This window comes from Frigoribacterium sp. Leaf44 (genome assembly GCF_001421865.1).
Classification (GTDB): Bacteria; Actinomycetota; Actinomycetes; order Actinomycetales; family Microbacteriaceae; genus Frigoribacterium.
On record NZ_LMLG01000001.1, the window covers coordinates 1,294,768 to 1,341,194 of the forward strand.

Below are 46,427 nucleotides of genomic sequence, written 5' to 3' on the forward strand. Positions count from 1 at the left end.
CGCCGCCGCCCACCGCGCCGGCATCGTGCACCGCGACCTCAAGCCCGAGAACGTCCTCCTCGCCGACGACGGACGCATCAAGATCGGCGACTTCGGCCTGGCGCGGGCCGCGACGGCCAACACGGCCACGGGCGCCGCGCTGTTGGGGACGATCGCCTACCTCTCCCCCGAACTCGTGACCCGGGGCATCGCCGACACCCGCAGCGACATCTACGCGCTGGGCATCATGATGTACGAGATGCTCACGGGCGAACAGCCCTACAAGGGCGACCAGCCCATGCAGATCGCTTACCAGCACGCGAACGACACGGTCCCCACCCCCAGCTCGGCGAACCCCCGCGTCCCGGTCGAGCTGGACGAGCTCGTCCTCTGGGCCACCGCACGCGACCCCGAGCAGCGACCGCGCGACGCCCGGGCGCTGCTCGACCAGCTGCTCGACGTGCAGCGGGTGCTCGCCGATCCGTCGGGACCGCCCGCCAACAGGACGATGGTGCTCCCGGCCGCCGGCGCGACCTCCGTGCTGCCGGCCGGTGGCACGGGTGAGACGCAGGTCCTACCCAAGGCACGACACCGGACCGGACCGGTCCAGGCCGAACCCGACGACGCCGCCACGACGCTCGCCGCCGTCGCCGACCGACGTCGGCGACGGGGTCGGGTGCTCATGGCCCTGGTCGTCGTGGTGGCCCTGCTCGCAGGAGGGGCGGGCTGGTGGTTCGGTTCGGGGCCCGGTGCGCAGACGTCCGTCCCCGACGTGTCGGGACAGGACCCCGCCGCGGCATCGGCCGCACTCACGTCGGCCGGGTTCGTGGTCGCACCCGACACCCAGTCGGACTTCTCCCCGGTGGTACCCACGGGCCAGGTCACACGCACGGATCCCGACGCCACGACCCGGGTGCAGAAGGGTTCCACGATCACCCTCGTGGTCTCCCAAGGACCCCGGCAGCTGCCGGTGCCCACGGTCGTCGGCGAGACCGAGGACGCTGCCACGGACGCACTCTCGGACTTCACCCTGCAGCCGACGGCGAGCCAGTTCGACGCGTCGGCCGCGGGTACCGTCCTCGCGATCAGCGGCGTGGACGAGGCCGGCACCCCGGTCGATCTCGCCGGGGCCGCCCAGTACGGCGAACAGCAGCCGGTGACGCTCACCGTCTCGCTCGGACCCGTTCCGGACGTGGCCGGCCTCTCCGTGGCGGATGCCCAGAATGCCCTGACCGGGGTCCAGTTGACGGGCGTCGAGAGCGGAACGGAGTTCAGCGACTCGGTCGCCTCCGGCGAGGTCATCCGCTACGAGCAGCAGGCCGAGGGGGCGCTCCACCAGGGCGACACGGTAGACCTCGTCGTGTCGAAGGGCCCGCCGCCCATCACCATCCCCGACGTCCGGGGCAAGACCATCGACGCGGCCACGTCGCAGTTGCAGGGTCTCGGCTTCCGGGTGAGCTACCCGAACTGCACGGCTTTCACGTGTGCGTTCTACGACTGGGAGGCCCGTCTGCCGGTCACCGCGACCGATCCCGAGGCCGGCCTGACCGCGACCAAGGGTGCGACGATCACCCTCACGTACCGGGTGGAGTGAGTCCCGGCCACCTCGGAGGCCGATGGCACCGACAGTGCGACGGCCCCGGGACCGAAGGTCCCGGGGCCGTCGCCGTCACGGTGGGACTCAGTCGGCCGCGAGCTCCTCGGACACCAGGAAGGCCAGTTCGAGCGACTGCATGTGGTTGAGTCGCGGGTCGCAGAGGGACTCGTAGCGGGTGGCGAGCGTCGCCTCGTCGATGTGCTCGGAACCACCCAAGCACTCGGTGACGTCGTCGCCGGTCAGCTCGATGTGGATTCCGCCCGGGTGGGTGCCTGCGGCACGGTGTGCCTCGAAGAACCCCTTGACCTCGTCCATGATCTCTTCGAAGCGCCGGGTCTTGTAGCCCGTGGGCGTCGTGAGACCGTTGCCGTGCATCGGGTCGCTCACCCACAGGGGCGTCGCATCGGCCTTCTTGATGGCCTCGAGGAGGGGAGGCAGGGCATCCCGGATCGTACCGGCGCCCATGCGGGTGATGAAGGTGAGACGCCCGGGTTCACGCTCGGGGTCGAGCTTGTCGATGAGACGCAGCATGTCGTCGGCCGTCGTCGTCGGGCCGAGCTTCACTCCGATGGGGTTGCGCACCCGAGAGAGGAAGTCGACGTGGGCGCCGTCGAGGTCGCGGGTCCGCTCGCCGATCCACACGAAGTGGGACGAGAGAACGTACGGAGTGCCCGTGCGCGAGTCGATGCGGGTCAGGGGGCGCTCGTAGTCCATGAGCAGGCCTTCGTGGCTGGTGTAGAACTCGACGCGCTTGAGCTCGTCGAAGTCCGCGCCGGCCGCCTCCATGAAACGGATCGCCTTGTCGATCTCTCGGGCGAGGTGTTCGTACTGGGCGTTGGCCGGGTTGGTGGCGAAGCCCTTGTTCCAGCTGTGCACCTGACGGAGGTCGGCGAACCCGCCTTGGGTGAACGCCCGGATCAGGTTGATCGTCGAGGCCGAGGTGTGGTACCCCTTCACCAGACGAGCCGCATCCGCGCGTCGGGATTCCGGGGTGAAGTCGTAGCCGTTCACGATGTCACCGCGGTAGGCCGGCAGCGTGACGCCGTCACGGGTTTCGGTGTCACTGGAGCGCGGCTTGGCGAACTGGCCGGCCATGCGGCCCATCTTGATGACGGGGACGGACGCGCCGTAGGTGAGGACGACCGCCATCTGCAGGATGGTCTTGACCCGGTCACGGATCTGGTCGGCGGTCGCACCCGCGAAGGTCTCGGCGCAGTCGCCGCCCTGGAGCAGGAACGCCTCACCCCGGGCCGCCGACGCCAGCCGCGTGCGGAGGGTGTCGACCTCGCCGGCGAAGACGAGCGGAGGAAGGGTGGACAACTCGGCCGAGGCGGCCTCGACGGCCGCGCCGTCGTGCCAGGTGGGCTGCTGCTTGATGGGGAGCGTGCGCCAATGGTCGAGACCGTCGATCACGTCGGGATCGGTGACGACGAACGGTTCGGTGAGCTGGGCCACGGTCTTCCTTGCCACTTGACGGTCTCGAGGCCGAACGACCTCGACAGGCGAGCCTACCGTGAAAGGGTCGAGCGCTTCTCCTTGACGCTGGTCGCGTAGACGTCGCTGTACTGCTGGCCACTGAGGGCGTTGAGCTCGTACATGATCTCGTCCGTGATGGACCGCAGGATGAATCGGTCGCCCTCCATGCCCTCGAAGCGGCTGAAGTCGAGCGGCTCGCCGAAGACGATGCCGACACGGTGCAGGCGCGGGATCTTCGTCCCGGTCTTCATGACCTTCTCGGTTCCGATCATGGCGACGGGGATCACGGGCACGTGACCCTCGAGGATCATCCGCGCCACCCCTGTCCGGCCGCGGTAGAGCTTGCCGTCGGGGCTCCGGGTGCCCTCGGGGTAGATGCCGAGTTGCTCACCGCGGCCCAGGACGGACAGGCCCGTCGCCAACGATGCCTCGGACGCCTTGCCCCCGGACCGGTCGATGGACAGCTGCCCCGTGGCCGTGAAGAACAGCCGGCTGGCCCAGCCCTTGATGCCCTTGCCGGTGAAGTAGTCGCTCTTGGCGAGGAAGGAGATGCGCCGGTCGAGGACGAGTGGCAGGAAGATCGAGTCGACGAACGAGAGGTGGTTGCTCGCGAAGATGACGGCACCCGACGCGGGGACGTGCTCGCGACCACTGACCCACGGTCGGAAGATCGACAGGACGAGCGGACTCGCGACCATCGTCTTCAGGAACCAGTAGAGCATCGGTGCTCCTCTCGTCGGGGCGTCGGGAGTCTAGCGGTCGCCGGCGTGGAGGCGTGCGAGGTCGGCGGCGCCCACGACCCCCGCGTCGTTCACCAGCTCGGCGATCACGAACTCGGGCTCGGGGTGGTAGCCGCGAGCCGGCAGGTGCTCGAGGTACGCCGCCCGGACAGGTGCGAGCAGCAGCTCGCCGGACTGCGCCACGCCGCCGCCGAAGACGAAGACCTGCGGGTCGAGGATCGCGCTCAGCGACGCGGCCGCCTGACCGAGCCAGGTGCCGAGGCGACGCAGGGCCTCGACGGCGCCCGCGTCGCCGGACTGGAGCAACAGGCTGACGTCGTGGCCCGAGAGCTCGCCGCTCTCGGCGCGCAGATCGGCGAGGACGCGGCCGGCGCCACCCTCGTCGGCGACCTCACCCGCGATCCGCAGCAGGGCGCGACCCGAGCCGTACTGTTCGATGCACCCACGGGCCCCGCAGCCGCACGGAAGACCGTCGGGCACGATGCGCATGTGGCCGAGCTCGCCACCCGTGCCGAAGCCCCCGCGCAGGAGGCGGTCCTGCGCCACGATGGCACCGCCCACCCCCGTGCCGATGGTGAGCATCGTCATGTCGCTGGCGAGACGGCCCGCCCCGAACCGGAACTCGGCCCAGCCGGCGGCGTTCGCGTCGTTGTCGATCGTGATGTGCAGGTCGAGTCGCTCGGACAGCCGCGCCCGGAGGGGTTCGTTCCGCCACGCGATGTTGGGCGTGTAGTAGACGGTCGACTGCGCGGCGTCGATGAAGCCGGGGGCGGCCACTCCTGCGGCGGTGACGTCGGGGTGACGTGCCTGCAGCGACGTGACCATGTCGACGACCGCCTCGACTATCGCCCCCGCGTCGCCCGCGGGCGTCGCGACGCGCTCTTCGTCGACGATCTCGCCGAATTCGGTGACCACGCCGCCCGCGATCTTCGTCCCACCGATGTCGATTCCGATTGCCTGCACGAGGATCGAGTCTATCCTCGACGCCCGTTCACCTTCAGCACCGTCCCCCGGCGAGGTCGCGTTAGGGTTGTGGAACCATCGTTCGGTACCGAAGGAGCTGCCGTGAACGAACACATCGTCCCATCCGCCGTACCCGCCGACCCGTCCGCCAACGCGACCGACCTGTTGCTCGCCCGGGTCGCCGCCACGCCCGACGAGCCCCTCTTCTCCGTGCCGGACGGAACGGGCGGGTGGCGCGACGTCACGGCCGCCCGGTTCCTCGAGCAGGTGCGAGCGCTCGCGAAGGGACTCATCGCAGCAGGCGTCGGACCAGGCGACAAGATCGGCCTCATGTGCCGCACGCGCTACGAGTGGACCCTCATCGATTTCGCGACCTGGTTCGCGGGTGCCCTGCTCGTCCCCGTCTACGAGACGTCGTCACCCGCACAGGTCCACTGGAACCTCAGCGACTCGGAGGCCGTGGCCGTCATCGTCGAGACCGCGGACCACTTCTCGCGGTTCGACGAGGTGCACCCCGAGTTGCCGTCCGTGACGCGCGTCTGGCAGGTCGACCTGGGCGATCTCGACAAGCTCGCCGCATCGGGTGTCGACGTGTCCGACGACGAACTCGAGGCCCGTCGCAGCGCCGCCGTCGCCGACGACGTCGCCACCATCATCTACACCTCGGGCACCACCGGCCGCCCCAAGGGATGCGTGCTGACCCACGCCAACTTCGTCGAGACGAGCCGCAACGCCGCCGTCGCCATGAGCGACGTCGTGGCGCCCGGCTCGTCCACCCTCTTGTTCGTGACGACCGCGCACGTCTTCGCGCGCTTCATCGCGGTGATGTCGGTCCACGCCGGGGTCAAGGTCGGCCACCAGGCCGACACGAAGCAGTTGCTGCCGTCGCTGGCCTCGTTCAAGCCGAGCTTCCTGCTCGCGGTCCCCCGCGTCTTCGAGAAGGTCTACAACTCGGCCGAGCAGAAAGCCGAGGCCGGGGGCAGAGGCGGCATCTTCCGGCAGGCCGTCGCCGTCGCCATCGCCCACAGCAAGGCACTCGACGAGGGCACCGTGCCCCTGGGCCTTAAGCTCCGCTTCGCACTGTTCGACCGGCTCGTGTACGGCAAGCTCAAGAAGGCCATGGGCGGCAACATCCGCTACGCGGTCTCGGGCTCGGCCCCACTCGGCACGCGGCTCGGCCACTTCTTCCGCAGTCTCGACATCCGCATCCTCGAGGGCTACGGGTTGACCGAGACGACGGCTCCCGCAGCCGTCAACCTCGTCTCGAAGTTCAAGATCGGCACGGTCGGGCCGGCGTTGCCCGGGGTCGGCATCAGGATCGCGGACGACGGAGAAGTTCTCGTCAAGGGCGTCAACGTCTTCGCGGGGTACTGGAAGGACGACGAGGCCACGGCCGACGTCCTGGAGGACGGGTGGTTCCGCACCGGCGACCTCGGCACGCTCGACGCCGACGGCTATCTCACCATCACCGGCCGGAAGAAAGAGATCATCGTGACCGCCGGAGGCAAGAACGTCTCCCCCGCGGCTCTCGAGGACCCGATCAGGGCGAACCCCCTGGTCGGGCAGGTCGTCGTCGTGGGCGACCAGCGCCCGTTCGTCGCGGCCCTGATCACCCTCGACACGGAGATGCTGCCCGTGTGGTTGAACAACGCCGGCGAGGCGGCCGACATGCCCCTCGCCGAGGCCGCCCGGCACCCGAAGGTCCGCGCCGAGGTCCAACGGGCCGTCGACGACGCGAACGCCGCGGTCTCGAGGGCCGAGTCGATCCGCAAGTTCGAGATCCTGCCGGTCGAGTTCACCGAGGCCGGAGGTCACCTCACCCCGAAGATGAGCGTCAAGCGTGCCGTCGTGGTGGACGACTTCGCCCAGCACATCGCCGACATCTACACGGCCCACCCCGACACCGAGTCGGTGCGGACCATCACCTCACGAGGACGGTGATCAGACCCGCCACCAGTCGGCGGAACGGATCTCGCGCATGGCCTCGCGCTTCGTCTCGGGCTCGAGGGTGAGCACGTAGAGCGTGCCGTCGAGATGGTCCGTCTCGTGTTGAAGGGCCTGGGCCATGAGCCCGGTGCCCTCGAGCACGACTTTGCGGCCCTCGAGGTCGACCCCCTCAACCCGGGCGTACTCGTGGCGCGGGGTCGGGAACCAGAACCCGGGCACCGAGAGACAGCCTTCGTCGACCAGGGTCTTCTCGCCCGAGACCTCGACGACGACGGGGTTCAGGACGTAACCGACCTGCCCGTCGACGTTGTAGCTGAAGGCCCGGAGCGACACCCCGATCTGGGCGGCCGCGACCCCGGCCCGCCCCGGCTCGCGAACGGTGTCGAGGAGATCTTCGACCAGGGACGCGAGGCGCGGGTCACCGATGGTCACGGGGTCGGACGTCGATCGAAGGACGGGATCGCCGAACAGGCGGATGGGTCTCACGCTCACGGCGCGCCTCCTGGGGTGGGTCTGGATGTGGTGCGGACGACGCGTCGCGACACCACGACGTCGACGGCCGGGCTGGCGCGGACGTTTCGCGGAAGCGGACGCACACCGCATCGACGTGGCTGTTGGGTGATTCAACAGTAGTGAAGGTATCGTCTGTGTCGTGCATGTACTCAGCGTCAGCTCTCTCAAAGGGGGCGTCGGCAAGACGACGGTGACGCTCGGACTCACGTCGGCCGCCTTCGCCAAGGGTCTCAGGACCCTCGTCGTCGACCTCGATCCCCAGTCCGACGTCTCGACCGGCCTCGACATCACCGTCTCGGGTCACCTCAACGTCGCGGACGTCCTCGCGTCGCCGAAAGAGAAGACGGTCCGTGCGGCGATCGCTCCCAGCGGCTGGACGAAGGGCCGTCAGGGCAAGGTCGACGTCATGATCGGCAGCCCCTCGGCCATCAACTTCGACGGTCCGCACCCGTCGATCCGTGACATCTGGAAGCTCGAAGAGGCCCTGGCCAACGTCGAGGCCGACTACGACCTCGTCCTGATCGACTGCGCCCCGTCCCTCAACGCCCTCACCCGTACCGCCTGGGCGGCCTCCGATCGCGTGACGGTCGTCACCGAACCGGGTCTGTTCAGCGTGGCCGCCGCGGACCGGGCCCTCCGCGCCATCGAGGAGATCCGACGGGGCCTCTCACCGCGCCTCCAGCCCCTCGGCATCATCGTCAACCGCGCCCGCGTGCAGTCCCTGGAGCACCAGTTCCGCATCAAGGAGCTGCGCGACATGTTCGGCCCCCTGGTCCTGTCGCCCCAGCTGCCCGAGCGCACGTCGCTGCAGCAGGCCCAGGGTGCGGCCAAGCCTCTCCACGCCTGGCCCGGCGAGAGCGCACAAGAGATGGCCCGCAACTTCGACCAGCTGCTCGAGCGCATCATGCGGACGGCCAAGATCGGCGACTACGCCGAGCCTGCTGCCCACTGAACCGGCACCCGTCCCTGACGCGACGACGAAGGCCCCGCACGACATCGTGCGGGGCCTTCGTCGTCCACGACCGCGTCTCGCGGTCGGGGGCTGATCAGCTGGCGCGGGTGCCACGTCGCGCGGCGAGCTCGTCGGAGGGATCGGCGGCGGGCGTGCTGTCGATCTCGACGAGACTCGACTCCACCTCGCGGAGGACCTTGCCGACGGCGATGCCGAACACACCCTGACCGCGGCTGACGAGGTCGATGACCTCGTCGTCCGACGTGCACAGATACACACTGGCTCCGTCGCTCATCAGGGTCGTCTGGGCGAGGTCGTTCACCCCGGCCTCGCGGAGTTGGTTGACGGCCGTCCGGATCTGCTGGAGCGAGATGCCCGTGTCGAGGAGGCGCTTGACGAGCTTGAGGACGAGGATGTCGCGGAAACCGTAGAGGCGTTGCGAGCCGGAGCCCGCGGCGCCGCGGATGGTCGGCTCGACCAGCTCGGTGCGCGCCCAGTAGTCGAGCTGGCGGTAGCTGATGCCGGCCGCCTTGGCTGCGACGGTGCCGCGGTAGCCACTGTCGGCGTCGTGTTCGGGCAGGCCGTCGGTGAAGAGCAGACCCAGCTCGTAGCGGGATTCCTCGGGGGAACCTGACTCACTCATGCTGTTGCCTTCCACGTTCTTCTTCCGGAGCTCAACGTTCAACATCGGGTTGATGGTTGTACAGGACTCACGGTACCCACAACGGGGAGCTGCCTGGGCGACATTCGCTCCGACGGGTCGGCGTGTCGAGGATATTCGCCCGGAGCGAGGACGTCTAGGCGTCGAGACGCCCCAGAGCCGATCGGACGAGCCCCGACCGGACGACGTCGACCTGCGCCGCGAGCTCGCGGGAGAGCTCGGCGACCCGGGCCCGGGACGCCGCGTCGTGCTTGCGCGCCAACGGCGCGAGTGCCGTCTCGATGAGGCCGAGTTCGCGGTCGACCGACGCACGGACCGTCCGCAGGTGTCGAGGTTCGATGCCCGACCTGCCCAGTTCGACCAGGGCCGACAGCACCGAGACCGATTCGTCACCGTATCGACCCGCAGGCGGCAGGAGCGACGCCGAGACGGCCTCGTCGAGCAGGGCGGGCGACGCCCCGGTCTCGCGGAGCAACTCGTCGCGACCGAGCCGACGACCGTGCGTCAGGATCGAGACGGGCGCCGCCCCGGACGGGAGCGCTGCCGGGCGACCGGCGTCGAGGTCGGCGAGATGCTGACGGATGACCTTGAGCGGCAGGTAGTGGTCGCGCTGGAGCCCGAGGATGAAACGGAGCCGCTCGACGTCTGCCGGCGAGAACTTGCGGTAGCCGGACGGGGTGCGCACCGGGGTGACCAACTCGCGCTCTTCGAGGAAGCGCAGCTTGCTGTTCGACAGGTCGGGGAACTCGGGCTTGAGCCGTGAGAGGACCTGCCCGATCGTCAACAGGTCGGACGGCCCGGTCTGCGACGACCGGGCGACGGCGGTGCGGGGCACGACTACTTGATCGCCAGGTTCGCGAGATCGACCCGCGATGCGTAGAACGTGAGGCGGAACTTGCCGACCTGGACCTCGGCACCGTCGGAGAGCCGGGCCTCGTCGATGCGGACACCGTCGAAGTAGGTGCCGTTCAGCGACCCGAGATCGCGCACGCTGAAGCTGATGCCCTCGCGGCGGAACTCGGCGTGCTTGCGGCTGACCGTCACGTCGTCGAGGAAGATGCCGGCCTCGGGGTGACGCCCGGCGATGGTGACGTCGGAGTCGAGGAGGAATCGTGCGCCGATGTTGGGGCCGCGGCGGACCACGAGCAGCGCAGAACCCGAAGGCAGGGCGGCGACGGCGTCACGCTCGTCGGTGGACACGCCTCCCTCGAGGGCGGCCAGTTGCGCCTGGAACTCTTCGTTGAAGCTGAGGGTCGTGTCGACCTCGCGAGGGGCGCCGGGAGCGCGGTCCTGCTCGCCGGGTGCCGGGTTGGCGGGCTCTGCCATCGTGGACCTCCTTTGGCGTCCCAGCGTATCGGAACTCCGACCCTCGTCGGGAACCGATTTCGGCGACCGCCCGCGCGGATGGCGGTGCCGATGGTGGTGAGACGATCTCGACATCGTTCACCGCGCCTCCTCATGGGACTCCCCACCGCCTCAGGGTCTGGTCATAGGCATCTCTTGGGGTCGCACCGTTCCATGGACCCATCGTCACCACCACCGCCACAGGAGGCACACCATGAACGACCGAGACGGCGACACCACGACCGGCACCCCGAACGACGCCACGCCCGTGACGCCCTCCGCGTCGACCGAGCAGCAGGCCGGGGAGAACGCCGAGAAGGCCACCGCGCAGCCCGCCGAGGCGCGCACCCTCCCCCACGTCACCGGCGCGTCCGACGCGCGCTACGTGTCGGCGGCACCGACCTGGATGGCCCAGGACGAATCGCACCAGTCGTACGACGCCACGTCGGGCTCCTCGACGGCGGCCGGTGGCGACGGCGCGCGGGGCACGGTGCCCCCGGCCTTCGGTGGCGCCCCCAAGCCTCGTCGCTCGAAGAAGTGGCTCGCCCTCACCGGTGCGGCGGCGGCCGTCGTCATCGTCGCGGGTGCAGCGGGTGGCGGCGCCTACGCCGCCGGTCGCTCGGCCGGAACCGCGGCGGCACAGGCCGCGAGCGAGCGCCAGGCCCTCGAGCTGCTGCCCCAGCTGACGCAGCCGGGCAGCGGGTCGAACGGCTCGACGTCCCCGTTCGGCGGCTCGACCCCGCAGGACGGATCGTCACAGCAGGGCACCTCGACCCAGACCAGCGCGACGGCGGCGACCGACGAGGAGAAGGCCGGCGTCGTCACCATCGTCTCGACCCTGAACTACGACGCCTCGTACAAGTCCGCGGGCACGGGCATGATCCTGACCTCGGGCGGACTCATCCTGACGAACAACCACGTCGTCCAGGGCGCCACCAGCATCCAGGTCACCGTCGAGTCGACGGGCGAGACGTACACGGCCGACGTCGTGGGGACGGACGCCACGAACGACGTGGCGGTGCTGAAGCTGCAGGACGCGACCGGCCTCACCCCGGTGAGCTTCGACGCGTCCGGCGACGTCGCCACGGGGGACGTCGTCCACTCGACGGGCAACGCCGAGGGCACGGGCGACCTGGTCACCGCCCAGGGCACGGTCCTCGGCACGGACCAGTCGATCACGGTCCAGAGCGAGTCCGGCTCGGGCACCGAGTCGCTTTCGGGCCTCATCGAGGTCGACGCCGACGTGGTCTCGGGTGACTCCGGCGGCCCGCTCCGCGACGGCGACGGCGACGTCGTCGGCATCGTGACGGCGGCCTCACAGGGCTCGTCGACCATCACCGGGTACGCCATCCCGATCGACCACGCTCTGTCGATCGCCAAGCAGATCCAGTCGGGAACGGGCAGCTCCACCGTGCAGATCGGCCTGCCCGCCTTCCTCGGCGCCCAGATCTCGAGCACGGCGACCGGCACCGCGGGCGGGGTCACGATCGCCGGCACCGTCCAGGGCAGCGCGGCAGCCTCGGCTGGCCTCGTCGCCGGCGACGTGATCACCGCGATCGACGGGACGGCCGTGGCGGACTCGTCCGCACTCACGGCCGCGATCCAGGCGCACGACTCGGGTGACCAGGTCTCGGTCACCTGGACCGACACGGCTAGCACGTCCCACACCGCGACCGTCACGCTGGGCGACGGCCCCGCCGCCTGAACCGAGAGCCAGGACGGACGGGCCCGTTCCACCGGTCGGTGGGGCGGACCCGTCCGTCGGTGTCAGTCGAGGCCGACGGCCCGGCGGAGGACGCCCGGACGCACGACGGTCGCCCCGACGGCGGCGACCCGGTCGGTGAGGCCTCGGTCGGCGGTGACGACGACGATGCGGGGCGCCGGGCCGGACACGTCGCGCAGGGAGCGCACCCGGGCCACGATCGCCGAATCACCGTCGGCCTCGGCACGGACGACGGTCAGGCCGGGGAACGTGTCGCCGACGGCCCGAGCATCGCCCTCGACGACGGCGGTCGTCTCCGGCCATCGCCAGGTGGGCGCCCCGGGAGGCTCGGCGGCGGACTCGCTCGCGAACGCCGCGACGTCCGTCGGGGAGGCGCTCCGGTCCGGCCCGCTCGCGACGACCGGCGGGTCGTCCCCTCTGCCGTCAGGCGAGACGAGCGACTCGGCCACGCCGTCACGGGTGCCCCGCGAGAGGGCGTCGAGTAACCGGTTCGTGGCACCGACGCGGTCGCGCCACCAGCCGTCGGGTCGGGAGCCGAGGACGTTCGCGACGTCCACGACGACGTGCACCTCGCTCTCGAGCTCGGCTCGGAGCCTCGGCCACGAGGCGGCGAACCCTGGGTGAAGCGGGAGACCGGCCACCTCGTCGGCCGGCACCCAACCCAGGGCGATGCTCTCGGCGTCCGAGACCACGGGTTCGAACGGACGCACGGCGCGGGCGACGACGGTCGTGTACGACCAGAAGCCGAGGTCGAGCTCGGCGGCGAACAGCAACCGCAACGCGTCGCGCGGCACGGCGGCCTCTTCACCGCTCTCGCGCAGGGCGCCGTCGACCGCGCTCTCGCCGTGATGGCGGGCTCCGCCGGGAAGCCCCCAGGTGCCGCCGAAGTGGCTCCAGTCGGCCCGGTGCTGCAGCAGCACCCGGTCGTCGGGGTCGACGACGAGCAGACCCGCGGCCCCGGCGCGGCCCCAGAACCGACGTCCGTCGGGGGCCTCGACCCAGCCGTCCGCGGGCTCCTGCGTGTTCACACGGTCGAGCTTGCCACAGGGACGAGGAGGCGGTGCCCGCGTCGAGCACAGGACGTCACGTCGACCGGTCGGCCCGGTGGCGGGCGACCAAACCGACGAGGCGGGAGCTCCGAAGGCATGCATGGGGCTGGCCCGCGACCCGATGTCGGGCCAGCCCTCCCCCGGTTCCGGCACCGCGCCTCCTCGGGTCCCGTGTCGGGTCGAGCGGGTCAGGGCTGCTGCACGGAGAAGACGTTGCCGGCCGGGTCCGTGAACCAGGCGATGTCCGGGCCCCGCCCCACGCTGCGCCCGCGCATCACACCACGCTCGTCGGAGTGGCCGCCGAGGTGCTGCGGTTCGAGGCCGAGCTCGGCCAGTTCGTCGAGGGCGGCGTCGACGTCGTCGACGACGAGGTTGAGGACGGTGTACGACGCGGGGACGTGGTCGGGCTTGCCGTAGACGAAGACCCACGCCGCGCCTCCCGGCAGACGCAGGCGGAACATCTGACCCTCGACGAGGACCTCGGTCTCGAGGCCGAGGACGTCGCGGTAGAAGGACTCGGCGGCCGGGACGTCGTCGACGCTGAACCCCGAGTAGCCGGACTGCGGACGGAACACGGGTGGCCCCTCTCTGGCACGGGACGGCCGACGGACGCCGACGTCCTGCCCAGCGTGGACCCTGACGGCCACGGGCACCAGCCCCCGTCAGACGAACCGGATGGCCTGCTGCAGCCGCGCCCGCACCTCGAAGACGTCCGAGATGCTCGTGCGGTCGCCGAGTTCGGGCCCGTGCCGCAGGACCTGCGGCAGCAGGGACCGGCGCACGACCCAGGTGCCCCCGGCACGTCGGCCCACCTTCTCGAGGGCCGGGGCGAAGTCGTCGTCGGGCACCACGATCAGCTGGGCCGTGAACGACACGCGGGTCTCGCGCCGGACGGCCCGGGCCTGACGGGTGAGGTCGCGGACGGGCTCTTCGTCGGCGGGGACGCCCCGACCGACGAGCTCGCCACGGGACACCTGCACCTCGCTGCCCCAGTCGGAGGACTGGACGGCGAACAGGCCCGACGGTCCGAGCACGACGTGATCGAGCTTGCCCTCGGCACCCGCGTCGACGTCGCTCCAGATGGTGAAGCCGATGCCGAGTTCGGTCACGGCGGCGACGGTGGCTTCTTCGGCCATGGCGTCGGCCAGCACGTGACGGATCTCGGGGGGCGCGCTCCGGACGAGGCGCTCGTCGTACGGATCGTCGAGCGGCACGCCCCGACCGACCCACTCACGCATCAGGCCGAGGTACCGCTCGCGGTTCGCGCCGCCGGGGTGACCGTGGACCCGGGCCTTGGGCTTGGAATCGGTCCGAGCCGGCTCACGGGGCGGCGGTGACCAGCCGGGGGAACTCGACCCCGCGGACCGCGCGCTGCCCGAGGGAGAGGTGCTCGGTGAGCCCGACCCGCGGTCGTAGGCGGAGCGGGCCTCGGGCGTGCCCACCTGTTGCCAGGCGTGCTGCAGGTCGCGGAAGGCCTGCGCGGTGCCCCCGAGATCGGGGTGGGTCTGGCGAGCCAAGCGTCGGTAGGCGCGGCGCAGGTCGTCGGTCGACGCCGTCGACGGCACGCCGAGCACCTCGTAGGGCGTGGCGGAGGCGGGACTGGGCGTCACGACGGCGACTTTACCGAACGTCCGCTGGACGTCCGATGACGGCCGTCGGGGACGCGGCCGACCCCGTGGCTCACCGCGACGGGGCGGCCGAGGGGTCCACGGACGACGATCGGCGCACCGACCGGGCGACCCGCCACGCGCGCCACCGGAGACGAGCACGCCGCGCGAGGCGACGCACCCACTGGGTGATGCGATGAGCGGCCGGGAACTCGGTGCCGAGCACGGCGACGCCGACGAAGACGATGAGCCAACCGGGCCCGGGCAGCGGGACGAGGATGAGGCCCACGACGACGATCAGGGCCCCGAGCACCCCGACGCCGATCTTGTAGAGCAACCGGAGGCGCGGATGCGCGTCGAGCCGGAGTCGCATCTTCGCGTGACCGTCGCGCAGGGCACGGCGACGCCGGCCGCGGTGCGGGCCGGCCCCGCGGTGCTCGACCGGGAGCTCGCCGTGCGGGGTCTCGGGCTGCTCGTCCATGACGGTGACGTTAGGGGGCGTTCCTGTGAGCACCACGCCCCACGAGGGGGTAGCCAGGGAACATGGATTACACACACCTCGGACGCACAGGGTTGTCCGTCTCCCGGGCCGTGCTCGGCACGATGAACTTCGGGCCGCAGACCACGGAGGACGACTCCCACGCGATCATGGACCGGGCGCACGAACTCGGCGTCAACTTCTTCGACACGGCGAACGTGTACGGCTGGGAGAAGGGCGAAGGCATCACCGAACAGATCATCGGTCGGTGGTTCGCCCGCGGGGGTGGGCGACGGGAGAAGACCGTCCTCGCCACCAAGCTCTACGGCGACATGGGCGACTGGCCCAACGACGGCAAGCTCAGTGCGCTGAACATCCGACGTGCACTCGACGCGAGCCTGACGCGACTCCAGACGGATCACATCGACCTGTACCAGTTCCACCACGTGGACCGTGAGACCCCGTGGGACGAGATCTGGCAGGCGATGGAGGTCGCCGTCCAACAGGGCAAGGTGCTCTACGTCGGGAGCAGCAACTTCGCGGGCTGGCACATCGCACAGGCCCAGGAGGCCGCGAAGACCCGGCACTTCACCGGTCTCGTGAGCGAGCAGTCGATCTACAACCTCATCGTCCGCGACGTCGAGCGCGAGACCCTGCCGGCCGCCCGGCACTACGGTCTCGGAATGATCCCGTGGTCGCCGCTCAACGGTGGCCTGCTCGGCGGCGTGATCGAGAAGACCGAGGAAGGTTCGCGACGCCTCGAGGGGCGAAGCGCCGAGTACGTCGCAGAACACCGCGACCAGCTCGAAGCCTACGAGTCGTTCGCCCGGGAGTTGGGCCACGCCCCGGGCGAGGTCGCCCTCGCATGGCTGCTGCACCAGCCGGGCGTCACGGGACCCATCACGGGGCCGCGGACCATGGCACAACTGGAGTCGGCGGTCGCCGCCGTCGACGTGACGCTGGACGAGGCCGCGCTGGCGCGGCTGGACGAGATCTTCCCCGGGCACAAGACGTCGCCCGAGGACTACGCGTGGTGAACCGGAGGACGACATGAAGACCAGGACCATCGGAGACGTGACGGTCAGCGCGATCGGCCTGGGCGGCATGCCCTTGTCGATCGAGGGCCGTCCCGACGAGAAGCAGGGCATCGCCACCATCCACGCCGCGCTCGAGCAGGGCATCACCCTGATCGACACGGCCGACGCCTACCACCAGGCCGGCAAGGACGAGGTCGGGCACAACGAGCTGCTCATCGCCAAGGCGCTCAAGAGCTACCACGCCGACACCGACCAGGTGCTCGTCGCGACGAAGGGCGGGCACCTTCGTCCCGAGGCGGGCTCCTGGGCGCAGAACGGCGACCCGGCCTACCTCAAGGAGGCGGCCAAGGCCTCCGCGAAGCGGCTCGGTGTCGAGACCATCGGGCTGTACCAGTTCCACCGCCCGGACCCGGCGGTGCCCTACGCCGACTCGATCGGCGCCCTGGCGGAGCTGCTCGACGAGGGCGTCATCCGCATGGCGGGCATCTCGAACGCCACCCCGGACCAGATCCGCGAAGCCAACGCGGTCCTCGACGAACGCCTGGTCTCCGTCCAGAACCAGTACTCGCCCGCGTTCCGATCGAGCGAGGCCGAGCTCGTGCTGTGCGACGAGATGGGCATCGCGTTCCTGCCGTGGAGCCCCCTCGGCGGGATCACGAACGCGGGTGAGCTCGGGGCGAAGCACGCCGTGTTCGCCGAGATCGCCAACGCCCGACGGGTCACCCCCCAGGTCTTGACGCTCGCCTGGGAGCTCGCCAAGTCAGAGCTCGTCATCCCGATCCCGGGATCGACCCGACCGCAGACGATCATGAACTCGGCGACGGCGACGTCGATCAAGCTCTCGGCCGACGAGATCCAGCGACTCGACGCGGCCTGACCACACTCCGGTGCGCCCGCCCACTCGGGGCGGGCGCACCGTCACGACCACCCCGAACGAACAGGAGACCCCATGGCCGACGCCAACCTGACCCGCCCCTACGACATCATCGGCATCGTGCCCGAGTTCGAGCTCTCGAGCACGGACCTCACCGACGGGGGCGAGCTGCAGCGAGCCCAGGTGAGCGGCATCATGGGCCCCGGCGGCGACGACGCCAGCCCCCAGCTGAGCTGGTCCGGCGCCCCCGAGGGCACCAAGAGCTACGCCGTCACCATCTACGACCCCTACGCCCCCACGGGCTCGGGTTTCTGGCACTGGGCCGTGGCCGACCTTCCCGCCGACACGACGTCGCTGCCCTCCGGTGCAGGTGACGACCAGAGCTCGGGTCTGCCCGAGGGTGCGATCCAGCTGCAGAACGACGGCGGGCTCGCCCGCTACGTCGGCGCCGCTCCGCCCGAGGGTCACGGACCGCACACCTACTTCGTCGCGGTGCACGCCCTCGACGTCGAGAAGATCGGGGTCGACGAGACCGCCAGCCCGGCGTACCTCGGCTTCAACCTGCACTTCCACACGCTGGCCCGCGCCGTGATCTCGGCGACCTTCGAGGTCCCGGCGGCCTGATCCGTCACGCTCGACGTCGACACGACGACGCCCCGCCACGATCTCGTGGCGGGGCGTCGTCGTGTCGTGTCGACCGCGCGATCAGGCTTCGCGGCCGCTCGGCATCTGCGTCTTGCGCGGGTCCGTCTCGGCGAGGCCGTCGAAGATCGACTCGATGCGCGACAGGACGTCGGCCTCGAGGGTCACTCCCGAGGCCTTGGCGTTCGACTCGACCTGCTCGGGACGCGAGGCCCCGATGATCGCCGAGGCGACGTTCTCGTTCGAGAGCACCCACGCCAGCGACAGCTGGGCCTGTGTCAGACCGAGGTCGGCCGCGATCGGCTCGAGCTGCGCCACGGCGTCGAGGACGTCGTCACGCAGCCAGCGCTCGATCATGCCCGCGCCGCCCTTCTGGTCGGTCGCCCGGCTACCTGCCGGCAATTCGGCGCCCACCTTGTACTTCCCGGTGAGAACTCCTTGCGCGACGGGTGACCAGACGATCTGCGAGATGCCGAGCTCGGCCGACGCCGGGACGACCTCGTCCTCGATGACCCGCCAGAGCAGCGAGTACTCGGGCTGGTTCGAGACCAGTTGGATCTTCAGCTCGCGAGCCAGGGCGTGCGCCTCGCGGAGCTGCTCGGCGTTCCACTCCGAGACGCCGATGTAGAGCACCTTGCCCTGGCGGACGAGGTCGGCGAAGGTCTCCATCGTCTCGTCGAGGGGCGTCTCGACGTCGTACCGATGTGCCTGGTAGAGGTCGACGTAGTCGGTCTGCAGGCGCGTGAGCGACCCGTTGATCGACTCGGTGATGTGCTTCCGGCTGAGCCCGGTGTCGTTGTGGCCCTTGGGCCCGGTGGGACCGTAGACCTTGGTGAAGATCTCGAGCGACTCGCGACGCTCACCTTTCAGCGCCTCGCCGAGGACCGTCTCGGCCTTCGTGTTGGCGTAGACGTCGGCCGTGTCGAACGAACTGATGCCGACGTCGAGGGCCGCGCGGACGCAGCGCGTCGCCGTGTCGTTCTCGACCTGGGACCCGTGGGTGAGCCAGTTGCCGTAGGTGAGCTCGCTGACCTTGAGCCCGCTGTTGCCGAGGTACCTGAACTTCATGGACGACCCTTCTCGGTGGTGCCGCGTCGATGCGGCACCCCGTCGACGCTAGTCACCGGCTGCCCCGCCCGCCCGGTCGCCGAACCGTCCGGGCACGGTGAACCCCGACGGCGTGCGATGCCAGAACGCCCGCAACCGGAGGGGGCCGGCTCCGAGCGACCGGGCGAGGCCGGAGGCCCAGGCGTCGACCGCGACCCGATCGAGCTCGTCGTCGTCCACCGTCTGCCAGACGCACACCACCTGGCGCGCTCTCGCCCGGAGTCCTTGATGCCGGAACAGGTCGACCAGATCGTCGACGTCAGGTCGCCGCGGCAGTCGCGGCACGTCGTGCAGACGACCGGCGGGGGCCACCTGCCGACCGTCGGCGTCGAGGAAGGCGAAGTGGACGACCTCGCGATCGCAGCCCTCGGCGCACAGCTCGATCGCGTGGTCGAGCAACGCCCGATCATCGGCGTCGGGCCCGAGGACGGGAAGCCGGAGGAGGTCGGGATCGGGGTCGAAGGGCAGGGAACCTCCGCGGACGCGCACGCGTCAACCCACCGGGAGGAGGGGACGGACGTCGGACGGGGTGCGACGCATCGGCGGATGGACCGTGAGGTCGCCGGGTTCGATCACCGCCAGGATCGCCGCGGCCCACCGCTGGTCGTCACACGCCGCCGAGAGCGACTCGTCGGTGCTCTGCCACACGAGCAGGACGGATGTGGCATCGACCCAGCCGGCCACCTCGACGATGCGCAGGGCCAGGATCTCGACCCCGTCGCGGGTGGGCTCGACCGGCGAGCCGGCGAGGGCGACGGGTGGCGCGACGGGCAGGCCGTCGTCCCCCAGGTAGATCCAGAGCAGGGCGCGTTCGTCGCACGGCTCGAGGCAGAACTCGTCGACGAAGTCCTCGAGCTGCTCGTCGGTGGGGTCGGGGGCGAGTACGGGTGGGTACGTGTCGATCGTCGTCATGGTCCGAGGCTGGCGGGCCGAGCCGCGGTGAGGACCTGCGAACGCCCGGCCTGTGGAGGAAGCCGTTTCTCGTCGAACTGGGGAGGAGGCGACCAGACGGGGACCGACGGACGCGACGTCGCGCGCGACCGCACCCGCGCCTCCTGCACCGGATACGCTCGTCCGGTGGCCGTGATCGGGGAGTTCTTCGGCGGGGTGGCGCTGCTCGGGCGGGGGCTGCGACTGTGGGCGACGTCCCCGCGGCTGATGCTGCTGGGCGCGGTGCCCGCCCTCGTCGTGGGCGCGGTCTTCGTGGCCGGGCTCGTCGTCGTCGGTCTCGCGGCAGACGACATCGCCCGCGCCGTGACGCCGTTCGCCGACGAGTGGCCCGAATGGTCCCGCACGCTCGTTCGTCTCGGTGGTGGTCTGGCCGTGGCCGCCCTGGCCGTGCTGCTCGCGGTCGTCGCGTTCACCGCCGTCACGCTGCTCGTCGGCGATCCCTTCTACGAGCGCATCTGGCGACGCGTCGAAGAGCACGAGGGCGACGCACCGGCCGACGTGGATCGGGGCTTCTGGCGCGGGCTCGCCCGGAGTGCCGGCGACTCGCTCCGACTGCTGCTGGCCACGGCCGGGGTGGGCGTCCTCTTGTTCGTCGGCGGATTCGTGCCGGTCGTCGGCCAGACCGTCGTGCCGGTCGTGGGCGCGCTGGTCGGCGGATGGTTCCTGGCGGTCGAGCTCACCGGGTACGCCTTCGACGCCCGGGGCCGCTCGCTCGCCGAGCGCCACCGTGGACTCGCCGTCAACCGGGCACGCACCCTGGGGCTGGGCACCGCGACCTACCTGCTGTTCTTCGTCCCGCTCGGGGCGGTGCTCGTCATGCCGGCGGCCGTCGCCGCGGCCACCCTGCTGGCCCGCGAGGTGGCCGTCGGGCCGACCGGGGAGACGGCCGTGACACCGACCGTCGGACCGGCCTCGCCGGCCGACGACTACCATCCCGCGGCATGACCACCCCCGCGACGCCGACCAACCCCGCCGTCTCCCTGCCCGACGGGCGCGTCGTCCCGGCCCTCGGCCAGGGCACCTGGAACATCGGCGACGACCCACGCCGCCGAGCCGACGAGGTCGCCGCACTGCGGGCCGGCCTCGACGCCGGCCTGACCATGATCGACACGGCCGAGATGTACGGCGGCGGGCGGTCCGAGTCGCTGGTCGGCGAGGCGATCGCGGGCCGACGCGACGAGGTGTTCCTGGTCGGCAAGGTCCTGCCGGGCAACGCCTCGCGGCAGGGCACCGTCGACGCCTGTCACGCCAGCCTCCGGCGCCTGGGTACCGACCGCCTCGACCTCTACCTGCTGCACTGGCGGGGGCGGCACCCGCTCGCGGAGACCGTCGAGGCCCTGGAGGCGCTGGTCGCCGAGGGCGCGATCGGCGGCTGGGGCGTCAGCAACTTCGACGTCGACGACCTGCACGAGTTGCTCTCGGTACCCGGTGGCGAGAACGTCCAGACGAACCAGGTCCTGTACAACCTGGCCCGTCGCGGACCCGAGTTCGACCTGCTGCCCTGGGCGCGCGAGCACGGCGTGCCCCTCACCTCGTACTCCCCCGTCGACGGCGGCGAGCTGCTCGGACACCCCGTCCTCGAGCAGGTGGCGAGCGATCTCGGCGTCTCGTCGGCGCAGCTCGCCCTCGCCTGGGTGCTGCGCCTCGTGCCCGACCTCATGGTCGCCGTCAAGGCGGGCACGGCCGAGCACACGCTCGAGAACGCGGCGGCCCTGGCGGTCGACCTCGACGACCAGGCGTTCGTGCAGCTCGAGCGGGCGTTCCCGGCGCCGACGACCAGGGTGCCCCTCGAGATGCGTTGACCCGCGCCTCCCGGGCTCGCCTCCCACCCACGCATGCGCCAGAGTGGAGGGACCAGCCCGGGTGACATCGACGTCGCCTGGACGCGAGCTCCAGAGGACACCGCATGATCATCGACAGAGCCGACGTGATCGTCACCAGCCCCGACCGCAACTTCGTGACGCTGAAGATCACGACCTCCGACGGCGTCACCGGCCTCGGCGACGCCACCTTGAACGGGCGCGAACTCGCCGTCGTCGCCTACCTGACCGAGCACGTCGTGCCCCTGTTGATCGGGCGGGACCCGGCCCGCATCGAGGACACCTGGCAGTTCCTGTACCGCAGCGCCTACTGGCGGCGTGGCCCGGTCACGATGGCCGCCGTCGCCGCCGTCGACGTCGCCCTCTGGGACATCAAGGCCAAGGTCGCCGGCCTGCCTCTCTACCAGCTGCTCGGCGGCGCCTCGCGCACCGGCCTGCTGACCTACGGCCACGCCTCGGGGAAGGACCTCGAGGAACTGTTCGACAGCGTCCGCGACCACCAGGAGCAGGGCTACCAGGCGATCCGCATCCAGACCGGGGTGCCGGGCCTGAAGTCGATCTACGGGATCGCCTCGAACGCCACGTTCGACGCCAACAGCGGCGTGCGCTACGACCACGAACCCGCCCAACGCGGAGCCCTGCCGAACGAGGAGGACTGGGACACCCGTTCGTACCTGCGGCACGTGCCCACCGTGTTCGAGGCGGTGCGGAACGAGTTCGGCCCCGAGATCCCCCTGCTGCACGACGGCCACCACCGCATGACGCCGATCCAGGCGGCGAGGCTGGGCAAGAGCCTCGAACCCTACGACCTGTTCTGGCTCGAGGACGTCACCCCGGCCGAGAACCCCGAGGCGCTCCGACTCGTGAGGCAGCACACGACCACTCCCCTGGCCATCGGCGAGATCTTCAACACCGTCTGGGACTACCAGCAGATCATCCGCGAGCAGCTGATCGACTACGTTCGCAGCGCCGTCACGCACACGGGTGGAATCACGCACCTCAAGAAGGTGCTCGACTACGCCTCCCAGTACCAGATCAAGTCGGGCATGCACGGGCCGACCGACATCTCGCCCGTCGGGATGGCCGCCGCGATGCACCTCGGGCTCGCCATCCACAACTTCGGCATCCAGGAGTACATGAAGCACGGTGCGAGGACCGACGAGGTCTTCGAGCAGAGCTTCACCTTCGAGGGCGGCATGCTGCACCCGGGCGAGCAGCCCGGGATCGGGGTCGAGCTGGACGAGCGGGCCGCCGCGGCGTACCCGTACGCGCAGGCCTACCTGCCCTACAACCGGCTGGCGGACGGGACCGTCCACGACTGGTGACGAGGAGGCGCGGCGCGGGCGAGCGCGTCGCTCACCCCTCGTAGGCCGCCGCCAGCTCGGCGATGACCAGGCGGTTCATGCCCATCATCGCCGTCATGGCCCGGGCGGCGCCTTCGGGGTCGGGCCCGCCGAGGTATCGGTCCATCACCGACGGGACGACCTGCCAGGAGAAGCCCCAGCGGTCCGTCACCCAACCGCACCGCCCCTCCTGGCCGCCGTCGGCCGCGAAGGCGTCCCAGTAGTGGTCGAGCTCGTCCTGGGTCTCGACCGAGATCGAGAACGACGTGGCCTCGGTCGGCCTCGGCCCTCCGTCGCCGCCGTTCAGCAGGCGGTAGGGCTGGCCGTCGAGCTCGAGGTCGACGACGAGGGCCTGACCGGCCATGGCTGCGTCGGGGAAGTCGTCGGGATAGCGCGACACGTCGGTGACGCGCGACGACGGGAACAGGGTGACGTAGAAGTCCGCTGCGGTCTCGATGTCACGACCGAACCAGAGCGTGGGGGTGATGCGGGGCATGGTGCGCCTCCTCGGCGTGAACCGGCGGCACCGTCGCCGCCTGGCGCTCAGGGTAGCCGGGCCGGGCGTCGAGGTCGATGAGACACGACATGCCGCTCACCCACGAGGGCGAGCGGCACGTCGTGACGTCTCGGGAAGGCGGGCCGACCGGGTCAGCCCAGCAGCGCCTCGATCGGACCGCGCACGAAGTAGACCAGGAAGCCCGCGGCCACGATCCACAGCAGCGGGCTGATCGAACGGGCCTTGCCCGCGAACGCGCGGACGACGACCCAGCTGACGAAGCCGACGCCGATGCCGTTCGCGATCGAGTACGTCAGCGGCATGGTGATGATCGTCAGGAACACCGGCAGCGCGACCGAGAAGTCGGTCCAGTCGATCTGGCTGATCTGCGACACCATGAGCGCACCGACGATCACGAGCGCCGAGGCGGCGACCTCGAGCGGCACGACCTGGGTCAACGGGGTGAAGAACATGGCGAGGAGGAACAGGGCGCCGGTGACGACCGAGGCGAAGCCCGTCCGCGCACCCTCGCCGATGCCCGAGGCCGACTCGACGAACACGGTGTTCGACGACGAGCTCGTCGCACCACCGGCGACCGCGCCGACGCCCTCGACGATCAGGGCCGAGCGGAGGCGGGGGAAGGTGCCGTTCGCGTCGGCGACGTCGCCGGCCTTGGCCAGGCCGGTCATCGTGCCCATGGCGTCGAAGAAGTTGGTGAAGACGAGGGTGAAGACCAGCATGACCGCCGACAGCACGCCGATGCGGGCGAAGGCACCGAAGCTGAACTGGCCGACGAGCGACAGGTCGGGCAGGGCGACGATCTGGGTGGGCAGCACCGGGGCGTTGAGGTTCCAGTCGTCGAGGTTCTGCCCGTTCGACGGCGGCACCTGGAAGATCGCCTGCAGGGCGATGGCGATGACGGTGGTGGCGACGATGCCGATGAAGATCGCCCCGCGCACCTTGCGGGCCATCAGCACGCCGATGACGAGCAGGCCGATGACGAAGGTGATCGTCGGCAGCGTCGCCACCGAGCCGGCGTCGCCGAGTTGGACGGGCGGCGACGACGTGCCGCTGGTGCGGACGAAGCCCGAGTCGACCAGGCCGATGAACGCGATGAACAAACCGATGCCGACGGTGATCGCGGTCTTGAGCGCGGCCGGCACGGCGGTGAAGATCATGCTGCGCAGACCGGTCACGGCGAGGATCGTGATGACGAGCCCGTTGATGACGACGAGGCCCATGGCCTCGGGCCAGGTGACGTCCTGCACGACGTTGACGGCCAGGAACGAGTTGATGCCGAGCCCGGCGGCGAACGCGAACGGGAGGCGCGCGACGGTTCCGAAGAGGATCGTCATGACGCCGGCGGTGAGGGCGGTGACCGCGCCCACCTGGCCGTTCTGCAGCCAGTTGCCGGCCACGTCCTTGGCCGCCTGGTCGGCGCTGAAGCCGCCGAGGATCAACGGGTTCAGGATGACGATGTAGGCCATCGTGACGAACGTGACGACACCGCCCCGGATCTCGCGGGCCCAGGTCGAGCCGCGGTGGGTGATCTCGAAGAACCGGTCGAGGGTGCCCCCGACTCCGGGTCTCGGCGGCGTGGTGACGGGGGCGTTCGTGGCCATGGCGATGCGTCTCCGGTGAGATCGGATGTCGAGGGGGAAGAGAACAGGATAGGGCGTGCCGGGGGTGCGCCATGCAACCCCGCCCACCTCCCCTCGACCGCCGAGGCGCTCGGGAGGCTAGGAGGCGCGGTGCACGCCGAGCGCCCGCGTCACCAGGGGCACCTGCAAGGGCAGCCGCACGAGGGTGACGGCCCGGCGCACGGTCGTGGCCCGCTCGCTCGTCAGGGCGCGCAGCGCCATCGAGACGTTCGCCGGGAAGACGGCCACGAAGAGGGCGGCGGCGGCGAGCCCGCCCGCCGGACGCGTCCTCGGCACGAGGAGGGCGGCGGCGATGCCGACCTCGGCGAGACCCGAGCCGATCGTCCAGAACCGGGCCGGGCCGGGGACGCTCCTCGGGACGACCGCGTCGTAGGCCGCGGGCTTGACGAGGTGCAGGAGGCCGGAACCGCCCAGGATCGCGGCGAGGACGCGGGCGTCCCGACGAGCGGCGGACTTCTGGCGGCGTGTGGGGCGGTGACTCATGCGACCATCTTGCGCGCGCCTCCCGGGGTGGGGCGGGGGCGGCGCGCCGGAGCGGCCGGACGACGCGGCCGGCCCGGGTCAGACGGCGCGGCTGACGCCTCGACTGGTGATGGCCGACATGAGGGCGTCGACGGGCTCGCGGGCGGCACCCGGGTTGGCGACGAGCACGTAGTCGACGTCGCCGAGGGTGGGCAGCGAGAACCGGTCGCTGACCTTGACGAGGTCGGTGGGGATGAGCGAGAACGGGAACACCGCGACGCCCATGCCGGCGCGGACCGCGGCGAGGACGCCGTTGACGTCGCGGGTGTTGCAGGTGATGCGCCAGGTGCGGCCGGCGCGCTCGAGGGCGTCGATGGCCATCTGCCTGCTGAGGCTGGGCGCCTGGTACGCGATGAGCGGCACGGGCTGGCCGGGCTCGACGACGAGCTTCTCCTGGCCGATCCAGACCATGGCGTCGCCCGCGACGCGCGTGCCCTCGTCGGACTCGCCCGCGGTCTGCTTCACGAAGATCAGGTCGAGGTGGCCCGCGGCGAGTCGGCGGCGCAGCGGGGCGGACTGGTTGACGGTGAGCTCGAGGTTGATCTGCGGGTAGAGCTGGCGGAAGTGGCGCAGGATGCGCGGCAGCTGGGTGATGGCGAGGTCGTCGGCGGCGCCGAAGCGCAGGCGGCCCCGCATGGCCGAGCCGCTGAAGTAGCTCTCGGCGGCGGCGTGAGCGGCGAGGATGGTCCGCGCGAAGCCGGCCATGGCGTCGCCGTTGTCGGTCAGGCGGACGTCCCGGGTGTCGCGGGCGACGAGCGTGCGGCCCGCGGCCTTCTCGAGCCGGCCGACCTGCTGGCTGACCGTCGGCTGGCTGATGCCGAGCCGTTGCGCGGCCCGGGTGAAGCTGCGGGTCTCGGCCACGACGAGGAACGTCGCGAGCAGCGTGGGGTCGTACACCGCGCCTCCTTCGACGTGTCGGCTCGTGGCCTCGTCATTCACGAAGCCAATGCGATTGATCATCCCCCACCGGGGTCCGAATGACCAGGCCGGCCCTACCGTTGATGCAGACCGTGAACCGAACCACCAGCGCAGGAACGTGATGTCCGCCCCGCCCCGCACCGACTTCCCCCCGACCGCCCCTCTTCCGATCAGCACCGCCCGCCCGCCGTGGCGGCACACCTTCATCGCCCTCAGCGTGCCCAACTTCCGCCTCTGGACGGCCGGCAACGTCGTGGCGATGACCGCCGGGTGGATGCAGCGCATCGCCCAGGACTGGCTCGTGCTCGAGCTGACCGGCAGCGCCACGGCCGTGGGCATCACGGTGGCGATGCAGTTCGCCCCGATGCTCTTCTTCGGCCTGCTCGGCGGGGTGATCGTCGACCGCTTCTCGAAGCGCGCCCTCATGCTCGCCACCCAGAGCGTCTTCGCCGTGCTCAGCCTGGGACTCGCGGCCCTGACGCTCGCGGGCGTGGTCGAGGCCTGGCACGTCTTCGCCATCGCCTTCGCCACGGGCCTGGTGACCGTCGTCGACAACCCGGCCCGCCAGGTCATCGTCACCGAACTCGTCGGCCACACCCACCTCCGCAACGCGATCAGCGTCAACTCGAGCGTGTTCCAGCTCGGCGGCATGGTCGGCCCCGCGATCGCCGGCGTGCTGCTGCTGGCGGTCGGCGCGGGCTGGGCGTTCGTCGTCAACGGCGTCGCCTGCCTCGTGGTCGTCGTGATGCTGACGATGCTGCGGACGGCACAGATGACGCGTGTCACCTCGTCCGCCCGAGGGCGGGGTCAGCTGCGGCAGGGTCTCGCCTACGCCCGCTCGAAGCCGACGATCGTCGTGCCCGTGCTGCTCGTCGGCGTCTACGCCGTGTTCGGCCTCACGATGCCCGTGCTGCTGGCGTCGTTCGCGGCGGACGTGTACGACGTGGGGCCGGGTGGCTACGGCCTCTTCAACTCGATGATCGCCGTCGGGGCGTTGACCGGCGCCCTGCTGTCGACGCGGCGCGCCACGATCCGGCTGCGGACCATCGTCCTCGGCGTGCTCGTCACCGGTGTGCTGCAGGCCGTGGCCGGGTCGATGCCGTCGCTCGTGCCGTTCGCCGTCGTGCTCGTCGGGGTCGGGCTCGCGTCGCTGCTGTTCCTGACGGCCGCGAACCAGCTGGTGCAGATGTCGAGCAACATCGCGATCCGGGGACGCGTCATGTCGCTGTACATCCTCGTGCTGCTCGGCGGGCAGGCGATCGGCGGACCGCTGATGGGCGTGATCGTCGAGACCTTCGGCACGCACGTCGGCATGATCGTCTCGGGCGGCGTGCCGGCCGTCGCCGCCGCCGTCACGGCACTGGTGCTCGCCCGTCGGGGGCAGCTGACGCTGCAGGTGCGCACCCGCTGGCACGTGCCCGTCGTCACGATCGAGCAGCGCTAGGCACGGACGGCGCGCCGGGTCGCCGAGGCGGGCGTGTTCGTCGGTCCCGGTCGTGCACGAGCGCCCGTCCGGCACGGACTCGCCCGTGTGCGGCGGGCGTCAGGCCGTCAGACCGTCAGACCGTCAGGCCGTCACGCCCCGGGTGAGGGCCGCGACGACGTCGCCCATGAGCTCGCCGGCCGCCTGCTCACCCGTGGCGGGCCAGTCGAAGGCCACGCCCAGCGTGATGCAGATGAGGACGCGAGCGAGGGCGCGCGGCTCGAGCCCGGTCACGTGGACGGCCTGCCCCTGGAAGACCTCCTCGACGAGGCCGTGCAGGGCGTCGAGCACCTCCCGGCGCTGGCGGACGAAGTCGGCCATCACCTCGGGGTGTGTGAGGGCGTGGGCCCGGAACTCGCTCATCAGTGCGAAGTCCTCGACCTGGCCGGGGCCGTAGGGCGCGAACGCCGTGCCGATCTTCTCGGGCAGCTGGTCGAGCGAGGTGCCCGGGAAGAACATGCCCTCGAGGGCCCCGAGCGCACCGTCGGTCTCGCGACGCATGAGGCTGCGGACCAGGTCGTCCTTCGAGGAGAAGTTCGAATAGACGGCGCCCTTGCTGAACCCGGCGGCCCGGGCCACGTCGTCCAGCGTGGTCGCGTGCACCCCGCGCCGCGAGAACAGCTCGGCCGCCGCGTCGAGCAGCCGCTGCTTGACCTCGGCTCGAGGGATGCGGGGAACCGGAGCCCCGGCGGTGGTGGCCATGCAGCGACCCTAACGGGTGCGGGTGATCCTCAGAAGTCACCCGCGCCGCCCCCGAAGAAGTCGCATACCGGCGGGTATCCAGGCGCTACCATCGTGTTCGCCTGGTGAACCCGAAGCATCAGGAGCCCGCGCGGGTGCGCGCCCGTCCGACCCTCACCACGTCGTCAGGTCGGGCGCGCACCCCGCACCCCACCCGTCGTCCGAGGTGTCCCCGGGACTCGACCCGCGCCTCATCGTGTCGCCGACGACCCGCGTCAGATCGCGGTGCGTCGCGTCGATCCGCCGAAGCCGATCGAGACGTCGAGGCGCCACGCCTTCGGCTCGCCCGAGACGTGGGTCGTGCCCACGAACCGCAGCCGGTCGCCGGCACCGAGGCTGAGCACACCGTGCACGTCGAGGTTCTCGCCGAGCCGGAAGACGATCTCGTGCTCGTCGAGCAGGTCGTCGTCGACCGTGGCGCCGAAGGTGGCGCCGTCGAACTTCACGGGGACGTCACGGAACACCAGCGACGGCGGTTCGTCGGACCAGTCCGCCACCTCGGGCACCCGCCCCGCGACGATGCGGGCGTCCACGACGCCGTCGTCTCCGAGCGTGACCGAGGAGGCGCGCAGGTCGATGCCGAGGTCGTCACCGTCGATGCGAAAGCGGTTCTCCACGGCCCCACGTTACCGAGCACGGGCCCCCGGCGGAATGGCCTCGTGACGCCGGACGTTCGCCCGGTCATGAAGAAGCGCATCGGGTTCTTGTCGTTCGGCCATTACCAGGACGTGCGCGGCTCGGCGACGCCGACCGCCCGGGAGGCGCTGGTCCAGTCGATCGAGCTGGCCGAGGCCGCGGAGGAGATCGGCGTCGACGTGGCCGCCGTGCGCGTGCACCACTACGTGCGCCAGGCCGCCAACCCGTTCCCGCTGCTCGCGGCGATGGCCGCGCGCACGAGCCGCATCGAGCTCGGCACCGGAGTCATCGACATGCGCTACGAGAACCCGCTCTCGATGGCCGAGCAGGCCGCGGCCGCCGACCTGATCAGCGCCGGCCGACTGCAGCTCGGCGTCAGCCGTGGATCACCCGAGCCCGCCCTGCGCGGCTGGGAGGCGTTCGGCCACGTCCCCCTCGAGGGTGAGAGCGACGCCGACCTCGCCCGCCGACACACCGAGCTGTTCCGTGCGGCGATCGACGGCGCCGACGTCGCCGAGTCCGACCCGAAGATGACCGGCTGGTCGCACGGCCTCTCGGTCGAGCCGCACTCCCCCGGCCTCGGCGAGCGCATCTGGTGGGGGTCGGGCAGCCGCTCGACGGCCGTCTGGACCGGTGAGCAGGGGATGAACCTGATGAGCAGCACCCTGCTGACCGAGGACACCGGGGTGCCGTTCGACGAGCTGCAGGCCGAGCAGATCGCGCTGTACCGGGAGGCCTACCGCGCCGCCGGGCACGCCCGTGAGCCGAGGGTCTCCGTCAGCCGCAGCGTGATCCCGATCACGACCGACGAGGACCGTCGCTACTTCGGCGTCCGCGCCCAGGCCGACTCGCAAGACCAGGTCGGTCTGCTCGACGGCGTGCAGTCACGCTTCGGCAAGAGCTACGTGGGCGAACCCGACGTCATCGCCGAGCAGTTGGCCGCCGACGTCGCGGTCCAGGACGCCGACACGATCCTGCTGACGGTCCCCAACCAGTTGGGGGTCGCCTACAACGCCCGTCTGTTGCAGACGGTGGCCGACCACGTCGCCCCGGCGTTCGGCTGGGTGCCGAACCATTTCCGCGTGAGCTGAGCCGCGCCTCCTGCACCGCGCCTCCTCGGCTGTCGTCGCAGGCTGCGGTAGACAAGGGGGCATGTTCACCGACCTGCCCGAACCCGCCCTGCGGGAGTACCGCAGCACCCAGACGGACCCCGACGACTTCGACGAGTTCTGGGCGACCACGCTCGCCGAGACGCGGGCGCACCCGCTCGACCTGCGGGTCGACCGGGTCGAGACGGGGCTGACGACGGTCGACGTGTACGACGTGACCTTCGCCGGGTGGGCGGGTCAACCCGTCCGGGCCTGGCTGCGTGTGCCCGCCGCAGCGAAGGGTCCGCTGCCGGCGGTCGTCCAGTTCGTCGGCTACGGCGGCGGACGCGGGGCCGCCGTCGAGAACCTCTTCTGGTCGTCGGCCGGGTTCGCCCACCTGCAGATGGACACCCGCGGCCAGGGTTCGGGGTGGAGCCTCGGCGCCACCCCCGACCCGGACGGTTCGGGCCCGGCCCACCCCGGCGTCATGACGCGGGGCATCGACTCGCGCGAGACCTACTACTACCGGCGGGTGTTCGCCGACGCCGTCCGCGCCGTCGAGGCCGCGCGCGAGCTCGACGTCGTCGACGCCTCCCGGGTGTCCGTCGTCGGCGGCAGCCAGGGCGGGGGCATCGCCCTCGCCGTCGCGGGACTCGTCCCCGACCTCGCCGCCGTCGCGGCGTACGTGCCGTTCCTCTGCGACTTCCGGCGCGCGACCGTCATCACCGACGCCGACCCCTACAAGGAGATCGGACGCTACCTGGCGGTCCACCGGCACCGCGCCTCCTCGGTGCACGACGTGCTCGCGTACTTCGACGGCGTCAACTTCGCGAGGCGGGCCACGGCCCCCGCCCTGTTCACGACGGCGCTGATGGACCCGACCTGCCCGCCGTCGACGGTGTTCGGCGCGTTCCACGCGTACGCCGGGGCGGCCGACGTCACGGTCTGGCCGTACAACGGGCACGAGGGCGGCGGGTTCGAGGACGACCTGCTGGCGCTCGCCCTGTTCCGCGGCGCCGGGGCCTGAGCCGGCCCGCGCACCACACGACGCCGTCGAGTGGGCACGACACCGTGACGTGCAGCGGTGCCGTGTCCACTGGGTGGCGTCCCGGGCGGGAACACGGCGGCGCCGGGTCTGGTTGGCTCCGGGCATGAAGTCGATCGTGTACTCCGAGACCGGATCCGCCCCCACCGTGCTGCAGCTCGTCGACCGCGACCTGCCCGAACCCGCCGCCGGGGAGGTGCGGGTGCGCGTCGTGTTCTCGGGCGTCAACCCCACCGACTGGAAGTCCCGTGCGGGCGGCGGGCCCGGCGAGTCGCTGCCCTTCCCCGAGGTCACGCCCAACCAGGACGGCTCGGGCGTCGTCGACGCCGTCGGCGAGGGCGTCACCGGCCTGTCGGTCGGCGACCGCGTCTGGACCTACCTCTCGGCCCACCAGCGCCCCACCGGCACCGCGCAGGAGTTCACCGTGCTGCCCGCCTCGCGCGTCGTCCCGCTGCCCGACGGCGTCGGCCTCGACGTCGGTGCGAGCCTCGGCGTCCCCGCCATGACCGCCCACCGCGCGCTCACCGTGTGGGAGGACGGCCCGAGCCGCCTGGCCCCCGGCAGCCTCGACGGCGCCGTCGTCCTCGTCGCAGGAGGCGCGGGTGCGGTCGGTCACGCCGCCATCCAGCTCGCCCGCTGGGCCGGGGCCACCGTCGTCACGACGATCAGCAGTGACGAGAAGGCCGCCCTCGCCACGGCCGCCGGTGCCCACCACGTCGTCAACTACCGCACGGACGATGCCGCCACCCGGATCCGCGAGATCGCCCCCGACGGCGTCGACGTCGTCGTCGAGGTCGCCATCTCGCAGAACGCCGACCTGTTGGCCGAGGTCGTCGCCCACCGCGCCTCCGTGGCCATCTACGCCGACAACGGCGGCGACACGACGACCATCCCGATCCGCGCGAACATGATCACCAACACCCGGTTCCAGTTCGTCCTGCTCTACACCGTGGGCGAGGAGGCGCTGCAGGCGGCCGTCGAGGACGTCACCGCAGCCCTGCGTGACGGCGTCCTGCCGGTCGGCGAGGCCGCCGGCCTGCCGCTGCACACCTTCCCGCTCGCCGAGACCGCTGCGGCACACGAGGCCGTCGAGGGCGACGTGGTCGGCAAGGTGCTGATCGAGGTCTCCGCCGAGTAGTCGACCAGTCGACCGGCGCCGTCTCGGCGGACGCGGGGCGGGGCGGGCGGCGCTGGCTAGGCTCGCGGGGTGACCGACGCCGCCCGCCGACCCGCGCCTCCTGCCCCACCCGTCCCGCTCAGCCCGGTGCAGGCCGAGGCCGTCCGCCGTGGCGAGCTGCCGCCCGTCGAGGAGGTCAGGCACGGCGTCTGGTCGGTCGCGTTCGAGTTCGGCGACGGCATCGACGACCACTCGTTGGGCTACGTCGTCGAGGGTTCCGACGGTGCGCTGACGGTCATCGATCCCGGGTGGGGAGTCGAGGCCAACCTCGACCGTCTCGAGAGCGCCCTCGCCGACGTCGACCACTCGCTCGCCGACGTCGACCTGATCGCCGTCACCCACCTGCACGCCGACCACCTGGGCGGAGCGGAGGCCCTGCGTCGGGCCTCCGGCGCGCGGATCGCCCTGCACGCCGCCGAGCAGCGCGCGCTGGGCGAGCGCACGTCCGACGCCGCGGCCGCCGACGCCGACATCGCCCGGTGGGGCGCACCCCGGGACGACCAGGAGGCGCTGGTCGCGTCGTGGGGGTCGGGTCGCCACCTGCCCGCGCTCACCGCCGACCTGCTGCTCGGCGACGGCGACGTGCTGCCCGTCGCGGGGCGGCTGCTGCGGGCGGTGCACACCCCGGGTCACACGGCGGGCCACCTCTGCTTCGTCGAACCCGAGCAGAGGCTCGTCTTCACGGGCGACCACGTGCTGCCGCGGATCAACCCCGGCATCGGCCTCGGCGGGCGCACGGGAGCGAACCCGTTGACCGACTACCTCGCCTCGCTCGACCGCATGGTGGCGCTCGACGTCGCCGGCCCCGACGCCCTCGAGGTGTGCCCCGGCCACGAGTACCGCTTCGTCGGCCTCCGCGCGCGGGCCGAGGCCCTGATCGAGCACCGCGCCGACCGCAGCCGTGACGCGGCCGCCGCCCTCGACGCGCTCGACCGGCCGACGGTGTGGCAGGTCGCCGAGCGGATGTCGTGGAGCGGCGGCATCGCCTCGTTGCACGGCTACCGGCTCGGCTCGGCGCTCGCCCAGACCGAGTGGCACGTCCAGGACCTCGGCCGCGCCGACGAGTTGCGCGCCGCCTGACACCCGCCCGAGGACGTGGCGAGGTGACCGGCCTAGTGTCGAGCGCGGCCCCGGGGGACGCACCGCGCCTCCTGCCGGGACCGCCATCACGACCGAGGAGAGACATGAGCACGACCACGACCCCCACCCGCACCGCCCTCGTCCTGGGCGGTGGCGGCATCACCGGCATCGCCTGGGAGCTCGGCGTGCTGTCGAGGTTGCTCGAGGCGGGCGTGCCGGTGGACGAGGCCGACCTCGTCGTCGGCACCTCGGCCGGATCGGTCGTCGGGACGATGGTGCGACTCGGCCGGGTCGACGAGGGCCTGCGAGAGCAGTTCGAGGCCGTGACCGAGCTGCCCTCGGGCTCGATCGACCCCGAGGTGTTCCAGCAGACCCTCGGGCAGGCACTCGCGGGGGCGACCGACCAGCAGGAGGCGCGGGCCCGCATCGGCGCCCTGGCGCGCGAGACGCCCGTGGTCGCGGACGAACCCGAACTCGTCACGACGATGCGGGACCGCTTCGGAGGCGCCGCCTGGCCCGACGCCGCCCTGACCGTCTGCACCGTGGACGCCACCGACGGCACGTTCCGCCCGCTGGACGCCGGCTCGGGCGTCGACCTCTACCGCGCCGTGGCCGCGAGCTGTTCGGTGCCCGTCGTCTGGCCCACCGTCGAAGTCGACGGCCGCCCGACCATGGACGGCGGGGTCCGCTCGGGCACCAACGCCGACCTGGCCGACGACTACGACCGCGTGCTGGTGCTGTCGTGCGGCCCCGAGCTCGACGTCTCGCCGCTCGGCCCGACCCTGCCGCAGGTCGTCGCCGCCCGACGCACCGCCGGTCGGGACGTGCTGGTCGTCGAGGCCGACGCCGAGTCCCTGCAGGCGTTCGGCACCGACGTGCTCGCCACGAGCACCCGGCGCCCGGCCGCCGAGGCCGGTCGTCGGCAGGCCGAGGCCGTCCTCGACGACGTCCGCGCCTTCTGGTCGGGCGGGGTCGCCTGACCCACGCCGCGCAGACCGCGGGGGCGGTGGGCCGGTACCCTCGGGACGTGACCACCGCCTCCCCCACGCTCCGCATCGCCCTCGTGTCGCTGCACACGTCCCCCGGTGCCGAGCCCGGGTCCGGGGACGTCGGTGGCATGAACGTCGTCGTCCGCAACCAGGCCGAGGCGCTCGGCGCCGCGGGTCACGAGGTCGAGATCCTGACCCGCCGGTCCTCGTCCGACGAGCCCGCGAGCCTCACCCTCGCCCCGGGCGTCACGCTGCGATTCCTCGACGCCGGCCCGGCCGAGCCGGTCACGAAGGGCCGCAACGAGCTCTACGTCGACGAGTTCCGTGACCGGCTCGCCGAGCTCGGCCCGTGGGACGTCGTCCACTCGCACCACTGGTTCTCGGGCATGGCCGCGCTTCCCGTGGCCCGCGCCCTCGGCGTGCCCCACCTGCAGAGCTTCCACTCGATCGCCGCCCACGACTCGACCCCCCTCTCGCACGGCGAACGCGCCGAGTCCCCGGGCAGGATCGCCGGAGAAGAACGGCTCGCCCGCGAGTCCGACGCCGTCGTCGCGATCAGCCACGCCGAGGCCGAGACCGTCACCTCCCGTCTCGGCGGCTCGCCCGACCGCGTCCACGTCGTCCTGCCGGGCGTCGACGGAGAGCTCTTCCACCCGGCGGCAACGGGCCGGACCGCCCCGGGCCGCCCGTACGTCGTCGTGGCGGGGCGACTCGAACCTCTCAAGGCCCCCGACCTCGCCCTGCGCGCGGTGGCGGCCGTCCCCGCCGAGGTGCGTCCCGACCTCGTCATCGCCGGAGGTGCCTCGACCGAGTTCGCCGGGTACGAGTCCGAGCTGAGCGCCCTGAGCGACGACCTCGACCTCACCGTGCACTTCCTGGGCCCGCGATCACGCCCCGGCCTCGCGGCCCTGCTGCGGGACGCCGCCCTCGTGCTCGTGCCCTCCCACTCCGAGACCTACGGGCTCATCGCGCTCGAGGCGGCGGCCAGCGGGGTCCCGGTGATCGCCGCGGCGTCGGGCGGCCTCCGCGAATCGGTCGTCGACGGCGTCACGGGCATCGTGCTGTCGCAGCGCGACCCGCAGGCCTGGGCCCGGGCGATGACGCAGGTGCTCGCGGACGCGGGGCTGCGTGACCGGCTCTCGCGCGCCTCCCGGTCCCACGCCCTCGACCACCCGTGGTCGCGTTCGGCGGACGACCTCGTCGGCGTCTACTGCGGGTCGCTGGCGCGACAGGGGTCGCCCTGCGTCGCGGCCTCGGCCTGACCCCTCGCCGCTCACGCTCCGTCACCAGCCCGTTGACGGGGGTCGGGCCTAGGCTCGGGTCGTCCCGCGGTGGCGCGCAGCCGCACCCCCGTGCCGCCCCACCAGATCGCCCGACCACCCCAGGAGGCCACCGATGACCGACGACACCTTGCTGCAGACCCTCATCGAGCAAGAAGAGCGTCTCGTCTTCCGGCGGTTCACCCTCGACGTCGCCCTCGACCTGGGCGCCCACCTCCTGGCCGAGGCCCGGCGCCGTGACCTGGCCGTCGCCGTCACCGTGCGGCACGGTCGGCAGCGCGCCTTCCACGCGGCCCTGCCCGGCAGCAGCCTCGACAACGACGAATGGCTCGACCGCAAGGCCCGTGTCGTCGAGCGGTACGGGCAGAGTTCCTATCGGGTGGGCGAGTCCTTCCGGGTGCAGGGTGGCACGTTCGACGAGAAGTCGCGCCTCGACACCGACCTCTACGCCGCGCACGGCGGGCTGTTCCCCGTTCGGGTCGCGGGCGTCGGCGTCGTCGGCTCGGCCGGCGTCTCGGGCCTGCCGCAGGCCGACGACCACGCGTTCGTCGTCGACGTGATCGAGGACTTCCTCGACCACGGCTACGACGCCTGATCCCACCGCCCGAGCACCACGTGGACGACCCGACCCCAGGAGGCGTGGTGCCGGCCCCCGAGCCCCCATCGGACGATCAGGCGGCCGCGTCGCTCCGAGCCCTCGTCGAGCAGGCGGCCGCCGACCTGGCCGCACGCGAGGCGCGCACCGAGGCCCTCGCCCGCTACAAGCCCGCCCGACGCATCGTCGTGGTGAAGACCGCCGAGTCCCTCGAGCCCGCCGGGCGCGCCTGGCGACTCGGCGTGCTGCTGCTCGGCACCGACGGCCGGGTCTTCGAGACCGGTCGCATCACGCGGGCGGTGACGCCGACCCGTTCACAGCACCTGTCCGCCCAGGTCGAACAGCGCAAGGCCGAACGGCGGGCGGCCGTGCGCGGCCACTTCGCCGAGGGCGAGGTCGTCAACTACGCATACGAGCCGGTGGACCTGTCGACCGCGGCGTTGCAGGGCGGCGAGCAGCGCCTCCTCGTCCGCGACGGGCACGCCCTCGTGCGGTGGGGCACGGCGACCGGCGAGGTCCGCGACCTCGCCGCCTACCTCGCCGATCGGGCCGAACTGCTCTAGCTCGCGGTCCCCTGTGAGGGCGGCGCGGCGGGTGCGGTCGTCGCGGCGGGCTCGGCGGGCTCGGCGTCGAGGAAGGGCAGGTCGCCGAGGTCGATGTTCGGGTTGGCGTCCTGCGTCTCGACCAGCTCGTGCGCCTCGGCCTCGGTGGCCACGCTCGGCATCGAACCGGGAAGCGGGCGCTGCGACGACTCCTTCATGAACCACACCGCGACGGCACCGATCAGCGAGGTCGCCATCAGGAAGAACGCCGGCACGAGTTCGTTGCCGGTCGCCTGCAGCAGCGCCTGGATGATCAGGGGCGTCGTCCCGCCGAACACGGCGATCGCGACGTTGTACGACACGCCCATCGCGCCGTAGCGGCTGGCCGTCGGGAAGAGCGCGGGCAGTGACGACGCCTGGCTGGACACCCAGAGCGCGACGCTGACGGCGAGCAGCGACAGCCCGGCGAGGGTCGTCGCGATGCTGCCCACGCCGATCAGGAGGAACGCGGGCAGGGCGAGCAGCAGCACCGATGCGGCACCGAGCCACATGACGGGACGACGACCGATCCGGTCGCTGAGGCGCCCGGCGACGGGCAGCAGCAGGGCGAGCAGCACGAGCACCGGGATGGTCAGCAGCGTGCCGTGCAGCGGGTCGTAGCCGAGCGAGTCGGTCAGGTAGGTCGGCATGTAGCTGGTCAGCGCGTAGCCGACGGTGTTGGAGGCGGCGACGAGGCCGATCGCGATGACGATCGGACGCCAGTGCTGACGGACGAGGGCCAGGGTGTTGCGCGGACGGCCCTGCGCGTCGGCGATCTCGCCCACCTTGTTCTCTTGAGCGTCCTGCGTCGCCTGGAACGCGGGCGACTCCTCGATCTTCAGGCGGAAGTAGATCGCGACCACGCCGAGCACGCCGGCCAGCAAGAAGGGCAGCCGCCAGGCCCAGTCGAGCATCTGCTGCTCGGTGGTCAGCAGCTGCAGCACCGACACGACGGCGGCACCGAGCGCGAAGCCCAGGTAGCTGCCGAGGTCGAGGATGCTCGCGAAGAAACCGCGCCGCTTGTCGGGTGCGTACTCGCTGACGAACGTCGTCGCCCCGGCGTACTCACCACCGGTCGAGAAGCCCTGCAGCAGCTTGAGCACGACGAGGGCGACCGGGGCGAGGGCGCCGATCGCGGCGAAGTCGGGCAGCACGCCGATCAGGAAGGTCGCGCCGGCCATCAGGATGAGCGTGGTCGCGAGCACCTTCTGACGTCCGACCCGGTCACCGAGGCGGCCGAAGACGACCCCGCCGAGCGGACGCGCGACGTAGGTCGAGGCGAAGACGCCGAGGCTGAAGAGGATCTGCAGCGACGGGTCGGCCTCGGGCAGGAAGACCCGGCCCATCGTGACGGCGAGGTAGCCGTAGACACCGACGTCGTACCACTCCATGGTGTTGCCGACGACGGTGCCGCCGATGGCGCGCTTCATCATCGCCGGGTCGACGACGGTGACGTCGTCGACGCGCAGACGCCGCGGGCGCCTCCGTCCGGAGGCGCGGGTCGGGCGGTCGGGACGGGTCTCGCGGGCAGGGGTGGGTGGGGTTCCCATGAACGACGTTCCTCTGGATCTCGGGCGCCGGTCGGTCGGACGGGCGCCTCGGCGATCGAGCTGCGGAGGGGCGGTGCCCGGCTGCCGCGGCCCGAGTGGTCGGGTCGACGGGCGGCAACGTTACCGGCATGTCGGTGGCGGATTGCCAGGGCATTCGGAGGGAGGCCCATCGATCGCCCAGCCGACGTGGGACGAACTGTCGAGCGGACCGCCTATCCTCGACGACGACTTCCGTGCCGGTCGCCGCCCGCTGATCGCCACGCCACCCGACCCTCAGGAGGCCCGCCGTGCGCCGCGTGCTGATCACCGTCTCCGTCGTGTTCGGAGTCGGGCTCGTCGCCTTCGTCGTCGCGATCGCCATGGTCGTCTCGGCCCTCACGGCGCCTCGCGACGAGGAGGTCACGGCGATCACGTCGACGCCCGTACCCGCGTGCCCCGAGGTCGACCCGGTGATGGTCGGTGACATCGAGGTGCCGGCCGGGCCGGTCGCCGGCTACTGCCAGGACCGTCTCGTGAACGCCGCCTACATCATGCTGGCGGGCCGGGCCCAGGGCATCGGAGAACACACCCAGGCGATCGGCGTCATGACCGCGATGGGTGAGTCGAGCCTGCGGAACATCGACTACGGCGACGCCGTCGGGCCCGACAGCCGAGGGCTCTTCCAGCAGCGGGACAACGGCCAGTGGGGCACCTACGAGCAGCGCATGGACCCCTACACGGCGGCGACGAGCTTCTTCACGAAGCTCGTGGCGATCCCGGGCTGGAAGGACCTGACGCCGACCCAGGCGGCGCACGCCGTGCAGGTCAACGCCGACCCCGACCACTACACGAGGTGGTTCCCCGACGCCGAGGTGGTCGTGGCGGCGCTGTCGAGCTGAGCCGCGCCTCCTCGGGTCGGGGAACGGTCGCGTCTACTTCGCGCGACGGCCGATGCTGCGACGGTCGCGCCAGGCGCCCGTCGACCAGAGCGAGAGCAGGACGAGCAGCGGCTGGAAGATCAAGCGGAAGGCGCGCTTGCCGTCGGTGTCGAGGCCGAATGCGTCGGTGTGCGTGACGAGCTGCGAGATGTTGCCGGGGAAGATCGCGGTGAAGAACGCCGCGGCGACCCAGCCGACCGTCACGCGGTGCTTGGGGGCGACGACGAGGGCCGCGCCGATGCCGATCTCGACGACGCCGGAGGCGAGCACGACGAAGTCGTCGTCGAGCGGCAACCATTCGGGCACCTGGGCCTGGAACGGCTCACGGGCGAACGTGAGGTGGCTCGTGCCGGCGAAGACCAGGGCGCCACCGAGGGCGATGCGGCCCAAGGTGCGGGCGAGGGACGTGGGGCGGGGGCGGGGTCGTCTGGACATCCGTCCAGTCTCCTCCTGTCGGGGCCCTCGTCCCTACCAGCCCATCGTGCCGGGCGCGCCCTTGAACGGGCCGACCAGGTTCGCGGTGATCCAGCCGCCGTAGAAGTCGCCCTCCTGCGCCTGGACCACCTCGCCGTCGATCTCGCACGAGTCCATGGCACCCGGGTAGATCGCGACGTGGTCGACGAGGGACTCGTAGCCGGGCCAGGGGGCGGCGTAGGTCCAGCCGGCGCGGCGCGCGACGACTCCCCCACCGGTCACGTCGAGGTAGCCGGCCTGGCCCTTGAACTCGCAGAGGCTGCACCCCTCGGCGCGCGACAGGGCTCCTGCGGTGAAGTCCGAGCGGGGCAGGTAGTAGACGGGCGGGTGGCTCGTCTCGAGCACGCGGATCGCGGCCGTCGTGTCGGCCACCACGACGCCGCCGAGACGGACGACGACGCGCTCGGTGCGGGGTTCGACGCGTGGCGGGCGGGGGTAGTCCCAGACGGACTCCTGCCCGGGGCCGGGCTCGACGCGGACGGGGTGGGACGGACGGGAGGGGCGGCGGAAGGCGGGCATGGCCTCATGATGCGCCGCGGGGCTGAGACGCCGCACCGGGTCGCCCGAGAACGCACGGCACTGCCGTCCGGCGACCGATCGCGATGGCCGGACGAGCCCCGACTCCACCACGAGGCTGATCCCCGACCGACGAATCGCACGTACCGCACGTACCGCACATACCGTTGAAGCATGCAGCGACCGGCTCCTGATCCTCCCGAGAGGCCCCGCTAGACGATCGGCTGACGGACGCCCTCGTGCCGCTGTGCCATGGGAGCGATGACGGCTTCCCAGAGGGTCTCGTCGTCGACGACTGTCGACGTGGGGACGAGCCCGAGCCGTTCGGCCACCCGGGCTGACGCCGCGTGGTCAGGGTGGACGTAGGCGCGAAGACGCCCGACACCCATCGAGGTCAGCCACGTCACGACAGCTGTCGCCGCCTCCACAGCGAGACCGCGACCCTGTTCCGAGGCCGTGACCAGCCACGCGAGGTCAGCAACGAGGTCAGCCCTCTCGCGGGTGAGCGTCGCCTGGACGAATCCGACGGCCGGCCCACCGCCAGCAGATCGGATGATCCAGTTGAGCCACCCGGCACGTCCATCTTCGGACTGACCCGTCGACTGACGGCGGTAACGCGCTTCGAGTTCCTCGAGCGTCGGAGGCTCCCCACCCGTGAACCGGTACAGATCCTGTGGCGCCAGAGCGACCACCATCTCGCTCGCGTGCTCCACGGCGAGCGGCTCCAGAGAGAGACGATCCGTTCGGAGGGCTTCAGCCCGGGGCCACGACATGACCCGAGCTTCGCAGGTCGACAGGACACCCGTGTCCCGGCGAAACGATGTGCCTACCTGCTCGTCGCCTCGTCCGTGGCGGCACGGGAGAGGGGATAGGCGCGGTCCAGGCGCGGACTGAGGACGACGAGGAACACGAACATCGACAGCAACCACCCGGCGACCCAGTAGGCGGGAATCGAGAAGATCACGACGTTCGGCACGACGTCGGTGGCGACGGCGACGACCACGGCGATCGTGAAGAGCACACCCACCCCGTAGTACAGGGCTCGGAAGCCCTCCTCGACGCGGCCTCGGCGTTCCTGCTGGCGAGTCGTCCGCTCGTCGAGCGCCGTCACGGAGCGGCCGTAGTCGTCCTCGGCGACCGTGACGAAGAGATCACGAACCGGGACACCGAACGCCTTCGCCACCCGCGACAGCGTGTCCAGGCTCCCCTCGTTACCCGCCTCGAGCCTCTGGACGGTGCGGACGGTCACGCCGCTCTCGTCCGCGAGGCGTTCCTGGGTCCAACCCGTCTGGGTCCGGAGATCGACGATGCGTGTCTCGTTCATGCACCTCACACTAAGAACGACCAGCCCCGAGGTCCACGACACGGACCCGACAGACACCCGACATCTTCACGACCGAGCACCTCGGGGCCCCCAGTCCCGATCATCACCTCTACCGCAGCAGTCCTCGGTCTCAGATGGGGTCCGATGAACGATCGTCCATCCGGACGGCCGGCTGCCCGGTCAGAGCTGCACGTGAGCCAGTCAGCTGTCGAGCACGAGGACCCAGAGGGCCAGGACGACACCGGTCACAACGAGCAACCCGATTCCGGACCAGAACCACGGAGCGCTCGGACCGCGCTCCGCCCTGGCCCGCGCGATGCCGTCTCGGCGAACGGCCATCACACAAGCGCGTCCGATCAGCCCAAGTCCCCCGAGGGCGACGATCACGAGCCCCGACCAGGTCCACCACGAGAACTCCATGTGATGAGGATGCCGGATACGACGAACTACTGCGCGCGGGCCGCTGACCGGCAGCCACTGTCTCACCGACCGATCGTCTATCGGGACGCCTCGTCAAGGCTTGCGGCGCACACCCTGTCGGTGGCCGAGCCATGCTGCCAGCACGAGCAAGCTGATGACGACGATGGCCGCGCCCACAAGGCTTGCGGTCGAGAACATGTGCACACCCTCGGCTGTGAACGTCGTAGCCGACAGGGGCGCATAGGCGAACCACCCGAAGGACACCGGCTGCGCCGCCGCGATGGCAAGGACGACGATGCCCACAACCAACGCGGCCAGGCCGGCAACCAGAACGAGGCGGGAAGTCAGACCAGCACGACGCGTCATGCCTGGACCATAGCGCGCCGGTTCGCGCACCAGGATGCCCGCGACATGCCCGTCGTCCAACAGACTGATGGATGTGACCGGTGGCCGATCCCCTATCGGAACGGACCGAGCAGAAGACATTGCGTTGAGCTGAAGTCGTGTGCGTATGCTCGCAGCATCACCAGCCGCACTGTCGCGAAGGGTAGAACACGATGATCCGACGACGCGTCCTCGAAGCTTTTGCAGGAGCAGGCGTTCTCTGCTTACTGCTCTCAGGATGCAGCGGAACCGCTGCGGCGGGAACCGACGACCTGCCAACCTTCACGTCGATGGACCAACTCGTCTCCTCCGTTGATGAGCACCTTAGCTGCGACACCGACCCTGCCGGAGATCCTGTCACCCCGATGAACGGCGATGCCCTGCCCACGGACCAAGTGCTGTGCCTGCCTCACGTGCAGATCGACCTCTATGGGGACCAGGCGGCACTGGACAAGGCTCTTGACCTGTGGAGCGATACCCAACAAGGTCCCGTGCCATTGGTGCATGGCGGCAACTGGATGGTGGTGGACCTCACCGGGGTGGCTACTGGTGAGCCGTCGGCCGTTGACCTAGAAGGGCTTGCATCAGAGATGGACGCCGAATACGAGACCGTCACCTCCTGACGACGCGCCGGTGACCGGCGAGCGATCGTCTACCGGGCATGCAGAAACGATCGTTTTCTGGTCAATCGCAGTCTGCGGAAACCGCACACTAGCCTCGTCACATGACGACGCGGGACGATCACGGACGCTCCATCGACCAAGTCCAAGATGCTCTTCACCAAGCCATGCGCGGTGGCGACGTAAGCCATCTTCGTGAGTTGCTTTACGAGCGCCTGACCTTCGAGTTGCCGGGCGGGTCAGTGATCGGCCGTGCAGCTGATCTCGATGCTCATGCCTCGGGAGCAACACGATTCGACAAGCTGTCCGAGCTTCATCGGTCAACTCTGGAACAAGATGGTCATGGCCGGACATCGTCGCTCGTGGACATCGTCGTATTCGATAAAGGCCACCGCATGGAGGCTCACATGATGGACCGCCGCTTTTGGTCGATCATCGAGGGTCGTTGGCAAGTAGTGGCGGGCAGCGCCGAACCGTCCGCATAGACCCCTGGGCTCGAGTTCTACGCCAGCACCCAACCGGCAGGCTGGGTGCTGTCGCTCGGAAACGATCGTTTCCGGTGTTCAGCCGGCGTAGGAACCGAAACTCTGTGCCACAACCTGGAGTGGTTTCGGTATGCGAAGCGATCGCCTCGGTCGGTACTACGGTCAGCCGGCGTTCCCGTTCGTCCCCGGTTACGACGTGGTGGGCGCCGCGCGCCGCGACCGCCTCCACTACGCACTCGGCACGCTGCTGACCGTGCTCGCCGGAGTCGCGCTTATGCTTCCACCGCTTGCGACCATGACCGTGATGGCTGTGGTCGGCGGCGGCGCGTACGTGCTCGCGGCCGCCTTGGCGCACCGGCACCACCGCTCGCAGTCGTCCACGGTCCGGTGAGGGAGCGGACATGCCTCGACCGAACCGGTGGCGCCGCACGGCCCCACTCGATCATCGCGCCCGCGTCAGCATCGGCACCGCCTGGGCCTCCGCGCTCCTGGTCGGCACCGGGTGGGCACTCGTCGCCACTGCGCCCATCCTGATCCTCGGGATCGCCGCCGCCACAAAGGGTCCGCGCTGGCGAATCGTGCTCCCGCCAGCAGCGGCATTGGCGCTGTCACAGGCTGTCGCCATCGCGCTCTGGGCCACCCGTGAGACGCCGCCGCCGAGCTTGACGAAGGATCTCGACCCCGTCCATGCCGGCATCACGGTGGCGCTGGGTGCGATCGCGGCCCTCACCGCCCACTACGCCGTTCGCCGCGATCGGAACCGCCCCGGTCCTCGCGCGACTGCCTGACCGGGTGAACCTCATCTGCTCCTCGACACCCACGAAACGGACCGACGGCATCGACGGCCCCTTCGGTCGGCAGTGGCGCCAAGCCATCGTGCGTCTCGCGCCGTCCCGGCGCATGGCATCACAGACCGCCGTTTGGCACACTGTGCGGGTACACTGTGCCAGTCGTTACGAGAGAGGCACGCCGTGCGTCACATCCGCCACGCATCCACCGAGGCCATGCGCCTCGTCCGCGAGCACCGCGCCGCGTTCATCGCGATCCACGCGGGGTACCTCGGGCTGTTCCTCGTCGGCATCGGCCTCACGGCCGTCATCCCCGAGCTGCGGCCGGGCGGTCTCGGTGCGCTGGGGGCTGACACGGGAGCCCAGGGGGTCGGCACCGTCATCGCCGACGCGTACCGCAGCGGCAACGTCGCGCTCGCGGCAGCGGTCACGCTCGCGGTGAACCTGCTGCTCGCGTCCATCGTCCAGACGACGCTGCCGAGCCTCGTCGTGCCGTTCCTCGGGGTGCTGCTCACGCTGGCGCGGGCGCTCTCGTGGGGTGTGCTCTTCACGCCGTTCGGCGCTCAGGACTCCACCTTCCTCATCCACTACGTCACGCTCGCGATCGAGGGTGCGGCCTACGCGACCGTCGGGTTCGCAGCCTGGGTGCAGGGGCGCCGAGTGGTGCAGCCGCAGCGGTTCGGCCTCCCGACGCGAAGGGCCGGATGGCTCGCGGGCCTTCGGGCCACCGCATCGCTCTACCTCTGGGTGGTCGTGCTGCTCATCGTCGGCGCCCTCTACGAGGCGGTGACGGTCATCGCTTTCATCGCGTGACGCGATCAGCATCGGCAGCGTCGGCGCGGTGCGGCAGGATCGAAGGATGGATGTGGTGCGCCGGATGAGCGAGCACGGATGAGCGGGCACCGATGAGCGAGCGGCGGGAGCAGATTCTGCACGCGGCGCGCGAGCTGCTCGTGGCCGGTGGTGCGACCGGTCCGAGCGTTCGCGCCGTCGCGGCTCGGGCGGGCGTCGGCGCCAGCACCCTGCGCCACTACTTCCCTACGCAGGGGGAGCTGCTCCGAGCGGTGTTCGCGAGCATCTCCGACGGCCGGGCGTTCGACGCGCGCATCGCCGATCGCGACGCTCCCGCATCCGACCGGCTCGTGGCATGCCTCGCGCAGCTGCTGCCGCCGAGCCTGCCGGTTGAGACTTGGCTTGCGGTGCTCGGCGGGATGCTCGGCTCGGAGTCGAGCGAGGGGTCGCGGTTGGCATGGACGGACTTCGCCGAGCGCTCGCTGGATCGTGTTGTCGGCTGGCTGCGGGAGCTGCGGGCGCAGGACGCGCTGGTGCCCGGCGACCTCGACCGGCAGGCGCGGCTGCTGCTCACGGTGGTCGACGGGCTCGCTGCCGCCCGTATGCTCTCGGCCGCCGAGGTCGATGCCGAGCGCGAGCTCGCCGTGCTGCACGATGCCGTGCACCCCATGCTTCGCCCCGCCTAGCGACTGCGCCGGCCTCGCTGGGTGCGGTTGCTGCCTGGGGGTGCGCGTTCGCCCTCGCTCCCTCGACGGTTGGCGGCGTGGGGCGGCCTCTCACCACTCCTCGAGCCGCTTCTTCCTGCGGCCCGTCCGATGGCGATGCAGCGTCTGCGCTCGGCACGCTCGCCGCTCCTCCGAGCAGGGTCGCGAACATCGAGAACTGGTGCTGCCGCGCGCCCGAACCTCCGCCTACGGGGAGGTGACGGTGGGACGGGTCGTCGACATGTCCGCCGCGTAGAAGGCGGCCAGCATGGGCCCGAGGAGGGCAGGGTCCGCGGTGAAGCCGACGAGAACACAGGTGAGCACCCACATAGCCAGGACGTCCGTCCCGATCGCCGCG

At 71.1% G+C, this 46,427-nt stretch carries 53 protein-coding genes (1 of these 53 running past the window's edge); 26 read left to right on the forward strand and 27 right to left on the reverse strand.

What is annotated here, in order from left to right:
- Positions 1 to 1,573 carry the 3' portion of a Stk1 family PASTA domain-containing Ser/Thr kinase gene (gene pknB / locus ASE87_RS05945; protein WP_056226603.1) on the forward strand. It extends 386 nt beyond the left edge of the window, so the window shows 1,573 of its 1,959 coding nt (coding positions 387-1,959); its start codon lies beyond the left edge, outside the window; the stop codon is at positions 1,571 to 1,573.
- A gap of 87 nt (positions 1,574 to 1,660) precedes the next feature.
- Here the strand turns inward: pknB and ASE87_RS05950 are convergent, their stop codons facing one another.
- From ASE87_RS05950 to ASE87_RS05960, 3 genes are all read right to left on the reverse strand, one after another.
- Positions 1,661 to 2,989, reverse strand: a complete 1,329-nt coding sequence (locus ASE87_RS05950; protein ID WP_043595058.1) for a class II 3-deoxy-7-phosphoheptulonate synthase — start codon at positions 2,987 to 2,989, stop codon at positions 1,661 to 1,663.
- Between the two features lie 95 nt (positions 2,990 to 3,084).
- Positions 3,085 to 3,774 carry a 1-acyl-sn-glycerol-3-phosphate acyltransferase gene (locus tag ASE87_RS05955; protein WP_043594913.1) on the reverse strand — a complete coding sequence of 230 codons (690 nt, stop codon included), beginning with the start codon at positions 3,772 to 3,774 and terminating at the stop codon, positions 3,085 to 3,087.
- Positions 3,775 to 3,804: 30 nt separating this feature from the next.
- Positions 3,805 to 4,755: an ROK family glucokinase gene (locus ASE87_RS05960; protein ID WP_043594912.1), complete on the reverse strand. Its 951-nt coding sequence runs from the start codon at positions 4,753 to 4,755 to the stop codon at positions 3,805 to 3,807.
- Between the two features lie 102 nt (positions 4,756 to 4,857).
- Between ASE87_RS05960 and ASE87_RS05965 the strand changes: the two genes are divergently transcribed.
- Positions 4,858 to 6,696 (forward strand): long-chain fatty acid--CoA ligase, encoded by a 1,839-nt coding sequence (locus tag ASE87_RS05965; protein ID WP_056226605.1) that lies wholly within the window; start codon positions 4,858 to 4,860, stop codon positions 6,694 to 6,696.
- Here ASE87_RS05965 and def read toward each other — a convergent pair whose 3' ends face one another.
- On the reverse strand, positions 6,697 to 7,194 hold the full coding sequence (gene def / locus ASE87_RS05970) for a peptide deformylase (protein WP_056226608.1): 498 nt from the start codon (positions 7,192 to 7,194) through the stop codon (positions 6,697 to 6,699).
- A 160-nt stretch (positions 7,195 to 7,354) separates the two neighbouring features.
- Between def and ASE87_RS05975 the strand changes: the two genes are divergently transcribed.
- Complete coding sequence (locus ASE87_RS05975) at positions 7,355 to 8,167, forward strand: ParA family protein (protein ID WP_043594909.1); 813 nt, start codon at positions 7,355 to 7,357, stop codon at positions 8,165 to 8,167.
- A 94-nt stretch (positions 8,168 to 8,261) separates the two neighbouring features.
- On the opposite strand, the gene ASE87_RS05980 is transcribed toward ASE87_RS05975, so the two are convergent.
- The 3 genes from ASE87_RS05980 to ASE87_RS05990 all read right to left on the reverse strand — a co-directional run bounded on the left by ASE87_RS05980 (position 8,262) and on the right by ASE87_RS05990 (position 10,154).
- Positions 8,262 to 8,810, reverse strand: coding sequence for a MerR family transcriptional regulator (locus tag ASE87_RS05980; RefSeq protein WP_043595057.1), 549 nt, complete (start codon positions 8,808 to 8,810; stop codon positions 8,262 to 8,264).
- A gap of 154 nt (positions 8,811 to 8,964) precedes the next feature.
- A complete protein-coding gene (locus ASE87_RS05985) occupies positions 8,965 to 9,663 on the reverse strand; it encodes a MerR family transcriptional regulator (RefSeq protein WP_056226610.1) in 699 nt (232 codons plus the stop codon).
- A 2-nt stretch (positions 9,664 to 9,665) separates the two neighbouring features.
- On the reverse strand, positions 9,666 to 10,154 hold the full coding sequence (locus ASE87_RS05990) for an FHA domain-containing protein (protein ID WP_043594907.1): 489 nt from the start codon (positions 10,152 to 10,154) through the stop codon (positions 9,666 to 9,668).
- 232 nt (positions 10,155 to 10,386) lie between these two features.
- Here ASE87_RS05990 and ASE87_RS05995 point away from each other — a divergent pair, with 232 nt between their 5' ends.
- Positions 10,387 to 11,877 (forward strand): S1C family serine protease, encoded by a 1,491-nt coding sequence (locus tag ASE87_RS05995; RefSeq protein ID WP_056226612.1) that lies wholly within the window; start codon positions 10,387 to 10,389, stop codon positions 11,875 to 11,877.
- Positions 11,878 to 11,939: 62 nt separating this feature from the next.
- Here the strand turns inward: ASE87_RS05995 and ASE87_RS06000 are convergent, their stop codons facing one another.
- The 4 genes from ASE87_RS06000 to ASE87_RS06015 all read right to left on the reverse strand — a co-directional run bounded on the left by ASE87_RS06000 (position 11,940) and on the right by ASE87_RS06015 (position 15,032).
- Positions 11,940 to 12,923 carry an NUDIX hydrolase gene (locus tag ASE87_RS06000; RefSeq protein WP_235472204.1) on the reverse strand — a complete coding sequence of 328 codons (984 nt, stop codon included), beginning with the start codon at positions 12,921 to 12,923 and terminating at the stop codon, positions 11,940 to 11,942.
- 209 nt (positions 12,924 to 13,132) lie between these two features.
- Complete coding sequence (locus tag ASE87_RS06005) at positions 13,133 to 13,519, reverse strand: VOC family protein (protein ID WP_056226614.1); 387 nt, start codon at positions 13,517 to 13,519, stop codon at positions 13,133 to 13,135.
- Positions 13,520 to 13,606: 87 nt separating this feature from the next.
- Positions 13,607 to 14,554: a DnaJ domain-containing protein gene (locus tag ASE87_RS06010; protein WP_056226616.1), complete on the reverse strand. Its 948-nt coding sequence runs from the start codon at positions 14,552 to 14,554 to the stop codon at positions 13,607 to 13,609.
- A gap of 70 nt (positions 14,555 to 14,624) precedes the next feature.
- Positions 14,625 to 15,032: a TIGR02611 family protein gene (locus ASE87_RS06015; RefSeq protein WP_052505238.1), complete on the reverse strand. Its 408-nt coding sequence runs from the start codon at positions 15,030 to 15,032 to the stop codon at positions 14,625 to 14,627.
- A gap of 62 nt (positions 15,033 to 15,094) precedes the next feature.
- Between ASE87_RS06015 and ASE87_RS06020 the strand changes: the two genes are divergently transcribed.
- The 3 genes from ASE87_RS06020 to ASE87_RS06030 all read left to right on the forward strand — a co-directional run bounded on the left by ASE87_RS06020 (position 15,095) and on the right by ASE87_RS06030 (position 17,564).
- A complete protein-coding gene (locus ASE87_RS06020; protein WP_043594904.1) occupies positions 15,095 to 16,066 on the forward strand; it encodes an aldo/keto reductase in 972 nt (323 codons plus the stop codon).
- A gap of 13 nt (positions 16,067 to 16,079) precedes the next feature.
- A complete protein-coding gene (locus ASE87_RS06025) occupies positions 16,080 to 16,943 on the forward strand; it encodes an aldo/keto reductase (RefSeq protein ID WP_043594903.1) in 864 nt (287 codons plus the stop codon).
- 72 nt (positions 16,944 to 17,015) lie between these two features.
- Positions 17,016 to 17,564: a YbhB/YbcL family Raf kinase inhibitor-like protein gene (locus ASE87_RS06030; protein WP_056226618.1), complete on the forward strand. Its 549-nt coding sequence runs from the start codon at positions 17,016 to 17,018 to the stop codon at positions 17,562 to 17,564.
- Between the two features lie 81 nt (positions 17,565 to 17,645).
- On the opposite strand, the gene ASE87_RS06035 is transcribed toward ASE87_RS06030, so the two are convergent.
- Genes ASE87_RS06035 through ASE87_RS16465 form a run of 3 tightly spaced genes read right to left on the reverse strand, consistent with a single transcriptional unit; the run spans position 17,646 to position 19,601 of the window.
- Complete coding sequence (locus ASE87_RS06035) at positions 17,646 to 18,650, reverse strand: aldo/keto reductase family protein (RefSeq protein WP_056226620.1); 1,005 nt, start codon at positions 18,648 to 18,650, stop codon at positions 17,646 to 17,648.
- A 48-nt stretch (positions 18,651 to 18,698) separates the two neighbouring features.
- On the reverse strand, positions 18,699 to 19,178 hold the full coding sequence (locus ASE87_RS06040; protein WP_056226622.1) for a hypothetical protein: 480 nt from the start codon (positions 19,176 to 19,178) through the stop codon (positions 18,699 to 18,701).
- Positions 19,179 to 19,181: 3 nt separating this feature from the next.
- Complete coding sequence (locus ASE87_RS16465) at positions 19,182 to 19,601, reverse strand: hypothetical protein (protein WP_056226623.1); 420 nt, start codon at positions 19,599 to 19,601, stop codon at positions 19,182 to 19,184.
- 165 nt (positions 19,602 to 19,766) lie between these two features.
- Between ASE87_RS16465 and ASE87_RS16470 the strand changes: the two genes are divergently transcribed.
- The 3 genes from ASE87_RS16470 to manD all read left to right on the forward strand — a co-directional run bounded on the left by ASE87_RS16470 (position 19,767) and on the right by manD (position 22,785).
- Positions 19,767 to 20,585 carry an EI24 domain-containing protein gene (locus ASE87_RS16470; protein WP_056226625.1) on the forward strand — a complete coding sequence of 273 codons (819 nt, stop codon included), beginning with the start codon at positions 19,767 to 19,769 and terminating at the stop codon, positions 20,583 to 20,585.
- On the forward strand, positions 20,582 to 21,442 hold the full coding sequence (locus tag ASE87_RS06055; protein ID WP_056226627.1) for an aldo/keto reductase: 861 nt from the start codon (positions 20,582 to 20,584) through the stop codon (positions 21,440 to 21,442). The genes ASE87_RS16470 and ASE87_RS06055 overlap by 4 nt, the downstream gene beginning before the upstream one ends.
- Before the next feature lie 104 nt (positions 21,443 to 21,546).
- Positions 21,547 to 22,785: a D-mannonate dehydratase ManD gene (gene manD, locus ASE87_RS06060; protein ID WP_056226629.1), complete on the forward strand. Its 1,239-nt coding sequence runs from the start codon at positions 21,547 to 21,549 to the stop codon at positions 22,783 to 22,785.
- A gap of 31 nt (positions 22,786 to 22,816) precedes the next feature.
- Here manD and ASE87_RS06065 read toward each other — a convergent pair whose 3' ends face one another.
- From ASE87_RS06065 to ASE87_RS06080, 4 genes are all read right to left on the reverse strand, one after another.
- Complete coding sequence (locus ASE87_RS06065; RefSeq protein ID WP_056226631.1) at positions 22,817 to 23,299, reverse strand: VOC family protein; 483 nt, start codon at positions 23,297 to 23,299, stop codon at positions 22,817 to 22,819.
- A 152-nt stretch (positions 23,300 to 23,451) separates the two neighbouring features.
- Positions 23,452 to 24,921 carry an NCS2 family permease gene (locus ASE87_RS06070; RefSeq protein ID WP_171007359.1) on the reverse strand — a complete coding sequence of 490 codons (1,470 nt, stop codon included), beginning with the start codon at positions 24,919 to 24,921 and terminating at the stop codon, positions 23,452 to 23,454.
- Positions 24,922 to 25,038: 117 nt separating this feature from the next.
- A complete protein-coding gene (locus ASE87_RS06075) occupies positions 25,039 to 25,443 on the reverse strand; it encodes a hypothetical protein (protein WP_056226633.1) in 405 nt (134 codons plus the stop codon).
- Positions 25,444 to 25,521: 78 nt separating this feature from the next.
- A complete protein-coding gene (locus ASE87_RS06080) occupies positions 25,522 to 26,379 on the reverse strand; it encodes a LysR substrate-binding domain-containing protein (protein WP_043594893.1) in 858 nt (285 codons plus the stop codon).
- 142 nt (positions 26,380 to 26,521) lie between these two features.
- On the opposite strand from ASE87_RS06080, the gene ASE87_RS06085 reads away from it, so the two are divergent.
- Positions 26,522 to 27,844 (forward strand): MFS transporter, encoded by a 1,323-nt coding sequence (locus ASE87_RS06085; RefSeq protein ID WP_056226635.1) that lies wholly within the window; start codon positions 26,522 to 26,524, stop codon positions 27,842 to 27,844.
- 123 nt (positions 27,845 to 27,967) lie between these two features.
- Here the strand turns inward: ASE87_RS06085 and ASE87_RS06090 are convergent, their stop codons facing one another.
- On the reverse strand, positions 27,968 to 28,585 hold the full coding sequence (locus tag ASE87_RS06090; RefSeq protein WP_052505237.1) for a TetR/AcrR family transcriptional regulator: 618 nt from the start codon (positions 28,583 to 28,585) through the stop codon (positions 27,968 to 27,970).
- A 254-nt stretch (positions 28,586 to 28,839) separates the two neighbouring features.
- Complete coding sequence (locus ASE87_RS06095) at positions 28,840 to 29,241, reverse strand: hypothetical protein (protein ID WP_056226636.1); 402 nt, start codon at positions 29,239 to 29,241, stop codon at positions 28,840 to 28,842.
- Between the two features lie 66 nt (positions 29,242 to 29,307).
- Here ASE87_RS06095 and ASE87_RS06100 point away from each other — a divergent pair, with 66 nt between their 5' ends.
- The 8 genes from ASE87_RS06100 to ASE87_RS06135 all read left to right on the forward strand — a co-directional run bounded on the left by ASE87_RS06100 (position 29,308) and on the right by ASE87_RS06135 (position 37,077).
- Positions 29,308 to 30,351: an LLM class flavin-dependent oxidoreductase gene (locus tag ASE87_RS06100; protein ID WP_056226638.1), complete on the forward strand. Its 1,044-nt coding sequence runs from the start codon at positions 29,308 to 29,310 to the stop codon at positions 30,349 to 30,351.
- 61 nt (positions 30,352 to 30,412) lie between these two features.
- Positions 30,413 to 31,375, forward strand: a complete 963-nt coding sequence (locus ASE87_RS06105; RefSeq protein ID WP_056226641.1) for an acetylxylan esterase — start codon at positions 30,413 to 30,415, stop codon at positions 31,373 to 31,375.
- Between the two features lie 124 nt (positions 31,376 to 31,499).
- Complete coding sequence (locus ASE87_RS06110) at positions 31,500 to 32,531, forward strand: NADPH:quinone reductase (RefSeq protein ID WP_056226642.1); 1,032 nt, start codon at positions 31,500 to 31,502, stop codon at positions 32,529 to 32,531.
- Positions 32,532 to 32,600: 69 nt separating this feature from the next.
- Positions 32,601 to 33,650 (forward strand): MBL fold metallo-hydrolase, encoded by a 1,050-nt coding sequence (locus ASE87_RS06115; RefSeq protein WP_082452311.1) that lies wholly within the window; start codon positions 32,601 to 32,603, stop codon positions 33,648 to 33,650.
- 104 nt (positions 33,651 to 33,754) lie between these two features.
- Positions 33,755 to 34,630 carry a patatin-like phospholipase family protein gene (locus ASE87_RS06120; protein WP_043594886.1) on the forward strand — a complete coding sequence of 292 codons (876 nt, stop codon included), beginning with the start codon at positions 33,755 to 33,757 and terminating at the stop codon, positions 34,628 to 34,630.
- A gap of 47 nt (positions 34,631 to 34,677) precedes the next feature.
- Positions 34,678 to 35,901 (forward strand): glycosyltransferase, encoded by a 1,224-nt coding sequence (locus ASE87_RS06125; protein ID WP_056226936.1) that lies wholly within the window; start codon positions 34,678 to 34,680, stop codon positions 35,899 to 35,901.
- 133 nt (positions 35,902 to 36,034) lie between these two features.
- Complete coding sequence (locus ASE87_RS06130; RefSeq protein WP_043594885.1) at positions 36,035 to 36,514, forward strand: heme-degrading domain-containing protein; 480 nt, start codon at positions 36,035 to 36,037, stop codon at positions 36,512 to 36,514.
- A 20-nt stretch (positions 36,515 to 36,534) separates the two neighbouring features.
- The gene (locus ASE87_RS06135; RefSeq protein WP_137848193.1) at positions 36,535 to 37,077 is read left to right on the forward strand and encodes a hypothetical protein; all 543 of its coding nucleotides are present in this window, start codon (positions 36,535 to 36,537) and stop codon (positions 37,075 to 37,077) included.
- On the opposite strand, the gene ASE87_RS06140 is transcribed toward ASE87_RS06135, so the two are convergent.
- Positions 37,074 to 38,645, reverse strand: a complete 1,572-nt coding sequence (locus ASE87_RS06140) for an MFS transporter (protein WP_056226647.1) — start codon at positions 38,643 to 38,645, stop codon at positions 37,074 to 37,076. The genes ASE87_RS06135 and ASE87_RS06140 overlap by 4 nt on opposite strands.
- A gap of 287 nt (positions 38,646 to 38,932) precedes the next feature.
- Between ASE87_RS06140 and ASE87_RS06145 the strand changes: the two genes are divergently transcribed.
- Positions 38,933 to 39,523 (forward strand): hypothetical protein, encoded by a 591-nt coding sequence (locus ASE87_RS06145; RefSeq protein WP_056226649.1) that lies wholly within the window; start codon positions 38,933 to 38,935, stop codon positions 39,521 to 39,523.
- Positions 39,524 to 39,556: 33 nt separating this feature from the next.
- Here ASE87_RS06145 and ASE87_RS06150 read toward each other — a convergent pair whose 3' ends face one another.
- The 6 genes from ASE87_RS06150 to ASE87_RS06175 form a co-directional block, all read right to left on the reverse strand.
- Positions 39,557 to 39,997, reverse strand: coding sequence for a membrane protein (locus tag ASE87_RS06150; RefSeq protein ID WP_043594883.1), 441 nt, complete (start codon positions 39,995 to 39,997; stop codon positions 39,557 to 39,559).
- A gap of 33 nt (positions 39,998 to 40,030) precedes the next feature.
- Positions 40,031 to 40,555 (reverse strand): DUF427 domain-containing protein, encoded by a 525-nt coding sequence (locus ASE87_RS06155; protein ID WP_056226651.1) that lies wholly within the window; start codon positions 40,553 to 40,555, stop codon positions 40,031 to 40,033.
- Between the two features lie 209 nt (positions 40,556 to 40,764).
- Positions 40,765 to 41,325 (reverse strand): GNAT family N-acetyltransferase, encoded by a 561-nt coding sequence (locus tag ASE87_RS06160; protein WP_056226653.1) that lies wholly within the window; start codon positions 41,323 to 41,325, stop codon positions 40,765 to 40,767.
- 53 nt (positions 41,326 to 41,378) lie between these two features.
- Positions 41,379 to 41,876 carry a helix-turn-helix transcriptional regulator gene (locus ASE87_RS06165; RefSeq protein ID WP_056226655.1) on the reverse strand — a complete coding sequence of 166 codons (498 nt, stop codon included), beginning with the start codon at positions 41,874 to 41,876 and terminating at the stop codon, positions 41,379 to 41,381.
- 201 nt (positions 41,877 to 42,077) lie between these two features.
- Complete coding sequence (locus ASE87_RS06170; protein ID WP_043594879.1) at positions 42,078 to 42,296, reverse strand: hypothetical protein; 219 nt, start codon at positions 42,294 to 42,296, stop codon at positions 42,078 to 42,080.
- Between the two features lie 93 nt (positions 42,297 to 42,389).
- Positions 42,390 to 42,722, reverse strand: a complete 333-nt coding sequence (locus tag ASE87_RS06175) for a cbb3-type cytochrome c oxidase subunit I (RefSeq protein WP_235472205.1) — start codon at positions 42,720 to 42,722, stop codon at positions 42,390 to 42,392.
- 131 nt (positions 42,723 to 42,853) lie between these two features.
- Here ASE87_RS06175 and ASE87_RS06180 point away from each other — a divergent pair, with 131 nt between their 5' ends.
- The 6 genes from ASE87_RS06180 to ASE87_RS16640 all read left to right on the forward strand — a co-directional run bounded on the left by ASE87_RS06180 (position 42,854) and on the right by ASE87_RS16640 (position 46,051).
- Positions 42,854 to 43,303, forward strand: coding sequence for a hypothetical protein (locus ASE87_RS06180; protein ID WP_157489691.1), 450 nt, complete (start codon positions 42,854 to 42,856; stop codon positions 43,301 to 43,303).
- A gap of 101 nt (positions 43,304 to 43,404) precedes the next feature.
- A complete protein-coding gene (locus ASE87_RS16040) occupies positions 43,405 to 43,785 on the forward strand; it encodes a nuclear transport factor 2 family protein (RefSeq protein ID WP_157489693.1) in 381 nt (126 codons plus the stop codon).
- A gap of 130 nt (positions 43,786 to 43,915) precedes the next feature.
- A complete protein-coding gene (locus ASE87_RS06185; RefSeq protein WP_056226662.1) occupies positions 43,916 to 44,176 on the forward strand; it encodes a hypothetical protein in 261 nt (86 codons plus the stop codon).
- 10 nt (positions 44,177 to 44,186) lie between these two features.
- Positions 44,187 to 44,573, forward strand: coding sequence for a hypothetical protein (locus tag ASE87_RS06190; RefSeq protein WP_056226664.1), 387 nt, complete (start codon positions 44,187 to 44,189; stop codon positions 44,571 to 44,573).
- Positions 44,574 to 44,756: 183 nt separating this feature from the next.
- Positions 44,757 to 45,386, forward strand: a complete 630-nt coding sequence (locus tag ASE87_RS06195; RefSeq protein ID WP_056226666.1) for a hypothetical protein — start codon at positions 44,757 to 44,759, stop codon at positions 45,384 to 45,386.
- Between the two features lie 92 nt (positions 45,387 to 45,478).
- On the forward strand, positions 45,479 to 46,051 hold the full coding sequence (locus tag ASE87_RS16640; RefSeq protein ID WP_056226668.1) for a TetR/AcrR family transcriptional regulator: 573 nt from the start codon (positions 45,479 to 45,481) through the stop codon (positions 46,049 to 46,051).
- Positions 46,052 to 46,427: the final 376 nt, after the last annotated feature.

Bases quoted from the DNA above. Each gene is read 5' to 3' on its own strand.
- ASE87_RS05955 (WP_043594913.1), bottom strand. From the start codon at position 3,774: ATGCTCTACTGGTTCCTGAAGACGATGGTCGCGAGTCCGCTCGTCCTG.
- ASE87_RS05980 (WP_043595057.1), bottom strand. From the start codon at position 8,810: ATGAGTGAGTCAGGTTCCCCCGAGGAATCCCGCTACGAGCTGGGTCTG.
- ASE87_RS05990 (WP_043594907.1), bottom strand. From the start codon at position 10,154: ATGGCAGAGCCCGCCAACCCGGCACCCGGCGAGCAGGACCGCGCTCCC.
- ASE87_RS05995 (WP_056226612.1), top strand. From the start codon at position 10,387: ATGAACGACCGAGACGGCGACACCACGACCGGCACCCCGAACGACGCC.
- ASE87_RS06015 (WP_052505238.1), bottom strand. From the start codon at position 15,032: ATGGACGAGCAGCCCGAGACCCCGCACGGCGAGCTCCCGGTCGAGCAC.
- ASE87_RS06020 (WP_043594904.1), top strand. From the start codon at position 15,095: ATGGATTACACACACCTCGGACGCACAGGGTTGTCCGTCTCCCGGGCC.
- ASE87_RS06025 (WP_043594903.1), top strand. From the start codon at position 16,080: ATGAAGACCAGGACCATCGGAGACGTGACGGTCAGCGCGATCGGCCTG.
- ASE87_RS06030 (WP_056226618.1), top strand. From the start codon at position 17,016: ATGGCCGACGCCAACCTGACCCGCCCCTACGACATCATCGGCATCGTG.
- ASE87_RS06035 (WP_056226620.1), bottom strand. From the start codon at position 18,650: ATGAAGTTCAGGTACCTCGGCAACAGCGGGCTCAAGGTCAGCGAGCTC.
- ASE87_RS16465 (WP_056226623.1), bottom strand. From the start codon at position 19,601: ATGACGACGATCGACACGTACCCACCCGTACTCGCCCCCGACCCCACC.
- ASE87_RS06055 (WP_056226627.1), top strand. From the start codon at position 20,582: ATGACCACCCCCGCGACGCCGACCAACCCCGCCGTCTCCCTGCCCGAC.
- manD (WP_056226629.1), top strand. From the start codon at position 21,547: ATGATCATCGACAGAGCCGACGTGATCGTCACCAGCCCCGACCGCAAC.
- ASE87_RS06065 (WP_056226631.1), bottom strand. From the start codon at position 23,299: ATGCCCCGCATCACCCCCACGCTCTGGTTCGGTCGTGACATCGAGACC.
- ASE87_RS06070 (WP_171007359.1), bottom strand. From the start codon at position 24,921: ATGGCCACGAACGCCCCCGTCACCACGCCGCCGAGACCCGGAGTCGGG.
- ASE87_RS06075 (WP_056226633.1), bottom strand. From the start codon at position 25,443: ATGAGTCACCGCCCCACACGCCGCCAGAAGTCCGCCGCTCGTCGGGAC.
- ASE87_RS06085 (WP_056226635.1), top strand. From the start codon at position 26,522: ATGTCCGCCCCGCCCCGCACCGACTTCCCCCCGACCGCCCCTCTTCCG.
- ASE87_RS06090 (WP_052505237.1), bottom strand. From the start codon at position 28,585: ATGGCCACCACCGCCGGGGCTCCGGTTCCCCGCATCCCTCGAGCCGAG.
- ASE87_RS06100 (WP_056226638.1), top strand. From the start codon at position 29,308: ATGAAGAAGCGCATCGGGTTCTTGTCGTTCGGCCATTACCAGGACGTG.
- ASE87_RS06105 (WP_056226641.1), top strand. From the start codon at position 30,413: ATGTTCACCGACCTGCCCGAACCCGCCCTGCGGGAGTACCGCAGCACC.
- ASE87_RS06110 (WP_056226642.1), top strand. From the start codon at position 31,500: ATGAAGTCGATCGTGTACTCCGAGACCGGATCCGCCCCCACCGTGCTG.
- ASE87_RS06120 (WP_043594886.1), top strand. From the start codon at position 33,755: ATGAGCACGACCACGACCCCCACCCGCACCGCCCTCGTCCTGGGCGGT.
- ASE87_RS06130 (WP_043594885.1), top strand. From the start codon at position 36,035: ATGACCGACGACACCTTGCTGCAGACCCTCATCGAGCAAGAAGAGCGT.
- ASE87_RS06140 (WP_056226647.1), bottom strand. From the start codon at position 38,645: ATGGGAACCCCACCCACCCCTGCCCGCGAGACCCGTCCCGACCGCCCG.
- ASE87_RS06150 (WP_043594883.1), bottom strand. From the start codon at position 39,997: ATGTCCAGACGACCCCGCCCCCGCCCCACGTCCCTCGCCCGCACCTTG.
- ASE87_RS06155 (WP_056226651.1), bottom strand. From the start codon at position 40,555: ATGCCCGCCTTCCGCCGCCCCTCCCGTCCGTCCCACCCCGTCCGCGTC.
- ASE87_RS06160 (WP_056226653.1), bottom strand. From the start codon at position 41,325: ATGTCGTGGCCCCGGGCTGAAGCCCTCCGAACGGATCGTCTCTCTCTG.
- ASE87_RS06165 (WP_056226655.1), bottom strand. From the start codon at position 41,876: ATGAACGAGACACGCATCGTCGATCTCCGGACCCAGACGGGTTGGACC.
- ASE87_RS06170 (WP_043594879.1), bottom strand. From the start codon at position 42,296: ATGGAGTTCTCGTGGTGGACCTGGTCGGGGCTCGTGATCGTCGCCCTC.
- ASE87_RS06180 (WP_157489691.1), top strand. From the start codon at position 42,854: ATGATCCGACGACGCGTCCTCGAAGCTTTTGCAGGAGCAGGCGTTCTC.
- ASE87_RS16040 (WP_157489693.1), top strand. From the start codon at position 43,405: ATGACGACGCGGGACGATCACGGACGCTCCATCGACCAAGTCCAAGAT.
- ASE87_RS06185 (WP_056226662.1), top strand. From the start codon at position 43,916: ATGCGAAGCGATCGCCTCGGTCGGTACTACGGTCAGCCGGCGTTCCCG.
- ASE87_RS06190 (WP_056226664.1), top strand. From the start codon at position 44,187: ATGCCTCGACCGAACCGGTGGCGCCGCACGGCCCCACTCGATCATCGC.
- ASE87_RS16640 (WP_056226668.1), top strand. From the start codon at position 45,479: ATGAGCGAGCGGCGGGAGCAGATTCTGCACGCGGCGCGCGAGCTGCTC.